Source organism: Nostoc sp. (assembly GCF_036917555.1).
Classification (GTDB): domain Bacteria; phylum Cyanobacteriota; class Cyanobacteriia; order Cyanobacteriales; family Nostocaceae; genus Nostoc.
On record NZ_JBALDD010000038.1, the window covers coordinates 1 to 49,839 of the forward strand.

Annotated in this window: 54 protein-coding genes; 25 read left to right on the forward strand and 29 right to left on the reverse strand. The window is 40.7% G+C overall.

What is annotated here, in order from left to right; genetic code table 11:
* Window positions 1-479 precede the first annotated feature (479 nt).
* Window positions 480-683: a hypothetical protein gene (locus V7K60_RS16175; RefSeq protein ID WP_334926871.1), complete on the forward strand. Its 204-nt coding sequence runs from the start codon at window positions 480-482 to the stop codon at window positions 681-683.
* Window positions 684-983: 300 nt separating this feature from the next.
* Here the strand turns inward: V7K60_RS16175 and V7K60_RS16180 are convergent, their stop codons facing one another.
* The 14 genes from V7K60_RS16180 to V7K60_RS16245 all read right to left on the reverse strand — a co-directional run bounded on the left by V7K60_RS16180 (window position 984) and on the right by V7K60_RS16245 (window position 12,617).
* Window positions 984-2,426 (reverse strand): FAD-dependent oxidoreductase, encoded by a 1,443-nt coding sequence (locus V7K60_RS16180; protein WP_334926872.1) that lies wholly within the window; start codon window positions 2,424-2,426, stop codon window positions 984-986.
* 324 nt (window positions 2,427-2,750) lie between these two features.
* Complete coding sequence (locus tag V7K60_RS16185) at window positions 2,751-2,978, reverse strand: hypothetical protein (RefSeq protein WP_334926873.1); 228 nt, start codon at window positions 2,976-2,978, stop codon at window positions 2,751-2,753.
* 61 nt (window positions 2,979-3,039) lie between these two features.
* Complete coding sequence (locus V7K60_RS16190) at window positions 3,040-4,074, reverse strand: ABC transporter substrate-binding protein (RefSeq protein ID WP_334926874.1); 1,035 nt, start codon at window positions 4,072-4,074, stop codon at window positions 3,040-3,042.
* A 56-nt stretch (window positions 4,075-4,130) separates the two neighbouring features.
* Window positions 4,131-5,204, reverse strand: a complete 1,074-nt coding sequence (locus V7K60_RS16195; protein ID WP_334926875.1) for an aliphatic sulfonate ABC transporter substrate-binding protein — start codon at window positions 5,202-5,204, stop codon at window positions 4,131-4,133.
* 201 nt (window positions 5,205-5,405) lie between these two features.
* The gene (locus V7K60_RS16200; RefSeq protein ID WP_334926876.1) at window positions 5,406-6,596 is read right to left on the reverse strand and encodes an LLM class flavin-dependent oxidoreductase; all 1,191 of its coding nucleotides are present in this window, start codon (window positions 6,594-6,596) and stop codon (window positions 5,406-5,408) included.
* Window positions 6,597-6,682: 86 nt separating this feature from the next.
* Window positions 6,683-7,921, reverse strand: a complete 1,239-nt coding sequence (locus tag V7K60_RS16205; RefSeq protein ID WP_334926877.1) for an acyl-CoA dehydrogenase family protein — start codon at window positions 7,919-7,921, stop codon at window positions 6,683-6,685.
* Window positions 7,922-7,927: 6 nt separating this feature from the next.
* Complete coding sequence (locus V7K60_RS16210; RefSeq protein WP_334926878.1) at window positions 7,928-8,086, reverse strand: hypothetical protein; 159 nt, start codon at window positions 8,084-8,086, stop codon at window positions 7,928-7,930.
* Between the two features lie 353 nt (window positions 8,087-8,439).
* Window positions 8,440-8,709, reverse strand: coding sequence for a hypothetical protein (locus V7K60_RS16215; protein ID WP_334926879.1), 270 nt, complete (start codon window positions 8,707-8,709; stop codon window positions 8,440-8,442).
* 24 nt (window positions 8,710-8,733) lie between these two features.
* Window positions 8,734-9,237, reverse strand: a complete 504-nt coding sequence (locus V7K60_RS16220) for a class I SAM-dependent methyltransferase (protein ID WP_334926880.1) — start codon at window positions 9,235-9,237, stop codon at window positions 8,734-8,736.
* A gap of 259 nt (window positions 9,238-9,496) precedes the next feature.
* Entirely contained in the window at window positions 9,497-10,531 is a 1,035-nt protein-coding gene (locus tag V7K60_RS16225; protein WP_334926881.1) for an aliphatic sulfonate ABC transporter substrate-binding protein, read from the reverse strand.
* 258 nt (window positions 10,532-10,789) lie between these two features.
* On the reverse strand, window positions 10,790-10,975 hold the full coding sequence (locus V7K60_RS16230; RefSeq protein ID WP_334926882.1) for a hypothetical protein: 186 nt from the start codon (window positions 10,973-10,975) through the stop codon (window positions 10,790-10,792).
* Window positions 10,976-11,025: 50 nt separating this feature from the next.
* Window positions 11,026-11,325: a hypothetical protein gene (locus V7K60_RS16235; RefSeq protein ID WP_334926883.1), complete on the reverse strand. Its 300-nt coding sequence runs from the start codon at window positions 11,323-11,325 to the stop codon at window positions 11,026-11,028.
* The gene (locus V7K60_RS16240; protein ID WP_334926884.1) at window positions 11,270-11,461 is read right to left on the reverse strand and encodes a hypothetical protein; all 192 of its coding nucleotides are present in this window, start codon (window positions 11,459-11,461) and stop codon (window positions 11,270-11,272) included. Before V7K60_RS16240 ends, V7K60_RS16235 begins: the two co-directional genes overlap by 56 nt.
* Window positions 11,462-11,597: 136 nt before the next feature.
* Window positions 11,598-12,617, reverse strand: a complete 1,020-nt coding sequence (locus V7K60_RS16245; protein ID WP_334926885.1) for an isopenicillin N synthase family dioxygenase — start codon at window positions 12,615-12,617, stop codon at window positions 11,598-11,600.
* A gap of 17 nt (window positions 12,618-12,634) precedes the next feature.
* On the opposite strand from V7K60_RS16245, the gene V7K60_RS16250 reads away from it, so the two are divergent.
* Window positions 12,635-12,814 (forward strand): type II toxin-antitoxin system RelE/ParE family toxin, encoded by a 180-nt coding sequence (locus tag V7K60_RS16250; RefSeq protein ID WP_334926921.1) that lies wholly within the window; start codon window positions 12,635-12,637, stop codon window positions 12,812-12,814.
* Between the two features lie 17 nt (window positions 12,815-12,831).
* On the opposite strand, the gene V7K60_RS16255 is transcribed toward V7K60_RS16250, so the two are convergent.
* Window positions 12,832-13,047 carry a hypothetical protein gene (locus V7K60_RS16255; protein ID WP_334926886.1) on the reverse strand — a complete coding sequence of 72 codons (216 nt, stop codon included), beginning with the start codon at window positions 13,045-13,047 and terminating at the stop codon, window positions 12,832-12,834.
* 957 nt (window positions 13,048-14,004) lie between these two features.
* Entirely contained in the window at window positions 14,005-16,173 is a 2,169-nt protein-coding gene (locus tag V7K60_RS16260) for a recombinase family protein (protein ID WP_334926887.1), read from the reverse strand.
* 87 nt (window positions 16,174-16,260) lie between these two features.
* Here V7K60_RS16260 and V7K60_RS16265 point away from each other — a divergent pair, with 87 nt between their 5' ends.
* Window positions 16,261-17,604 (forward strand): proton extrusion protein PcxA, encoded by a 1,344-nt coding sequence (locus V7K60_RS16265; protein ID WP_442944410.1) that lies wholly within the window; start codon window positions 16,261-16,263, stop codon window positions 17,602-17,604.
* Window positions 17,605-17,713: 109 nt separating this feature from the next.
* Window positions 17,714-19,006, forward strand: coding sequence for a murein transglycosylase A (mltA, locus tag V7K60_RS16270; RefSeq protein WP_334926889.1), 1,293 nt, complete (start codon window positions 17,714-17,716; stop codon window positions 19,004-19,006).
* Window positions 19,007-19,122: 116 nt separating this feature from the next.
* On the opposite strand, the gene V7K60_RS16275 is transcribed toward mltA, so the two are convergent.
* Window positions 19,123-19,356 carry a DUF3134 domain-containing protein gene (locus V7K60_RS16275; RefSeq protein WP_094350689.1) on the reverse strand — a complete coding sequence of 78 codons (234 nt, stop codon included), beginning with the start codon at window positions 19,354-19,356 and terminating at the stop codon, window positions 19,123-19,125.
* Window positions 19,357-19,560: 204 nt separating this feature from the next.
* A complete protein-coding gene (locus tag V7K60_RS16280) occupies window positions 19,561-19,989 on the reverse strand; it encodes a hypothetical protein (RefSeq protein ID WP_334926890.1) in 429 nt (142 codons plus the stop codon).
* 269 nt (window positions 19,990-20,258) lie between these two features.
* Here V7K60_RS16280 and V7K60_RS16285 point away from each other — a divergent pair, with 269 nt between their 5' ends.
* Window positions 20,259-20,396, forward strand: a complete 138-nt coding sequence (locus V7K60_RS16285; protein WP_334926891.1) for a hypothetical protein — start codon at window positions 20,259-20,261, stop codon at window positions 20,394-20,396.
* 988 nt (window positions 20,397-21,384) lie between these two features.
* On the opposite strand, the gene V7K60_RS16290 is transcribed toward V7K60_RS16285, so the two are convergent.
* Window positions 21,385-21,507 carry a hypothetical protein gene (locus tag V7K60_RS16290; RefSeq protein ID WP_334926892.1) on the reverse strand — a complete coding sequence of 41 codons (123 nt, stop codon included), beginning with the start codon at window positions 21,505-21,507 and terminating at the stop codon, window positions 21,385-21,387.
* A gap of 95 nt (window positions 21,508-21,602) precedes the next feature.
* On the opposite strand from V7K60_RS16290, the gene V7K60_RS16295 reads away from it, so the two are divergent.
* From V7K60_RS16295 to V7K60_RS16350, 12 genes are all read left to right on the forward strand, one after another.
* Window positions 21,603-22,793 carry a choice-of-anchor tandem repeat GloVer-containing protein gene (locus V7K60_RS16295; protein WP_334926893.1) on the forward strand — a complete coding sequence of 397 codons (1,191 nt, stop codon included), beginning with the start codon at window positions 21,603-21,605 and terminating at the stop codon, window positions 22,791-22,793.
* Window positions 22,794-23,355: 562 nt separating this feature from the next.
* Window positions 23,356-23,976 (forward strand): hypothetical protein, encoded by a 621-nt coding sequence (locus V7K60_RS16300; protein WP_334926894.1) that lies wholly within the window; start codon window positions 23,356-23,358, stop codon window positions 23,974-23,976.
* Window positions 23,977-23,990: 14 nt separating this feature from the next.
* On the forward strand, window positions 23,991-24,362 hold the full coding sequence (locus V7K60_RS16305) for a hypothetical protein (RefSeq protein ID WP_334926895.1): 372 nt from the start codon (window positions 23,991-23,993) through the stop codon (window positions 24,360-24,362).
* A complete protein-coding gene (locus V7K60_RS16310) occupies window positions 24,316-27,063 on the forward strand; it encodes a hypothetical protein (RefSeq protein ID WP_334926896.1) in 2,748 nt (915 codons plus the stop codon). The genes V7K60_RS16305 and V7K60_RS16310 overlap by 47 nt, the downstream gene beginning before the upstream one ends.
* A 266-nt stretch (window positions 27,064-27,329) precedes the next feature.
* Window positions 27,330-28,178, forward strand: coding sequence for a hypothetical protein (locus tag V7K60_RS16315; protein ID WP_334926897.1), 849 nt, complete (start codon window positions 27,330-27,332; stop codon window positions 28,176-28,178).
* Between the two features lie 103 nt (window positions 28,179-28,281).
* Entirely contained in the window at window positions 28,282-29,331 is a 1,050-nt protein-coding gene (locus V7K60_RS16320) for a hypothetical protein (RefSeq protein WP_334926898.1), read from the forward strand.
* 96 nt (window positions 29,332-29,427) lie between these two features.
* Window positions 29,428-30,249, forward strand: a complete 822-nt coding sequence (locus V7K60_RS16325; RefSeq protein WP_334926899.1) for a hypothetical protein — start codon at window positions 29,428-29,430, stop codon at window positions 30,247-30,249.
* A gap of 50 nt (window positions 30,250-30,299) precedes the next feature.
* Window positions 30,300-31,004 (forward strand): hypothetical protein, encoded by a 705-nt coding sequence (locus V7K60_RS16330; protein WP_334926900.1) that lies wholly within the window; start codon window positions 30,300-30,302, stop codon window positions 31,002-31,004.
* Complete coding sequence (locus V7K60_RS16335) at window positions 31,001-32,650, forward strand: hypothetical protein (RefSeq protein ID WP_334926901.1); 1,650 nt, start codon at window positions 31,001-31,003, stop codon at window positions 32,648-32,650. The genes V7K60_RS16330 and V7K60_RS16335 overlap by 4 nt, the downstream gene beginning before the upstream one ends.
* Window positions 32,651-32,687: 37 nt before the next feature.
* Entirely contained in the window at window positions 32,688-33,260 is a 573-nt protein-coding gene (locus V7K60_RS16340) for a hypothetical protein (protein ID WP_334926902.1), read from the forward strand.
* A gap of 352 nt (window positions 33,261-33,612) precedes the next feature.
* The gene (locus V7K60_RS16345) at window positions 33,613-33,852 is read left to right on the forward strand and encodes a hypothetical protein (protein WP_334926903.1); all 240 of its coding nucleotides are present in this window, start codon (window positions 33,613-33,615) and stop codon (window positions 33,850-33,852) included.
* 63 nt (window positions 33,853-33,915) lie between these two features.
* Window positions 33,916-34,173, forward strand: coding sequence for a hypothetical protein (locus tag V7K60_RS16350; protein ID WP_334926904.1), 258 nt, complete (start codon window positions 33,916-33,918; stop codon window positions 34,171-34,173).
* Window positions 34,174-34,254: 81 nt separating this feature from the next.
* On the opposite strand, the gene plsY is transcribed toward V7K60_RS16350, so the two are convergent.
* The 4 genes from plsY to V7K60_RS16370 form a co-directional block, all read right to left on the reverse strand.
* Window positions 34,255-34,935 carry a glycerol-3-phosphate 1-O-acyltransferase PlsY gene (plsY, locus tag V7K60_RS16355; protein WP_334926905.1) on the reverse strand — a complete coding sequence of 227 codons (681 nt, stop codon included), beginning with the start codon at window positions 34,933-34,935 and terminating at the stop codon, window positions 34,255-34,257.
* A 101-nt stretch (window positions 34,936-35,036) separates the two neighbouring features.
* Complete coding sequence (locus V7K60_RS16360) at window positions 35,037-36,311, reverse strand: DUF3086 domain-containing protein (RefSeq protein ID WP_334926906.1); 1,275 nt, start codon at window positions 36,309-36,311, stop codon at window positions 35,037-35,039.
* Between the two features lie 136 nt (window positions 36,312-36,447).
* Window positions 36,448-36,834 (reverse strand): DUF3119 family protein, encoded by a 387-nt coding sequence (locus tag V7K60_RS16365; protein WP_334926907.1) that lies wholly within the window; start codon window positions 36,832-36,834, stop codon window positions 36,448-36,450.
* A gap of 134 nt (window positions 36,835-36,968) precedes the next feature.
* Window positions 36,969-37,763, reverse strand: coding sequence for an MlaE family lipid ABC transporter permease subunit (locus V7K60_RS16370; protein ID WP_334926908.1), 795 nt, complete (start codon window positions 37,761-37,763; stop codon window positions 36,969-36,971).
* Between the two features lie 495 nt (window positions 37,764-38,258).
* Here V7K60_RS16370 and V7K60_RS16375 point away from each other — a divergent pair, with 495 nt between their 5' ends.
* From V7K60_RS16375 to aroH, 3 genes are all read left to right on the forward strand, one after another.
* On the forward strand, window positions 38,259-38,555 hold the full coding sequence (locus V7K60_RS16375) for a hypothetical protein (protein ID WP_334815002.1): 297 nt from the start codon (window positions 38,259-38,261) through the stop codon (window positions 38,553-38,555).
* A 542-nt stretch (window positions 38,556-39,097) separates the two neighbouring features.
* Window positions 39,098-39,919: a signal peptide peptidase SppA gene (gene sppA / locus V7K60_RS16380; RefSeq protein ID WP_334926909.1), complete on the forward strand. Its 822-nt coding sequence runs from the start codon at window positions 39,098-39,100 to the stop codon at window positions 39,917-39,919.
* A gap of 127 nt (window positions 39,920-40,046) precedes the next feature.
* The gene (gene aroH, locus V7K60_RS16385) at window positions 40,047-40,460 is read left to right on the forward strand and encodes a chorismate mutase (protein ID WP_334926910.1); all 414 of its coding nucleotides are present in this window, start codon (window positions 40,047-40,049) and stop codon (window positions 40,458-40,460) included.
* A gap of 417 nt (window positions 40,461-40,877) precedes the next feature.
* On the opposite strand, the gene V7K60_RS16390 is transcribed toward aroH, so the two are convergent.
* The 3 genes from V7K60_RS16390 to V7K60_RS16400 all read right to left on the reverse strand — a co-directional run bounded on the left by V7K60_RS16390 (window position 40,878) and on the right by V7K60_RS16400 (window position 41,797).
* Window positions 40,878-41,237: a ribbon-helix-helix protein, CopG family gene (locus V7K60_RS16390; protein ID WP_334926911.1), complete on the reverse strand. Its 360-nt coding sequence runs from the start codon at window positions 41,235-41,237 to the stop codon at window positions 40,878-40,880.
* Between the two features lie 122 nt (window positions 41,238-41,359).
* Window positions 41,360-41,536, reverse strand: coding sequence for a type II toxin-antitoxin system HicA family toxin (locus V7K60_RS16395; RefSeq protein WP_334926922.1), 177 nt, complete (start codon window positions 41,534-41,536; stop codon window positions 41,360-41,362).
* 42 nt (window positions 41,537-41,578) lie between these two features.
* Window positions 41,579-41,797: a type II toxin-antitoxin system HicB family antitoxin gene (locus tag V7K60_RS16400; protein ID WP_334926912.1), complete on the reverse strand. Its 219-nt coding sequence runs from the start codon at window positions 41,795-41,797 to the stop codon at window positions 41,579-41,581.
* Between the two features lie 189 nt (window positions 41,798-41,986).
* On the opposite strand from V7K60_RS16400, the gene V7K60_RS16405 reads away from it, so the two are divergent.
* Window positions 41,987-42,211 (forward strand): DUF4926 domain-containing protein, encoded by a 225-nt coding sequence (locus V7K60_RS16405; protein ID WP_334926913.1) that lies wholly within the window; start codon window positions 41,987-41,989, stop codon window positions 42,209-42,211.
* A 19-nt stretch (window positions 42,212-42,230) separates the two neighbouring features.
* On the opposite strand, the gene V7K60_RS16410 is transcribed toward V7K60_RS16405, so the two are convergent.
* Together V7K60_RS16410 and V7K60_RS16415 are read right to left on the reverse strand one after the other, a co-directional pair.
* Entirely contained in the window at window positions 42,231-42,644 is a 414-nt protein-coding gene (locus V7K60_RS16410; RefSeq protein WP_334926914.1) for a PIN domain-containing protein, read from the reverse strand.
* Window positions 42,634-42,870, reverse strand: a complete 237-nt coding sequence (locus V7K60_RS16415) for a hypothetical protein (RefSeq protein WP_334926915.1) — start codon at window positions 42,868-42,870, stop codon at window positions 42,634-42,636. The genes V7K60_RS16410 and V7K60_RS16415 overlap by 11 nt, the downstream gene beginning before the upstream one ends.
* Before the next feature lie 231 nt (window positions 42,871-43,101).
* Between V7K60_RS16415 and V7K60_RS16420 the strand changes: the two genes are divergently transcribed.
* Together V7K60_RS16420 and V7K60_RS16425 are read left to right on the forward strand one after the other, a co-directional pair.
* Entirely contained in the window at window positions 43,102-43,338 is a 237-nt protein-coding gene (locus tag V7K60_RS16420; protein WP_334926916.1) for a DUF2281 domain-containing protein, read from the forward strand.
* Between the two features lie 494 nt (window positions 43,339-43,832).
* Entirely contained in the window at window positions 43,833-44,534 is a 702-nt protein-coding gene (locus V7K60_RS16425) for an Abi family protein (protein ID WP_334926917.1), read from the forward strand.
* Between the two features lie 694 nt (window positions 44,535-45,228).
* On the opposite strand, the gene V7K60_RS16430 is transcribed toward V7K60_RS16425, so the two are convergent.
* On the reverse strand, window positions 45,229-47,442 hold the full coding sequence (locus V7K60_RS16430) for a phosphoketolase (protein WP_334926918.1): 2,214 nt from the start codon (window positions 47,440-47,442) through the stop codon (window positions 45,229-45,231).
* Window positions 47,443-47,630: 188 nt separating this feature from the next.
* Between V7K60_RS16430 and V7K60_RS16435 the strand changes: the two genes are divergently transcribed.
* Both V7K60_RS16435 and V7K60_RS16440 read left to right on the forward strand, forming a co-directional pair.
* Window positions 47,631-49,013 carry a cytochrome P450 gene (locus tag V7K60_RS16435; protein WP_334926919.1) on the forward strand — a complete coding sequence of 461 codons (1,383 nt, stop codon included), beginning with the start codon at window positions 47,631-47,633 and terminating at the stop codon, window positions 49,011-49,013.
* Between the two features lie 218 nt (window positions 49,014-49,231).
* A complete protein-coding gene (locus V7K60_RS16440) occupies window positions 49,232-49,669 on the forward strand; it encodes a cytochrome P450 (protein WP_334926920.1) in 438 nt (145 codons plus the stop codon).
* The last annotated feature ends 170 nt before the right edge of the window (window positions 49,670-49,839 follow it).

The window sequence follows — 49,839 nt, forward strand, 5'->3', positions numbered from 1 at the left end:
AATAGGCATAACAGATTGTTTAATTTGAGCGATAAAGCTCTGCCAATCTGTTACCTGTAAAGTACTATTGTAGATAAAAGGGAACCATTTTAACTATATACTGAAGATAATAATAAACAGTAATCCTGTAAAAAATGTTGGTAAAGAAAACCCAAAAAAAACTAAAGTAGTCAAAACTGTATTAACAATATAGGACTCCTATTTGATTTTTGAAATACACGTAGGTGTGTGTTAGCTGAAAGTACGACACCTCCCCCAAAGCTTTTGGTACGTTACGGCTTACGCTTAACACAACGCCAGTCCGCTCAAGTCGAGAAACCCGCCCACACGGCTGGCTCCCCTACATATACTTAGATTTTTTCAGGAATCAAATCGGATTCCTATAATTGCTCTGCTATTACTTCATCTTCCACCATTGGCCGTTGCGTTTTTTTTGGCATGATCTCGATTTGTTTTACGACTGCTGCTCATGGTGACAAATGCTTCAATTACTTGCCTTCACTGAGTTTGCCATAATTTTTCACTACACAAATCATCCCGTCCAACTTACTGGTAATGATAATCAAATACTGGGGTCGGGAGGAGGCGAGCGTCGCTCGCCTCCTGCTGCAGACTACGATTATCATTCTTATGCAGATTTTTTTCTACTTAAAGGCGTATTGACAAATTCTACTCATTCTTAACTTGTTCCGAATGATGTCGTAGGCTTATCGCCTCTTCGATTGAAGTTGCTGGAATAGCCATCTCTATTGCTTTGAATATCTCAGTACTTTGTATTTTGGGAGACATTAATGAGAATTCTTTCAGATGCACAGTACTTGATTTCCATTTTTGGAAACAATACCTAATTTACAACTGTTTGAGCCTTAACTGAACCGCATTAGTCTATAATGATTGCATTTACGGACTACAGCCCAGCTATACAAAGGTTTTGATTGTTTTCGGAGATGTCTATTAGGCGTGAATTAAGCTGCTACACAGATTTAGCTGACTGTCACCTTGGCTTGCTGTTTCCATACCGCGTCTGCATACAATGATGTGTCGAAGTCCGGCGAAATGTTGCCGTTAGTGATCCGGGCTTCGTGTAGTGACCAGTCAGCAAAGAACAAGTCATGGCTGATGCGTGCCACTACTGCTGGCACATCGCGTCGGATACTAGGTACATCACCGATTGGCAGACCGAAGCTGATGAAGCCAGCAGGATTGAACACATGGATATCTTTCAGGTAGGGGGCATTGCCAGGTACTTTTTCTTGGTATTCATGGGCGCTGCCAAGGTAAGGGTGGGTGCTGAGTTGATCGTCACGCTGGTCGGCTGGGGCTTCATAGCGATCGCGCCAGAGGGCAATATGATGTGCAAATTCGGCAAGTTCCGGCCGCTTCGTCGGGTCAACAAAGTAGCCAGTACCAGCGATCGCAAAATCGAACTCGAAAACATCATCATTTACCTGAGCGACGATGCGATCGCCCTGGTTGTAAGCAGATTTCCACGGTGCAGATAAGTGCAGGTGGAAGTTAGAGAACGCTATTACCCGCTCGATTGCATCTGGTGGTGGTGTAGAGCCAACCTGATTAAACCGCCAGGCTTGGAACCAGCGAGCTGCATCAGGTAGTTGCGGATAGTTATAGTAAGCGCCAGGATAACCTCGGAGGCGATTTACTGGCAGAGATGCGATCGCTGGCCGTCGTGCGAACAGGTGTACTGCCTTAGCGCCTGATTCCAATGCCACTCCTGCTGCATCAAAAGCTGAGGCCGCAGCACCCAGCACTGCTACTGTTTTGCCACGCAGATTGTTAAAGTCGATTTCATCAGCGGTATGTGCATATAAGGTGCGTGGCAGAGATGCCAATACAGGCGGTATTTTTGGGCCACCAGTGCCAGCTACACCGTTGGCGAAGATAATTTTACGTGTGGTTTCCACCTGCGCGACACCGTTCACTTCTAGATGTAGACGAAAGAAATCTGCGTCCGGCTCAATCCGCACCAACTTCGTCCGATACCGAACTGAAATGCCCAGAAAATGCCGATACCAGCTGAGGTACTCAGCCCAGGCCACTCGTGGAATGCGATCAAGCGTTGCGTATGCTTCAACACCGTGCTGCGTCTCGTACCAAGCTTGAAATGATAGCGCCGGAATGCCCAGTTCTGGCCCTGGCAGGTTTTTCGGTGTGCGTAACTTTTTCATCCGCGCCCGCGTCAGCCACACGCCAGCATGAGCTTCGTCCTCAGCCTCGTCGATGACTGTCACACGGCCAATGCCGGCACGGCCCAGCGCAAATGCAAAGGTGCTGCCACTGCCACTACCACCTACTATCGTCACATTGTGGTCAATGCCTGAGTGATCGCTCACCCAGTTTTCGGGATCGGGGCCGAGTAAGCGCAACGCCTCACGTGCAGCAAAATCGAGGTCAGTCGTTGTTGTCATGTCGGTATTTGAGGATGAAATGAGATTTTATCGAGATTAGTGATACTGAAAAGCATAATATCATGAGTAGCTAATAATTAGTTTATCTAATATTAAGCTTTACAAAATAAGATAATTACTGACTGTTAGCAAAGCGGTGCTGATGTCACCCAAATACTTGAAAGAAGCTACCCCGGTAAAGCTGTACTGCACATTGCAAATTAGTTGAAATTTTCTATTAATTTCAGTAGCTGATAACGCTTATCTTTATTTATTGGCAATGCCTGCGGTGGTCACTGAGCTTTGTCGTTCGCGCAGCGTCTCGTAGAGAAGTGCGGGCTACGCTTACACCTTTAAAGAAAAACTTTTTAGTTTGCTGAAAATCCCAAACCATTTTATCTCCTGCTTAAGAACACGCTCACGATCAGCAGATTCTTGTGGTGGGAATTCCCAAATATCACGGTTCTCATGTTCTTGCTGATCTGTTAATTGGAGATGATGTGGTAATTGTGACTGTTGTCCAAATAACCAAGGTACTCCATTTAATAATTCTTTTTCTATTCCATGAAACATATTTTTACCCCTATTAAAAATAAGGTAATTTTGACATTTAGCTTTTTACTTTTTGCTGCAATTATTGGCATTTGGCGATATCTTCGTTAAAACTGCTGTCCCAAAGTTGTTTCACATCAACTTTTGTGTGAATTACACCCGTTTGAAAAAAGGTATCAGCAACCTTTTGCTGAGAAGCAATAGCTTCGTCAGAAACAGGAAGTAATTCTTGGCGACGCTGTTGTAGTCCTTGCTGGGCATCTTGATAAACGATGCCTTCATCAACATCAATGGTCTTTGCATAATTCTTCGACCACTTCTTAAGATGAGATTCCCGCCAAGTTTGGGATTTTTGCAAACGACATAGAAAATCAGCGATCGCTATTTTCTTTTGGGGATCGGCGATCGCATTGGGTGAAGCAATAATTACGAAGTTACCACTCAAAATATCTTTTGCAGATTCCAGCACCCGCGCCCCTTCTTTTTTGGCTTGGGGGATGGAATAACCGTAGGTAGCCCAAGCATCAAGCTGTCCTTTACGAAAAGCAGCTAGTCCATCGGGTATCGATAAAGGAATTGCATTGATATCCTTCATCGTTAGCCCGACTTTTTCCAACATCTTAATCAGGAAGTAGTGGGCAGTCGTAGCTTTAACATAACCCACATTTTTACCTTTGAGGTCAGCGATCGTTTTGGCAGTCGAGTCCTTGGGTATGAGTACAACTTGACCAATCGTCGGCCCTTTGAGAGTGGCAATAATTTTTACAGATGCTTTGGATTCAATCGCAAAAATCGGCGGAATTTCACTGGCTGAGCCCAGGTCAATCGCACCAGCATTGATTGACTGTACCATCAAATTACCCCCAGTAAACTCAGTAAATTGAGTTTGATAAGGGAAATTATCTAGTTTAGCTAACTTCAAATTTAAGTCCCAGCCACCTTTAGATTTAGCAACATGCAGTTGAGTTGTATTCAATAGTGCGATTTGGGATGAGCTAAGATTAGCAGCGATCGGTGTTGGACTAGTAGACTTCACCTGTGAGCAAGCCGTTGTTGCTAGGGCTAACAAGCAACCCAGAGAGAAGAAAAAATTCTGTTGCAGCCAATTGGTAGACACGTTAATTTTTGGGTAAAAAAACAAGGAAGTAAAATAACCACCAACTACATCGTTTCCTACCTAGCGGCGGTAGTTTCTAACGGACACACTGCTGTAGCAATATCTACTTGTTGTGGAATAATTTTTTGCTTTAGTAACCAGTCAGCTGTTTTCTGAAGCTTGGCTATATCCCCAGTATTAGGAAATATGTAAGACTCTGGTCCTCGATTTTTAGTCACTTGCTTGGCTACCGCATCAGAAAGTTTTAGCTCTTTAACTAGAAAATCTGATGCAGCATTAGTATGTTGATTTAACCATTCACCATCCTCACTCAAAGCAGTGAGAGCAGCTTTCATGGCGACAGGATTTTCTTTAGCTGCATCACCGCGAACAATCATAATGCCGTAGGTAGGCGCAGGGTGTGTAGTGGTAATTCTCCGTGCCTTATGCTCTAATTCTGCAATTGAAATATAAGGTTCCCAAACTGCCCACGCATCAACAGAACCTTGATATAGAGCAGGTGCAGCATCATTCGGTGATAAGTAAACTCGCTGGACTTTATATGAAGGAATATTTTCTTTTTCCAAAACTTTTAATAACAGATATTCGCCTGCACCACCTTGATTAACAGCAACTTTTTTACCTACTAAATCAGTCGGTTTCCGAATGGGAGAATCACCACGAACTAAGATAGCATTACTCAAAGAATCTGGACTAGGACGCTGTACAGAGCCAATACAAAGAGGTTGTCCAGCAGCAATTCCAGAAATTGAAGGAATGTCACCACATCCACCAATATCTGCCCGATTCCCATTGAGAGAACTTAAAAGCGTAGCGCAACGGTCAAATGGCCCACTCCATTCAACTTTAATATTTTGCGTGGCTAACTGACGCTCTAACTCACCTCGCTGACGCGCAATGGGAATAATCCCGCCTTTTTGGTAGCCCAAGCGAATCACATTGTTTTTCTCTGTAATTTTAGTAGTGAGAGTTTTTGAAGAGGAATCTGAGTTAGCTGCGGCATTGATAGCTGTTTGTTGACTGCAACCAGAAGCTATCAAACTAAGAAGAGACGTTGCAACTGCGAAGATTGTACTAGCAGAACATTTTTCTTTGTACTGAAAGCGGTGTTCATTGAAATAATTCCCCACAATGGACTCCTTGATATCAATTTTAGGAGTTTAAGCAGCCATATCTATGATGATAGGGACTAAATTACACTAAATCGACTGATTTACCGTAGTATAAGATATAAGTACCACCTTTTAATGGGCTGTTCAAATCCAATCAATATTTCTTTATCTTTGACTATGAGAATTTAGTGCAGGTTAAATTTCAACCCCCAATTCCCCTTAAAACCTAAGTCCAGCCTGTTTCAATAGTGGTAGAACGCGCTTACCAAATAAATCCAGATCAGGCTCAAAATCATAAAAGGCAAGCTGGAAACCATCGACACCAGCTTTATTTAGTTGCAAAAGTTGTTCGGTGATTTGTTCGGGTGAACCGATTAACTGCACATTACCGCCGATCGCACTACCAACGCCATAATGCAGATTTCCCTTTTGATGCCCCCTCCAGGCGTGTGCATCGCTGCTAACGCCAGAACGTCCAGCGATTGACTGATAATCGGCATGGTCGATAATCGCCTGAGCATATTCTTCCGCTTCTTTTTCAGTTTCACGCACGACAATAAGCGGATTCAGGAGAGTGCGGACAAGTCTACCATTAGCGATCGCTGATTGTTTAACACGAGCTGTATGGGCGGGTAACGACGACAAGGCGCTTTCTATGTCACCGCCAGCCGGACTGGTGATAAATACAATATCAGAATGGCGACCCGCAAACTCGATGCCAGCATCCGAACCGGTGGCGTTAACTAGGATGGGGCGACCATAAAGCGGGCGGGGGCTGATGTAGGCATCCTTAAACTGCCAAGAACTCTGACTTTTATAAGAAAAATTCTCTGTTTCCGACCAGAGTCGTTTGAGAACGGTGACAAATTCATCAGCGAGTTCATAGCGGCGATCGTGTTCGATTTGGCTCCAGCCGAACAGTTCATGCTCATAAGCCCGATGTCCAGTGACAACATTAATTCCCCAGCGACCTTTAGAAATGTGGTCAAGTGTCGCACCAAATTTAGCTAGATGGATGGGATGCCAAGGCCCGTAGAGAACGTGAATTGTTGAGATTAATAGAATGCGTGAGGTAATGGCAGCAAGGGAGGCAGTAGCGATGAAGGCATCTAAACCTGCTTCTGTACGAGTTGGCCCTTGTCCACCCTTCGGCTGCCAGGTAGAATAGCCGAAAACCAGGTCAAAACCTAGCTCTTCAGCTTTTTGGGTCAGTTTGGCATTGTAATCAAACGACCAGTCTGTAGTGCGCAGTAGGGTAGAAGAACTCCAACCACCGTGATGAATCGGTAGGAACAGCCCTAGCAGTACAGGCTGCTGGAGAGCTTGAGATAATGGGCTTTGGGGATAGTCTGTTGGAGAAGCGATCGCCTCTTTACTTGCTCTCAAAAAAGTCGTATCAATTGTACTCATAGTTCCTCTCAACGGTTTCGGTTGGCTGCGAGATCCCCGACTTCTGATAAATTGCTACAAGTTAAAAGTCAGGGATCTGAACAAAATTAGAAGAATCCTCGTTGTGGCAATGGTGTACCGTTGATTTCGTAGTCGCCGATCGCCCGAGCCTTAAAGTGATTTGGGTTGTGTGAGGATAAGGTACGGGCGTTGCGCCAATGACGATCAAAGTTGGAGCTTTTCTTTGTTGTGGAAGCCCCACCAACTTCAAACAATAAGGTAGCTGAACGTAGAGCCAAATCATCAACAATCAATTTGGCTTTGGCTGCACTCAGAGAAGTTGCTAGTGCCGCAGCCGTCTCTGCCTCTTCACCCTGAGCTTGGGCAGCAGGGAGGCGATCAAGACCATCAGCTGCTGCTAAAACGATCGCTTCGGCAGCAAAGGCATTGGCGGCAATCTGCCCGACAGTCTGCTGCAAGATTGGGTCATCTGTTGCTTGCTCGGCTACAGCATGATAGAAAGTCCGGGGTCGGGTACGAACGAGGGTTGTTGCATCGCGTAGAACGCTGCGAATAATACCAGCATTAATTGCTGTTAAAAATAATTGCGGGACGATGTTGTAGGGTAGGTTGTCTTTGTCTGTGTCTGTCTCAAAAATTACTTCGTCTGCCTCTACACGGACATTTTGGAATGTTGTTGTTCCAGTGCCTGTAAGCCTTTGACCAAACCCGTCCCAGTCGTCCACCAGGTCAAGACCCTCGCGGTTGGTGGGAATGAGTATAAACGCTTTAGTGCCATCAGGTACTAGCACACGCACGAAAATCAAGTCTGCATAAAGGCTGCCAGTGCTGTAATACTTTGTCCCATTTAGACGATAGCCATCGCCATCAGGTGTTAATTTTGTATTCACGACTTGGCCGCCACCAGATCGCTTAACTTCCAGTTCGGTTGAAGCAAGTCCAATAATCGCGCCATCGACGACGGCTTTGAGCCAGCGACGATTCCTTTGGGTGCGCTCAGAACGCAAAATTCGCTCTGTTACAGAGAAATGATTCCGCACAATGTGAGCGACATTTGGATCGGCATCCCCCAGCCGAATCACGATCTCGAATAGTTCGCGTGCAGTGCTACCACCACCACCTTCGGCAACGGGGATTCGCAATGCACCCAACCTGGAACGCCGGATCAATTCAACTACATTATAAGGAAGGATGCGATCGCGATCGCGCTCACTTGCTCCCAGAGCAATAAAATCAAAAAGCTGCTGGAGTTCTGGCGAGTTTGCTCTTACAGGAACCGAAAACTGAATTGTCGTATCTGCAAGTTTCTCTGGACTCTTAATCATTAGTTTCTATCTCCGAATATCCTGTGGAAAATCTATGTTGGTGAGTGGTGAGGCAATTGTTATTTCTGGGTGACGCGACTTTAGCACTACAAAGTTGAAGAATGTTTCCAGCCTTGAGGCGATTACATCTGGTAACATATTCAAGCCACCGACTGCACTCGACAAAAACCATTCCTCTGTAAGGGTTTTAGATGTATTTAAGTTTTATAAAGCACTAAAAATCTACCGAATTACCGTAGTTTGATACTCCCAAATTTTCCCCAAGTTGTCAATCTGTTTTAACGTCTTTTTGCAGGAAAGACTCAAAGTTGAAAGCAAAAAAGCATCTACGGAGTAAGTCCAAGGAAAACGCCAGTCGCCTATGCCTGCCTAATTTGTGAACTTCTTCAAGGACAATTTTTATCCTACTCAAAGGCGTTTAATAATCCCATATACAACAGGTGTTTGTGTTGGGGTAACAGTCGTAACAGTCCCCCTTACAAAACGTAACTGTTATCTGCAAAATGATTTAGATAAGATTAGAGTAGGTGGGCTACGTATAAAGTAGTTAAGTAACCTTTAGTAATTTGACCATTGAAGTTGGTATTAATTAATTCAGCGATCGCATGGAAAAAACGCGCTTTTGTAATGCGATCTAAATTTAGATGACCGGAGTAAGTATTCAAGAGGTTGAGATAACTTGCACTATTGTATGTTGCATCCCATCGATAAGAGCGATAGACAAGTTCACCAAACAAACCTGTTTGCTCAATCTCACTTGTTTTATTAGGGACTTTCTGCTCACGCAAAGGAGGCTCATCGTCTTTAACCAGTTAAGGAGCTAAACTTTGATATAGCTCCTGTACTTCTTCAAAGAAGCCATTACTAGCATCACTATATACATGTTCATTCCAAAATAGCGCGATCGCTCCTTTAGATGTGAGGGCTTGAGCCGTTTTTTTGTAAGCAATACTTGGGTCAAGCCAATGGAAAGCAGTCGCCGAAATCACTAAATCAAAAGCATTTTCTTGGGTCATCCAATCCTCAAAAGCGATGTTACGTACTTCTACTTGTGGATAAGCAGCCAGATTTTTTTGAGCAACCGTAGCAAGATTCTCACCCAACTCAATGCAGAGTATACGATAACCCCGGCGGGCAAAGGGCACAGTTGCCTGACCAGTACCACAACCAATCTCTAATATCCTTCCGTCTGAAGTGATTTCTGAGAGAGACACCACATCGTCAAAAAGCGCTTCTGGATATCCTGGTCGAACTTGGTCATACAACAGTGCTACTTGATTAAAAGTGGTTCTTAAATCACTTCTTTCATCTGTCATCGAATTTTAAATTTTGATATTGATTCATAGTTTAGTAGGATGCAATTATATAAATTAGCCCTATGCACCACCAAGATTTGCGGTACATTATGAGAACAGCGATAATACACCCTACGAAACTGTTCCTCGTTCCCTTTTCCTCAATTACAAATTAGGGTAAATACTCCAGCCATCAAGAACATTAAAAAGTTGCGTTTTCTAGATACTGTTAGCATAATGTATTGTCAATTTTTTCAGGCTTAATGTTCACTGCAAATGCTCAGGGCTTGATTTCTGCCGGGAGTATAGCAGCATATTCTTCAGGAGTAAGTGTTACATCCTTGACATTAATCTTTTTAGTGATGAATTTTTGCTTATAGAACAAGTCAGATATTTCTTGCTGTCCTGCTATAACCTTATCAGTAATCGGTCTGATGCCAAAACGCCGACGCTTGACTATTGTTTCTAAGGTTGGTAAATCAAGCTTGGTATCACGCCCGACAATTTCGGCAACTTCTCGCGTATTTGCTTTATACCATTTGCCTAATTTGTGGACTTCTTCAAGGACAATTTTTATTAGCTCAGGGTTCTCTTTCACGAAGCTACGTGCAGCTATCCAATAGCCTCCTTGGCTTGAAAGTCCTTTAGCATTACGAAGAATCTGAACTTTTTCCGTTCTCTGAAATATAGCCAGGTGGGGGTCACCTAGCACAGCTGCATCAATGCTCTTACGCGATAATGCTGCACGAGTTTCTGCTGCTATCAGATTGAGATGTTTGACATCTTTTAGCTCTAGTCCTCCTTCTTGTAAAGCTTTAACCACAAAGTATTGACTAGCAGTAGCTCTTTGAAAGGCAATTCTTTTACCTTTTAAATCAGCTATAGTTTTGATGGGGGAGTCTTCTGGTACTACGATCGCCGAACCTTCACCAGTACCCGGTATAGTATTAACAAGAAGAACAAAGGGAATACCAGTTGCTTGGGCAAATATGGGTGGAGTTTCACCAACAGCACCGACATCCAAACTGCCCACATTTATTGCTTCTAAAAGCTGTGGCCCAGCTGTAAATTGTGCCCACTGCACTTGAATACCCAAGGGATTCAAGCGTTTCTCTAAAACTTGTCTATTTTTGGTGATATCCGCAGCAGTAAAATAGCCAATTATTAACAATTTTGTCTTAATGCCATTAGGAGCTGCAACTGCTGCCTTTTCTCGTGTATCTGGTGCTTTACAACTTACTAAAGTTGTGGTGAGAGTAAATACTCCAGCTACTAATAAAATTAGAAAGTTACGTTTTCTAGATATTGCTACCATGATGTATTACCAATTTTTTAGGGTTTAAAATACAGGCTTTAATTAAAAAACTGATTTCGGAATGATGTAAAAGTTGAAGATGGGAAATTTTTTATTTTGCGGTTAGACTCTGTTTACTAACTCTCTCATTTAAATAATTTACTGTAAGTCGACCGATTTAAAGTAGATTGTGATTGCACGGACTTTACCACAAGCTAATTTAAAAATCAAGCAGTAAGGATGACGGTGCTATTGATGCAAGTGGTAAAAAGAAAGAAACTATAGGTGTGATACTAGCGATCGCAGTTTAGGGACTTGTAAGAAAATAAAATACCAGCTAAACAGAGGCAATAGTAATATCCCATTTGGGTAATGTTTCAGAACGCTGCCATTGGGATTGGTATTGTTCCAACTCTTGTGAGAGAACTTCTCGAAAATGGCATCAGTTTGCAGAATCTTTTTCAAGGGTTTCGTTTTTTGTGTTTTTTTAGGCGATACCCTAAGCGATTGAGAATTTATCCGCAAGTTTGACGAGATGGCAATTCGCTCTCGTTATAGCCATGAACACTCACTAATGCTTCTCGTACTGCTCTAACACTAATGCGGGCATACAGAAAGGTCGATTGAAATTTAGGGTCGGCTTGAGCTTGAGCATCCACCAATGAACGAATATCTGCTTCTAAGTTGGGCAATACCTCAATACTAGGGTGTCGTCCCCTTGCCTGATAATTCTCTACACAGACTATCCCCGTCCGCCTTTCATGCAAGCCGAGTTGCACACTCTGGCGAATTCCATCCCAAAACAGTTTCTGCAATGCGTGCTGAACTATCGAAGTAATCTTCGGTAACTTTTGCCATGAAATCTTGTTTGCGATTGCCAGTCAGTTTCTGTGCTGCATCTTTAAAGGTCGATTTGATGGTGTCGGTGAGCATCAATTGAGGGATTCCCATTCTAGATATTTAAACCAGGCACGGACAGTTCACCACTTCCTCTCTTCTAGGATGGCTGTTATTTTATTTTTCCGCAAATCCCTTAGTAACTTTTACTCAGCATTGGCTCAACGCCGTGCTATCCATGTACAGCACTCTAAAACACTGTTTGGCGCAGTTCTGGAAATACTTTAGAGACTTTATTCAGAAGATAATCGCCATAAGTCCCACGAAATTCGTGGACACTCGCTTTATCCCAGCGATCGCTTTGATCGTCATTCACTACTATGCCGTTGAGTTCAATAGGTTTAACTTCAATGTTGAAATTGGGATCAAAGAAAAATGGAAATGACAAGCGATTATTTGTTGATCGGTTCTGAACGCGGTGGGGTGTTGAGCGATACAGTCCTCGTGTCATACGATCGAGCATATCCCCAATGTTGCATACGAATGAACCAGGAATAAAAGGTGCATCTATCCAACCAGACTTTAATTTGACTTGTAATCCACCGACATTATCTTGTTTTAGTATAGTTAATACTCCATAATCTGTATGTTCGCCAACGCCCCATTTATATTCAGATAATGATGAATTAGGAGGGTAATTGAAAATCCGAAATAATATCAATGGGTTTTTTGTATAACGGTCTGCAAAGTAGGACTTTTCTAACCCCAAACTTAGAGCAATACCAGCCATAAGAGTGTGTCCAAGTCTGGTCATTGAGTCTATGTAATTCAGCACTGTTTCCTGAAACTGGGGAATATTGGATGGAAAAAGATTTCGACCGTGCATTGGTACACCAGTTTTCACAAGTGGGTGGTCTGATTCTAGTTCTGTACCGAAGTAAATACCTTCTTTTAAGTCCGGTCTACCTGATGTCAATTCATTCCCTACAGGGAAATATCCTCGCCATGCTTTACCACCAAGAGCCATACGAATCTTCAGTTTTGTTTCTACATCCTGCGCAAAAAACTGTTGGCTGAGATGTTCTAACTGTTTTTGTAGTTGCTCATCAACTCCATGTCCGACGATATAGAAGAAACCGTAATCTTGGAGAGCTTGTCTAATTTGGTCTGCAATTACATCAGAATAGTTGCTAGTTTGAGAAACCAATGGACTAATATCAATGACGGGAACTTCTGAAAACTCTTTATCCACAACTTGTAAGATTGTCATACTCTGTTTTTTTAGTCGTGTGTAGAATAATAACTAGACTACATAATAAATTATATCGAGTACCTGAGTTTGATGACCTTAATATTCGTCAGATCATTCTTAAACCCTATCGTGTTGTCTACAGAGTTGAAGATGAGAAAAAACTGATCAGTATTGCTAGATTTTGGCATTCGGCACAAGATAATCTTGAGCTTTAGAAACATGCAAGTTCCAGTTAAGCTTCTAGCCATCCTTTAATTGTCTCAGCGGAAATGCTGAATAATGGGTGATTGAAGATTGCTTTCAACGCTTCTACTTTGCCTGCTTTTATGGCAGCTTGCAATCTGGCTTTCAGCGTTGGATTGTGTTTAATTTCTTGCTTAACCCCTTCTGTAAAAGCCTCTGTTTTTGTCAGATTATTTTGAGCTAGCTTATAATGAGCTTCATCCAAATAAAACTGAGAACTTTTACCTATATGGTCAGTTTTATATTTTACAAATAACAGAAGATATTTTATTCAAAAGCGGCGAGTCATTGCCTTATGTTGATTACCCTAAACTAATTAGACTTTATATAAGCATAAGCTATGAAGATACATTTGGAAACGATCCGCAATACCATCTGGGTACGTCAATTCTATATAGTACTTAAGTACTATATAATAGTGATCGCTCTGTGCCAGTTGCGTAAGTCCTGATTATGATGACTAACTATAACAATTAAAATCTCTCTCCATTTCCAAAATTCTTCAAAAGAGAATCTACTTATTATCCCTATATACATCCGAAGATACTTAATGCAATATTACTGTTTTAGAGAGAATTGTTCCAAATATTTATCATTGCGAATACGCTTAATATTAGTCTCACAAATGCCAGCAGCAAATTCTAGAAAAGATGTTTGTGCATTAGATGTACAAACAAGCTTCAAGAGTAATTTATTCCCCAAACAGTGAGCAAAGTGGAAATTTTCTAGAATTGATAAATCATAAGCCGGATTGCTAAAGAACTCTTCAGGAAACATGCTAGTCCGATTAACGATTGTGTTGGCGTATTGGGATTGCTTGCGATCGCTCTTTGCATTTCCACCTCTTTCTTAGTTCTGGCTTGTATCGCAAGTTCTCCTAATAAACTACTATCGGTGCGAGGATTCGCAGCAACTAATCTCGTTAGTTCATCATTAATTGCAGCTAGCTCTCATAATCTTTGTGGTGAAGTGTTATGATTTTTTGCTTCTTGCTTAAGCGAATCGAGTGACATTAACTTAACAACCTTCTTTTACTATTTCAGCAATATCATTTTTAATTTACTCGGATATTTCAGTAAGTGCTAAGTTGATTTAGTAAAAGATTCAAAGCCTCGCTCCTAAAAGGAGCGAGGTCAAAGTTATTGCATCCAAACAAAAACCGCTATATAACGGAATGCGTTACACAGGCATTCACTAAGGGTAAAAGCGGCCCTAATTGCTCTTGTCCATTCACTGCTAAATCGCTGTGACACAAATAAACTCTCTCAGATACACGAGAGAGTAAATCTGTCAAAATCCTTTGCAGTCTTTGTTGTTCTGCCAATTTCTCATCTTCTGCTGTCCAAGGTTCGCCTAATCTATCTCGCAGAAAAAATGGCGCACCGAACAAAGTTGCTGCACCACCTTTCGCCCACAGGGGTGAACCAGCATCTAGCCAAAAATGCCACTGGTGCGATCGCCTACTAGATCGATATTGAAATATAGTTGCTAGTGTGACGGCCTTTCTCGCTCCACCAATGGGGCGTACAGGGTAAGGGTTGGCGGTAATCGTACCACGTCGCAGTAATTGAATGAATTCAATAATAGTTGTGTGAGGCGTTGTCTCAACTGGGGCAACTTGTCGTAACCTAGTGTCAATTTCCCAGTAGTGTTGGGCAGTTTCTAATAATTCCCGCAATGCTGCTAATTGTTCGTAGGGGAGATTACTACCATTCCACAAAAAACGCTGAATTGCTCTGTCTAAGAGAGAAATGGGACTGGGAATTAACCGCAGTTCTTGTTGCGATCGCTGCTGTTCTAACCACTGTAATATTTCACTATATGCTGTAGTAGCTGCATAGCCAATTCGATCCCAACGCTCGAAGGCTGACACTGGTAGCAAATTGGGGCGGTCGGGATGGGGTACAAAGCAGTAATCTGCAATCAAACCAGCACGTACTGGATCAATATCGGTAGAGACGCGATTCATCGCGTCTGTAAAGTTTTCTGTTGGTTGTTGTTTCCTACTCAAGACAACCAGCATTTCTGCCACAGCATCCCGATCTACGAGGCGTCCCAAGCCGGGATAAACTAGTGCCAGCATGGTGAGTAAGGCGCGAATGATCGGTGAACTAATTAAGGGACGTTGGTCATTCAGCGATTCTACTGGAATGTTTTGTTTAACGAGGATTTCTACTAGAGTATAACGAGCGATCGCATCTAAACCTGGTGCAATAATCACCACTTCTTCTGGTTGCACTTGCTGTAATTGGATGGCATTAGCAATTACCTCTGCTGTTTGCCGCAATAATTGGGCACGGGAAGTGGTTTGAATTGAATGCACTGTTTTTGGTAAACTCAACAGTACCATCGGTTCTGTGATTAATTCCACCATCTGTTTAGTGAGTTGCTCGCTCAGAGACTCTGGAGGCGGCTCATTCAAAATTTCTACCCGACAACGCTCTGCTAACCCTTCTAGGTAGTTGGGATCTGCCCCCAATCCCAATCGTACCGCACCGTCAGGATTGTAACTAAATGCACCAACTGCACCTCGATCTAATAGCAACTCAAACAAAAGACGCGCTACGCTAGGATAGTCATCGACATCATCCGCCAGTACCGCCTGATAGCGTTTAGTTAGGTGCTGCTGGTAATTGCGATCGCTTAATAAGTGCTGACTATAAAGTTCAGTAATAATCCCATAAGTCAGTAACCCCCTCTCTAAACACCAATTACGCCAATCTAGCAGCAAAGATGCCAAAAATTCCGGCTCTAAAGTTGTGGTATTTTCCCCCATACCCTTGGCCAAAATCTGAGCAATATCTTCGCAAGGTACACCGCTGTAAGCTGCTAATTGTAATAAGTCCAAGATGCGACGCACTAAGCGAGATTCATTCACTCCCGCAATACGTAAAATTTCTTCGTCTAATCGAGGACGCCAAAGTTTGGTTGCTAACTCCTGCTCTGTTTCTGGTCGCAATCTTACTGGAAACTGTGCCTTCAGCTTCAACGAGTTAATTAGCAACGGCCAAAATAAAATAATTTCATCTTGAAAAAAACCTAGTGGCGTCTTGGCACGAACCGGATATTTACCTAACGTAGAGGTAACAATTATATCTCCTAACTCTCGACGATTATCATCATTGGCAGCTAAGACTAAAACTCCCGGCCCTGTTTGTTTAAGATATAAAAATTCGGGTAGATGACCAGTTTTTTTACGTCCTGTTTTTTTCGTATAAAATGATTCAGTATATTGTTTTTCTGATATTACCCAATTACCAAATTGCTCTACCAAGCGAGCCGTCTTACCACTGCGGCTAGTGCCAACAATCCAAACCGAATGAGAAACCACAAACTTTCTCCTTGTAGATTTGTTAGTATACCTCGTGCGTTAACTTAAGGTTAATAGTCACCAAATAATGCTGAATGATTGTCCGCAATGAAAAACTCTGTTTTTAGTCAAAAAATCTATTCTTTCTTACTTGCTGCTTATCGATGGTACTTACAGACTCCTGAACGTTCTTTACATGAAGCTTACGATGCAGCATTAAAAATTCAGGCAATAGAAGATAAGCATTTCAATGGTAATAAAATAGACATTGACTCGGCCATGTATAGTAACAGTGTGATGGATTATTTTGAGTCAGACCTCAACAAGCTATTAAAAATTGCCAGGATGCGGTTGACGGAGTTTAGAGGAAGCCGTTGGTTTCTAAATGAAGAGAATCAAAAAGCTGCCCAAAAAGCAGGTATAGAGTATCTAAGTCCTTCTTTAGTTTTGGAAAAGCTAAATTATATCGACCAAGTTATATCTAAATACACAACAAGTTCCGATCAAACAACTTCCAAAGCTTTAGTAGTAAAACCTCCAATACCAGTTAACTCTGTGATATCTGACGACAAATCGCTGCTCGTCAAAACTCCAACATTACCACCCAAAATACCAAATCAAGACTTAAATAATAAACCAAGAGCCAAGAGTAAAACCGATACAACGGGTGTTTTACCTCGCTCTATTTTAAGTACTATCAGTCGTCTGCAAGTTGAATTAGACCCTAATTCGGAACAAGAAGTAATTCAGAGTTTTCGTCAAACTCAAAAAAGAACAATAATATCTCTCAGGTTTATTTTACTATTAATTATTGTACCACTTTTAACGCATCAGATAGCAAAAGCTTTCGTAGTCGGTCCAATTATTGAGCGGTTTAGAAGCACCCAGGAAATGCAGATATTTCTCAATTCCGAAATGGAAGAGGAAGCTCTTGTAGAATTACAAAGATTTGAAGAAAAGCTCAAGTTTGAAAATCTCATTGTCAAAGCCCCTCCATTGTTACCTGAGCAGATGGAGACTGAAATGAAAAATAAGGCGAAAGAGCTTGCTGAAGAATTTCGTCATGAAAGCTCTGGCGCTATAAAAAATGTTTTTGCAGATATGTTTTCGGTGGTTGCTTTTATCTGGCTTTTGCTAGTCAGTAAGTCTTCTATTGCTGTTCTCAAAGATTTCTTTGATAATATTGTCTATGGACTTAGCGATAGTGCCAAGGCATTTATCATTATTTTGTTTACTGATATCTTTGTAGGATTCCACTCCCCTCATGGCTGGGAAGTACTCCTAGAAGGAGTATCACGCCATTGGGGATTACCGGCAAACAGAGATTTTATCTTCTTATTTATTGCTACATTTCCGGTGATTTTAGATACTATCTTTAAGTATTGGATCTTCCGATATTTGAACCGGATATCACCTTCTGCTGTTGCGACTTACCGTAATATGAATGAATAAAGAATAGGCGATTGGAAAAATTTTTGGTGTGATTAAACAATTAAATCATTTTTGGTTTTTGATTTTGGAATTTGAATGAGGTGGAAAATATTAAAAATTTTGAATTTTAATGAAAAAGAGATTTGCTGGGTTAAAAAAGTTTAACAAAATTATCGCCATCAGCCTACCTGTAGTTTTGCTGATTTTACTGGTGCGGATGCAATCTTTCACGCATCAAGAACTCATTTCGCCAGAATGTCAGGTGAAAAAGTGGGATATCCCAGTGTCTTTGACTGCTGAAAATCAAGATGCATTTCTGCAAAAGCAAAAATTACCATTAATCCCAAGACTACCAATTACTTGTTGTCAAAGTGATCCTTCTTGTTTGGATGAAGTAATTTATGGAAAAATACCAGAGAAAAAGGCATTGATAAGTGCGATCGCTCGCAGTCTCCAATATCTGCAAACAGCTAATGCTGCAACTGCTTATCAAAACTATCCGGTGGCTGGGATTACGCGCGATCGCGTTTTCAAAAGCTTGAAAAGATTCCGGGAACTCCTCTTAAAAACTAATTCTGCAACAGAATTACATCAAGCCATTGAGCGGGAATTTGTTCTTTACCAGTCAGTGGGTAAAGATAACAAAGGTTCCGTTTTATTCACCGCCTATTATGAGCCACTTTACGCAGCCAGTCGCGTCCCCACAACAGAATACCGCTATCCTGTTTATCGCTTACCTCCTGATTTCAACTCCTGGAGTAAGCCTCATCCGACACGCGAGGAATTGGAAGGAGTAGATGGTTTGCAAAGTGCAAAAGGGAAATTGCGAGGATTAGAGTTGTTTTGGTTTCGCCTTCGCCTCGAACCATATCTAGCTCAAATTGAAGGTTCGGCGAAACTTCAGCTTACCGATGGTACTCAAACAACAATCGGCTATGGGGGTAATACCGCTTATAACTACAAAAGTATTGGGCGAGAATTAGTGAATGATGGCAAATTACCGCTACAAGGTATAACTATGCCAATTATTCTTGACTACTTCCAAAAGCATCCCCAAGAATTAAATATTTATATTCCGCACGATCGCAGCTTTGTTTTTTTTCAAGAAAATCACGGTGAACCAGCCCAAGGTTCTATCAATGTACCACTAACAGCAGAGCGTTCTATTGCTACAGATAAATCTCTCATGCCTCCTGGTGCTTTAGCGTTGATTCGTGCTTCTATTCCCTTCGTTAATCCTACCGGAAAAATGCAAGAGCGCATTATTAGCCGCTATGTTCTTGACCAAGATACCGGAGGTGCAATTAAAGGTGCAGGTAGAGTGGATTATTTTTTAGGTACTGGGAAAATCGCAGGCGATCGCGCTGGTGTTACAGTCAGCAATGGACAATTATTTTATCTCTTACTCAAGTCCAAGAATTAAACACACTCGCATTTTAATACTAAAATTCCCGACTTTTTAGATAAGTCAGGAATTTTAGCCTTTCGGCGTAAATGGAACGCTTGCGATATAGTAATTACGAATTACGAATTACCCTACTAGGCTTCCAAATCCATCTCAGCATCATCATCGTCATGATCGTAAGGGATATCGTCAAGGTCTATCATTTCAGAAATTTCTTCTACTTCAGTTAGATACTCAGATTCTTGATGTTCACGTTCGATTAGACGACCAGTTGATTTCAGCCATTCCAAGAGAATAAATTCATTACTTGTACGAATTACAGGCGCTCGCTGGTTACGAGGTTCTTCGCGCAAAGGACTTATAGGCATAAAAAAAACTCACTTTAAACTACAGGTTAGCGTATAAAAACGTCAAAATTGTACATTAAGGTTAAAAGTCTTGTATGACAAGTCTTTTCTCAACAGACAAAATATGACCCATTGAAGTTTTGTCTCAAGTCCATTTAGCTACTTACCATTAAAATGTCCTGATGTCAGTTTTAATAATAAATATTTCAGCAGATGCAATATATATTACAAAGCATTTGGTAGCTTGACGATAGTTTCATACATATCAGAGGGTAATGCAGACAGTCTATTTGCTACAGCGACTGCATCAGCTAAGTTACTAAATTGACACCGGACTATTTCTTGTCCATTTCCTGAAGGGAATCGTTTCCGAGCTTTATTAGATACAGCACAAATAATCGCTAAAGCTTTGGCGAACCCGTCTTTGGTCAATATTCTTTCTTGAGCGAACCCTTCAACAGGGATAAGACAAACCTCAAACCGATACCCAGGTCTGGGAGAAACAGCTAAGTCGATATATGGTTTATCTTCTTTTCTGATTCGGCGTAAATATTTGGCTGTTGAATTAGGATCATGCAAATCAGTCCCAAGGGCGTAAGTAAAAAAGCAATCTTCTGTGAGGGACTCAGGACGAGTAATTATATCAGTGGGCATAAGTTCCAGTAGTATCCGTATGTTGTCTGCGTGTGTGACACACTAAACTTGTCCGTTCTTCTTGGCACATTTTCTTTGACAGTTAGGTGTATCAGTGTCAGGCGAGGTATTACAATACATTTCGGCTAACTAAAATTTCAATTTTTGGAATACTTATGACATCAAACACCTTCAGAATCAAAGGGTGTAGAGATTTAGATTCGGAGAGGGGTCTATATAGTCAGTCACATGACCGAAAATATTTCTCAACAAATAACATCATAACATAGTTGACGCTAAAGCCTGCGATCGCTTCACCTGACAGCATCAGTGAATGCCTAAAAGCGATCGCAGTCACAAACTATCTGAATATTTCTTTATACTCATCTACTTATAAACTTCAATGCTACTCAATTTACTATCTCTAGTTGAATTAGATCAACTGCTAAAACACTTAGCTATGTACTGTTGCAAATGCCCTATATTTCCTCATTCTTAAGAGTATATTCATGAGTTATTAACATAAATTATCGCCTAATAAAACTCCAGGATTATATTTATAATCTTGGGGCATAATTTTCATATTCATACCAAGATATTTACAGGATTTTGCAACTACATAAGTTACATCCCTTCCCAATCCTCACACCACTTGCTTTCATAGCAGGAACGCTAAAAGCGAACAAGTGAGCAAAGATCGAGTTTGGGGAGGGTGGCGAATTTCTGTACCTTACGTTGACGTAGCCTCTGTCTTCGACACGCTGTTCGCGTTCGTAGAGAAGTTGAAATCTGCTTTATAAATCTCAAAGAGGCAAGGGTGGTTAAGACCAAAAACGATATTAACGTAATTATGGTAAGCTTAAATATATTTTGGGAATTTAGAGGTGTTTGAAGAATCGTTTTTATGGCATTTTTATTCATTTATTCAGAGAAAAATCTGAAATTTTCACTGAATATGTAGTTTTTTTTATTAAGATTTTTTAGAGATTTTAATCTGTATTTAATAGACCTTACTAATTACTTGACAAACTGCACACTATTAATACCTATTTTGAATCTAGAGTTAGTGACTATTTATGTCAAAATTGTGGATTTTTTACCGTTTTTTGTGTTTTTCACGACATCAAAATAAATAAATAGTGGTTTATGCTACCTAACGAAATCATTAATTGTGCCATTCACGTTATTGACTCACTGCTAGTACGGTTTTTGTGATGTAGGTAAAAAGAGGCTGTCTGAGTCCTTTTCAAATAGGGCTATACCAACCAGGCATTTTTGTACTAGTGTTTAAGCTAACAAATTATACCAGTCCTAGATAAAAATGCGCTCAACATATTAGGTTAATGCGTAGCAATATCTTGTAGGTAAAGAGTAAAACCAACACGTACAAGATGTTGGGATCTTGGATTTCGTCCTTCAAACGCCACTGGCTTCTCCCTTTGAGTCAAAGGAGACGTTGGGCGTAGCTTGCTTAAACACAGAAAAGCCGAAAAACCCTTCTACATCCGTGGTTTTCAAGCCTACATGTGTAGGAATCATTTTTCAAATTGGTATTAGTCATGAGTAGCAGCCATCACAAAATCCGTTATAACTAGCTACGATTCCGTCTCCATTAAACTTTTTTGAGGTATTCAATGAACAAGATTAATCTGTACAAACAACACCAGACCAAAAACAAGGTATTGATTTTTACTTCTTTGACTGTTTTGGCTTCTTCATTAGTACTACCTTTCCAACAAGCCTTTGCTGCAACATTGACTACTGTTGTAAATTTCAACGGCACCAACGGAGCTACACCAAGAGCTGGTGTACTTAAAGGTAACGGTACTGACAACAATCTTTATGGAACTACTTCTGCTGGTGGCACTTCTGGCAAAGGAACTGCATTCAAGTTAACTCCTACTGCTTTCACTACTCTGACCACATTGATAAACTTCACCGGAACCTCTGGAATCAACAAAGGGACTAATCCAGTCGCTAGGTTATTCCAAGCAGCCGATGGCAATTTATATGGGGCAACCTTTACAGGTGGTACAAGTAACCTCGGCAGTGTGTTTAAGTTGGCAAAAACAGCTTTTACAAACCTGACTACTCTTGCAAATTTCACAGGCACTAATGGGGCTAACCCAGCAGGCCGACTGATTACAGGTACTGATGGCAATTTGTGGGGGACAAGCTCTACAGGTGGGGTCAATAATAAAGGAACTATATTCAAGGTTTCGCCCACTACCGGGGGACTCACCACTATCAGAAGCTTCAGCGGTACAGATGGAGCAACTCCATTAGCAAGATTGCAACTGGCTACCGATGGAAATTACTACGGCAGTACTTCTGTCGGTGGAGCAAGTGCTAAAGGAGTTGTGTTCAAGTTAACTCCCGCAGGAATACTGACTTCATATAGCTTTAATGGCGCCAATGGCGCAAATCCACAGTCTGGATTAATTGAATCTAGCGGATTCCTCTATGGCACTTCTAAACTGGGTGGAGCCAACAATAAAGGAGCTGTATTCAAGGTTCCGGTCGGTGGCGGTACACCCGTTTTAGTTGCCAGTTTTAATGGCACTAATGGGGCCAACCCAACAGCTGCACTCATCAAAGCAAGCAATGGTAACTTCTATGGCACAGCTTCTGCTGGTGGGGCAAATAACAAAGGAGTCATCTATCAGCTGACTGGAGCAACCATCACCGGCTTAATTAGTTTTAATGGTACTAATGGGGCAACGCCAGAGTCCACGCTGATTCAGCTCTCGAATGGTGCAATTTATGGTACTGCCTCTTTTGGCGGTAGTTCTAATCTAGGAACTGTGTTTAAGTTTGTAATCTAGTTCCAAATCTAATCGGCGTGTAGAAAATGGTAAAACGTACATTTGAACGTTTACCATTTTTCTACAATCTATCTAAACTTTTCAAGACAGGTATTTGAATTTCGGTGACTCAATACTGTTTCATATCATGTTCGCTCTGAAGAACCCTAAAGAGCCAAAACGACCCTTGGTCTGCCCTAAGAGCAAGCCTACGGTGTACATACAAGTCTGAAATGTTTATAGCAGTTCGCTCAGATACCTGTGAGGTAGAGAAAGTCAAGGTTTTGAAGTTGGTTTACCCTGGCTATCTGTATGAGAAGATTGAGAAAATTCTCAAACTCGAGAGGACTCTACCAGTTCAATCTCGATATTTGCAATCCAGCTTTTCAAATCAGAGAAATTTAGTTTTAAATAAATCTTAATATCATGTTAACTTAACTTTAGAATACTAATGTAGAATATAAAACTTTACTACAGGTTTATAATTTGATTAATAATCAATGATGTTAAAATATGTTGAATTGTAGCAGTTGTAAAATTCGATACAAGGATTAATTATAATACACCATAGGAAAATTAGCAAATGTTTAGACAAAGTTCTCACGAGAGAAACTTTTTCAAAGCTTTAACTGTTAGTGCGGCGAAAGAATCTCACAAGTTAAGACGGGCATTTAAATCCTGTCTGACTATTCTGCTTGAATCTGTACCTTTTTTGATTGCTTGTGCTGTATTGGTTAGCGTTATCAGCCTCAAAAGTCCTATCTTGCTCTTTTGTTTACTTGTTGGTAGTTTAATTGCAGTCATCATCCAGCAAATTGGTCAGCAAGTGAATTTACCAAGGCGATCGCTAATATTATTACAAATTTTAGCAGCAGCGATCGTTCTGAGTTTATATTGGTTAGACTGGTTTGCAGCCCCTGCACAAGCTCAATTTTTTGGGAAAGCTGAAGACTTTTTCAAAAACAGCTTCCGTGGTTCAGCAACCAATGGTGGTGATAGCAACACAGCAATAAGTTTGATATTTAATGTGTTGCGGGCAATTTACTTACTCTATATTGCAATTTCCTTAGTTGGTGTGATTAACGCAGTGCGTAAAGATGAAGATTGGCAAAGCATCGCCAGAACTCCCCTATTAGTGGTTGTTGCTGTTACCGTTGCTGATGTACTTACAGGCTTTGTAATTGGCGCTAGCCCTAATAAATAATTCAGATATTTCAAATGTCTCAAGAGCGGGAACAAGAATTTCGTCCAGTCAATCAAGTTCTGGGAAGCCAACCTTCGTTAGGGCCAATTCCTGCCGATCAAATTCTTCCTTGGACAGGAATTGCCTTAGCCTCCTACTTTATTATCAATGGAATTTTTGGTGGGATTTTCCAAGAAGAGTTTCAAAAGTGGTTGTGGACAATACTAATGACTGGTTGGGGAATAGGGACTTGGTGGATTTTAACTGGTGGTAGGAGTTGGAGTTTTTTAAGTAAATTTATTGGCGTTCCCGCTTGGACAAGAGGCTTTGCTCGTTATCAAAGCTTACTGGAAGTTAACAATGAAGCAAAAAATCGGAAAACAAAGCGTCGGCATCGCCGGAAATGAAAGTAGATTAACACCATTTGAAGATGCCTTGCACTTGGCGACAATGCTGCGTGTTGCAATGAATGGACGTGATATTGGCGCTTACCTGTTGACAAAAGGTACTCAAAAAGATCGGTTCTGCTTTGTTTTTGGTTTTGATTGTAAGGGAATTCATACTACCTTAAGACCGGAACAAATTGATACACTTTTTAATAACATTGAAGCTGGATTAAAAGACATTCCTAGTGGTGAAAGGATGACGCTACACTTGGGTTCTTTTAGTTCAGACAAAGAGCGCCAAAAAGAGTTAGCAACATTAATCAGAAATGCATCATCGCGAGACATAAAATATTTGTTGATGGCGGAGAGAGCCAGAATTAAAGAACTGACTATTTCTGGGATTCGTAAACCTAAATTTTTGCGGATTTATGTAACTTACACCATTGAATCTAACTCGCAACACGCAGATGATTGGATAGAAAAGCTTTTAGTCAAAGCAGAATCCTGGTGGTTGAAATTTAAAGGCGATCTTTTAGAAGTAGAAAATCAACGTATCGAAACCCTGATTACAAATGCTTACAACCAGGGTTTTCTCCGTTGGGAACAAATCTTATCTAACAAAATGGGATTGGATGTCAAACCTTTAAGTGCTGATGAACTATGGGGAGAAATCTGGAAAAGGTTTAATGATACGCAGCCAATAGATATTCCCCAGTTAATGACTTTAGATGAAGAAGGATTACACGAACAAGTTAATTCCGATTTAGCTAGTACTAAATTACTGCTAGACAATATCCACGGCACAACTTTGCTGATGGAATCTAGTGTACCTTGTGCCGATCGTCGCTGGGTTAATGTTAATAATCGTTATATTGGCACACTGTCATTTTTGGAAAAACCCGGTGGTTGGACTAGTAAATCGGCTCAACTGCGCTATTTATGGGAACTGTTGGCCAGAGAAACAGTAGTAGATACAGAAATTTTTTGTGAGTTGACTGCTGCAAATCCAGCAGTGGTAAAAACTACTTTGCAACGAGTGCTGAAGCAGTCAAACATGACGACAATCATGGCTCAAGAAAAAAGTAAAACTATTGATGTCAACGCTCAATTAAAGTTGAAGAAGTCGGTAGCAGCACAAGAACAGTTATTTGAAGGTGCAGTCCCGATTTATACGAGTGTCGCTATTTTAGTACATCGTCCAACTGTAGAAAAATTAGATGAGGCGACAAGATATATTGAAAATTGTTTTCAACGCCCAGCCAAGGTAATTAGGGAAACTGAATATGCTTGGAAAATTTGGCTGCAAACTCTACCGATAGTTTGGGAGGGTTTATTAGCAACACCCTTCAATCGGCGCCAGCTATATTTAACAAGTGAAGTTCCGGGATTAATGCCGCTAGTTTTAAGTAAAAAAGGTGACAAACAAGGCTTTGAGTTGATTGCTGAAGAAGGCGGAACACCCATACATTTGGATTTATTTAATCAACACAAAAATTTAGCTTTGTTTGCGACAACTCGTGCTGGTAAATCGGTGTTGGTATCAGGGATTTTAACTCAGGCTTTAGCGCATGGAATTCCGGTTGTGGCGTTAGATTTCCCCAAACCTGATGGGACATCTACTTTCACTGACTACACAGAGTTTATGGAGGGGAATGGAGCTTATTTTGATATTTCCAAACAATCGAATAACTTATTTGAACAGCCAGACTTACGATCGCTAGAAGCAGAACAACAGCGCGATCGCTTTAACGATTATACCGCCTTCCTCGAATCAGCGTTAATGACAATGGTTTTAGGATCGTCCACTGAAAGTCAAATTTTATCGCAAACCGTGCGATCGCTGCTCAACTTAGCCTTAGAAGCCTTCTTTAGAGATGAAGGGATCAAAGAGCGATATCGACAGGCGATGGAAGGAGGATTTGGCACTCTTGCTTGGCAGAAAACCCCCACTTTAAAAGATTTTCTGTTTTTCTGCTCACCAGAACACTTGCAGCTAAGTTCTTTAACTGGCAGAGTCGAAGACGCTCTCAGTCAAATTCAGTTGCGCTTACGCTTTTGGCTTTCTAGCCGCGTCGGACAAGCCATTTCTGCACCATCCAGCTTTCCTACCGATGCACAACTTTTAGTTTTTGCTCTCAGAAACCTATCAGATAGTGAAGATGCTGCCGTACTATCCTTGAGTGCTTATTCAGCCGCACTCCGACGCGCATTAAGTAGTCCAGCTTCCATATTCTTTATCGACGAAGCACCAATTTTATTTGAGTTTGAGCAAATTTCTGACTTAGTTGGTAGAATTTGTGCTAACGGCGCTAAAGCCGGTATCAGAGTTATCTTATCAGGACAAGATCCTGACACCATTGCCAAATCCAAAGCTGCATCGAAAATATTGCAAAACCTGACAACACGATTGATTGGACGCATTCAGCCAGTTGCAGTAGATAGTTTTGCAGACATCTTGAAATATCCCCGCCAAGTTATTTCTCGTAATGCCTCAGAAAGCTTTTTTCCCCGCAAAGAAGGTGTTTATAGCCAATGGTTATTAGATGATAACGGTATTTATACATTCTGTCGTTACTATCCAGGTTACGAACAATTGGCAGCAGTTGCTAATAACCCTTATGAACAAACTGCACGTAGCCAAATGATGCAACTTCATAGTGATAAATATGAAGCAATTTCTGCGTTTGCACGTCAATTAGTGGCGACTCTGCGTAGTAGTTAATCGAGTTCTTTAGGCAGTTAACAGTGAGTCAAACCATTTTGGATTTTAGATTTCCGATAGCGTAGCATTAGCGAGTTACAAGCGTCTTTTAGATTTACTGCACCCACTCTTGGTTTGCAGCTTAGGGATTTTAGATTTACAGTTCATTGCAACGGGAGTTGAACCGAAAACTAATTCTATTATTCAAAATCTAAAATTAGCACGGTTTAAAAGCTAAATTTTTACCTTACTATATAATGTAGTTTATCTTTCTCAGGCACAGATGTATGCGAAAAACTACCATTTTCACTTTTACCTTGCTATCATCCCTAGCAATATTACCAGCAGTAGCACAAGTTCAGACGGGCGGATTAGGTCAGGTTTGGACTGATTTTCAATCATATTCCAAAGATATGCAAGATTACTTTCAACATAATAATGTGAAGGATACCTTAAACCCTTTAGAAGAAGGTCAGAGTCGAATTGCTATTGAGAATGCCAAGGGAGATTTGAAGATACCTAACCCCGTCACTGCGGGACAAAAAATTCGTGATGATGTAATTAACTACTCTTATAATTCAGATGCGAAATCAAGTCGTTTTGAGAATAATTCAGTAGTGCGCGGAAATTTAGCTAGCAGCGAACTTAATCGTATCATTACCCGTGGAGTAGCGGTAGGTGTTCTTGGTAAAAATGGACAAATTAGGACAAAAACGAAGTTAGAAAATACTGAGAAAAGTCTGGAAGATATTGAGGGATTTGCCCAGGAACTAGATACTAACAATAATACATTCCTCGAAAAAATTAGGTCCGGTATTACTAATGCAACTAAAGATGCAGCTAAAACCGCTGAACCAACAGTAAATGCTATTTCTGGATTGGCAGAATTGCTAGGTGTTAGTCAAGTGCAAATAATGAAAATTCAACAGGAACAAATAAAAATTGTAGCTGAAACATTTGGTCAGACATTACAAACAAATCAGGCTTTGCAATATACCAACTTAAATTTAGCAAACATTTCTCAGCAGGCAGAAGAAACAAATCGTGCTCGAAGAGTAGAAACATCCACAGAAGCAGCGCGACTTTTACGAGCGACTTCTCAACTAGATTTGTTTGGTAGAAAAGTTAATAAGTAGGATTTTAAGAAAATAACTCTCAATTTTTAGACAACTTTTAAAATCCTTAACTTCTGATAAACCAACCAACAGGAAATCTAAAAAAACAGCCCATAAACTCAAAATGCAACTTGCTATTAAACTAGTTTTTGCCCAAGTAGGCATCGATCAGATTCTCGACAATGGTGCTGCAACTTCCCAAAGCATTGCCGAAGGTTGGGACAAACAATGGCTGGATTTATTACAAAATAACACCAGTAATAACTTGTATGGAGCGCTGACAAATCTGGGTATTTTTTTTGCTGTAGGAACCCTGTTATTTTTTATGATACAATTCCTCAAAGACTTAATATCCTATGAATACACCCGTCCTATATCAGCTTTAATTTGGCCTTTTATTGTAGTAGTACTCTTAAGTAATTCAGGCAATGGAAGTATACTATCTAATCTGACGTTGGGAGTGCGAAATTTTTTAAACACTGTAAATCAGCAAGTAGTGGTTTCAGCAGATGCAGATAAAATATACCAGCAAGCACTGAATATGAGTGTTGCTGAAGAAGTAGCTGGTTCTTTACTACGTCCTTGTCAATCTCTTACTGGCGGACAACAAAGTCAATGTTTTGTGAAAGCTGCTGAGAAAGTTAACGTTCTTTGGCAGAAATATAGAGAGATTTATGGAAATAAAAGCTGGATAAATAGACTACAAACAAAGGTAGATAATATCAGATATGGGACTGGCATTGTATCAGAAACTTCTTTTAATTCTCTGTTAGGTTCTACAGTCCAAACAAGTATCAAAAACTTTTTAGTTTCCTTACAATATGCATTTCAGAATTTGATAGAAGCTACTATGTTGTTAATAGCAGTTTTAGGACCAATTGCTGTAGGTGGATCTTTACTACCTGTAGCTGGTAAACCAATTTTTGCATGGTTGACTGGATTTCTATCTATTGGAATCGCCAAAATTTCATTCAATATTATTGCTGTGCTGACTGCCGCAGTGATTGTCAATGGCCCAGGTCAAAATGCTAATGTTGATCCAGATTTAATGTGGTTCATAATTTTTCTGGGAATTTTAGCACCAATTTTATCTTTACTTGTGGCCGCTGCTGGCGGTTTTGCGGTCTTCAGTGCTATCAGCAGTACGGCTTCTTTAGTAAAGGAGAGGATATAGAAAATTAAAAATGAATAAATGTAAGTGTTGTAACTAGTAAGTATATGCAAAACATCATATATAATAGCTGAAGTTTTTGCAAAAGGAGGTGAGGAAATGGTGCGTTTACTAGAAAAAAGACAAAGTACGGGAAGTGTTTTGACATTTTTTGCGATCGCAACCTTTAGTTTACATATATTAGTTTTATTTTTATTCTTATTACAAGGGCTAAATATTCGCCAACTCAGTCTGAGAAAACCTCCCAACTTTGTGCAATTAATCGACGGTAAACCAGTAAATAATATTGATGATTTAGCAAGAGAACCAGAAGCAATTCGCCAATTCATCAGCAAAACGATGATATCAATGTTTAGTTGGTCTGGAACCTTACCACCACAAACTATTGAAGAAGTCGCAAACCCCAAATCCGATTTAGGAATACTGATTAACACACCTCAAGGTGGTAGCCAAAAAATTACTACCGGCACTTGGGTAGCTAGTTTTGCCTTATCAGAAGACTTTCGCAAAGGTTTTTTAAGCACAGTTGCAGAAATGACACCACCAGAAGTTTTTTCGGAAAATCCCAACCAAATGATGACATCACAACTAGTAATTAAGAGAGTTTATCCGCCAAAACAAATTGCACCAGGGAAGTGGCAAGTGGGTATGGTAGCTGACTTAGTTCAAAAAAATCGAGTTGGTGGTGCAAAACTTATAACTCCTTTTAATAAAGATTTCCTTGTACGTGCAGCAGATTATTTCGCTAATCCCCAAGCTGGCAATAGTACCGACTTGCAAAAAGCAGTTTATAGTGTCCGCGCTGATAGACTAGAAATTTATGAAATTCGTAACTTATGTTTGCTAGATGACTACAACCCGAACAAAAATCAATTAAAACAATGCGGAACTGGACAAACATCTGATAGTTTTATCAGATAATCAATTTTTTACATGAAGATAGTTCAATTTTTTTATACGATCGATTATTAATGCAATTACTCAAACCAGAAAATAAGAAAAATAGTCCCTTACCGTTGTTGGCAGTAGGAACGTTTGGTTTACATCTATTTACCTTGCTGTTACTAATATTTCACTGGTCTATGTTACAACAGTTAGGCCGACAACTCACACCTCAAAGTTTAGTGCAACTTGTTGATGGTCATGCTATAACGGTAGACCCCCAACCCAATTTAGAGCGACAACCAGAGGCTATTCGGCGCTTTGTGGGTGAAACTATAAGTTTAATGCTTACCTGGTCACAACAACAGCCACCAACACAAGTGTGGGAAATTACCTCCCAACTGGTAGCTGATGATTTTAAAGAAAAACTTAAGTCAGAAATTACTAATTTAAATCCAGATAGCCAATTTGAAAATGTTAATAGAGGAGCGGAGAATGTCTTAGTAATTCAAAAAGTTTCTCAACCGAAAGAAATAAGTAATGGAAGGTGGAAAGTAGAAATACTTGCCAATCAATTAATTTTTAACAGTTATGATAAATTAGGGAAATCAGTTTCTTTTAATAAACAAATTTTAGTTAGAGCAATAGATGAACCTGCAACTTCACTACCAAATGCAGCACTACCGTCGCAGTTTGCAGCTTACCGCCTTGGAGAAGCCAGATTAGAAATTTATAATATATGTGAAATTAAAGATAATAATTGTTCTGGAAATCCAAACAAGGCTCTACCATGACCCGATACTCAATTCCTGCCCAAACGCCTCCCCAAAATGGATTTACTCTAACTACCGATGATCGCCAACCAGAAGTAGAATCTGTAGATTGGGAATCGCGGATGTCAAGGTTGGTCGGCTTTGAAGAAGAATCTTCTTCTAGTGATACTCAAGGATCGGAAGACTCTGCAACGCCGCCAGAGTCGCTATCTCTTCCACAAGAAGTTCAGACTAAGCAAGCACTCTCATCTAATCCCTTTGCCAAGTTGGGCTTGGTAGGGGCTGCTACCTTAGCGATCGTTTTGGTGGGTGGTGTGTTTTTGTCTCAGTTGATGAGTGGCAGCAATCAAAAGCCAAAAACTATTGTTTCTCCACCAGTACAAGAGCAGCCCACTGATGAATCCATATCTCAACAGATGGAAGGCCAAATAGATACTCTCAAAACGAAATTAGCTCTGACAGAACAAGCACAGATGGTGAAAGCTGCCCAACAACAGCTGAGAATTGCCAAATCAACGCCGACAGTAGCCTTACAACAACCGTCAGTTAGACAGAAAGTGATCCCAACACCCCCACCAACAGCTTACGTACCTCGGACAGTGACAGTTGAGCGCATCATTAGAGTACCTGCTTCTCAACCTTCGCTATCACCCCAGCCACCAGTTGTGAACCCCACTCAACCGGTCGTTAATGTAACTCCACCACCTCCACCAAGCCCATTTGAAGAGTGGGCAAGGTTAGCAAAGTTAGGTAGTTATGGTCAAGTCAATCCTAGCAATCAACCTACTAGTAATATAGCTACTTTGGAACCTGCAAAGACTACACAGCCGCAGCAGCAAGAGACACCAAACCCCGATCCTGAGCAAACCTCACAAACCCCACAACCGGAAAATTCTGCGGTCAGTCAAGCCCAACCGCAGGGACAGAAATCTGTAGCAGTTGGGAGTAGTGCTAAAGCTGTGTTGGCGACACCAATATCTGGAGAAACTAGTAATAAGTCAGGTGGTGGTGATACAGATGAAGCGAAAACCGTATTTGTGATCCGATTGAAAGAAGCACTAAAAGCTACCGATGGTACGGTCGCTCTACCTGCAAACACCGAATTCCAAGCTGAAATTGGTTCGCTTTCTGAACAAGGTCTTTTGCAGATGAACGTAGTCAAAGTTATCTCGCAAAATAATGGCAATCGTACAGAACGAAGCTTACCCAACAATGCAATTATTCTTCGCGGTACTCAAGGTAAACCTTTAATCGCAAATAAATATCCCGGTCAAAGTTCATCTATAGCATCAATGGATGTAGGGTCATTCGTTTTGGGAGGTATTAGTAAAGCGGCAGAGTTAGTAAATCGCCCTGATACCAAAGTTGTGCCTTTATATGGCGGTACCAGCAACCTCGACCCTAGCGGCAATCCTATCGAGACCGACCCCAGCGAGACCAGCGGCACCAGCGGTACCACCAAATACCCCATTGGTTATACTACTATCACTGAGAACAGACGGAACCTTTTAGCTGGGGTTGCAGAAGGTGGTGTCAACTCTCTAGCACCCCAAATTGCTACTCGTAATCAACAGGCGATCGCCCAAATGTCTCAACAAGGTGGTGTTTGGTTTTTACCAGCAGGCACAAATATTGAAATATATGTGAATCAACCAACTCAGTTTTAAGGGGTAAGATTTATACCAATTTTAGATATTTGCAACCATGAAAAAGAATATTAATTTGTCAGGAAATACTCCAAAACGTTCTTATTTCCTACCTATAGCTTCCTTAATTTTCTCGGTTGCTATGTTCTTGTTAGTAGGTCGCGCTGTCGCTAATAACGCCGTTCTGCGTTCCATCTTTTCCTGCCAAGCACAAGGTTTAGGGGGAGTAGTACCTACAGTCGATGTTTGGTATCAACAAGGAACAAACTTAAGTTTTATTCCGGCTGGAGAAATAATTAAAAAAGTTTGGTTAAATGACCCATCACAGGTTAGTATGGATTTTGATGGACCAGTATGTATGCAGTTTGGTCAAGAAGCTAATAGTAGTTCAGGAGATTGTAAAAACTCCGCAGCAAATGTAATTCAACTCAGACGAATTCAAAAACTGGACATTCCTGGACTTCCTCCCACTAGCAATACACTTTTAACAGTTGTTACCGAAGCGCAAGGTAAAAACAAGTTATATACTTTTCGAGTTATATATAAAACAGATAACCCTGAATATCACACCTTAGCAATTTTTCCCGATCCTTCTGGTCAGGAAGGAGCTTGTGCAAGAGTTTTACAATAAAGTTCTAACAAAATTACCCGATAGCCACAGAAGTTTCCCCTTGACAAAAAGCTTTGATGCCTATGTATATCTGCATTGTGGTCGATCAAAAGCTTTGCTATAATTCCCTGCTTATAAAAAACGGTTAGGAAGAATTTAAGTCTTTAGGCAGTTTTATTTCTTTACATAGCACCGTTAAGATAACGTGTGGGCAGTTGTGTAGTAGTTCAATCAATTGAAAAACGCTATAACTTAACTGATTTAACTGACTCAGGCATTTTTAGCCTACATCTTTATAAATCTTCAGATAAAAACTAACCACAATTTCCAAATTCGTGTAAATATAAAGAAAAGCTTAAGAGGTTACAGACTCATGGTAACAGCAAAAATGATGCAACAGCTTTGGGCTGTAATCGAGTCTACTCAGGTCAATACCCTGCTCCAGTTTGACGATGCTGCTTTAGTACAATTGCTTCTCCAGCAGTTAAAAGCAAAGCAAGGGCTTGATTCCCAGGCAGATAGCACTCTCAATACTTATATAAAATCTAAACTGCCCCTAATTCGTGATACGGCTGAAGGTCGATTATTTTTAGGGCAAGGCGGCAATCATTAGTCCGAAAAATCAAATTATTGCTCGCTGCCAAGCATACGCTTAGAGTTGAAACAGTGGAATATTATGAATAACTGGCTAGTAATTGCCCTAGTAGCTTATCTAATTGGAGCAGCGATTGAAGGGGTGAGTACAGCCAGTCAGCTATCTCATTCAATGCCAGAATTAGCTAAAAACACACAAGTTGATCCTTCAGAGTCTGACACTGGGCCCAGTTCAAGTTGGAGAGTTATGGCCGCCATCGCCTCAGTCACTATTTGTGGAGCTTTTTTGTGGCCTTGCCGCCTTTTCCACCGTTTAATTAAAGGCAACGTCCGTTCGTAAGCCTAAAACTCCAATACAGTAATTCTGGAAGAAGCTCTCCCCTTCGAGAGAAGAGTATTGAGTTTGACTCTCGCTAACCGATCATGCAGTTTGTTCGGGTTCTGTCGCTACAGGTTGCCCAATTTTTGGCTCCGTTCCCGCAAACAGTCGTTCAATATTAGCGCGATGGCACAAAATCACATACAACCCACCAGCAATCCCAAACAGAATATAGGGTAAAGGTTGATGTAAAAATACCATGAAAATGGAAACTGCGATCGCACCTGCAATTGAACTTAAAGAGACAATCCGCGATATCGCCACAAGGACGGCAAACACACCCGCTGTTGCTAAACCTACCTGCCAACTCATTGCCAACAAAATCCCCAAGCTGATAGCAACAGATTTACCACCAGTAAAGCCCAAAAAAATTGATTTACTATGTCCCAGGATGGCAGCTAACCCAGATATTGTTACTAGCCACGGTTGCCACAGTTGTGCATCTACTGTTGGAGGGATATAATTTTGAATTGGGTTAAAATTGAACAACCAATAAACTAGAGCGATCGCTAATACTCCCTTTAAAGAATCAAGTACTAAAACTAATGCTCCTGGCCCTTTGCCCAAGGTTCTTAGTACATTAGTTGCGCCAGTAGAACCTGAACCAACTGCCCGAATATCAATACCTTTTAACTGCTTCACAGCAATGTAGCCAGTGGGAAAAGAACCCAGCAGGTAAGCTATAACTACAATTGCCCCGCACAGAGTTAACCAAATAGCCATAATACAATTCAAAACTTGTACTGAGCGTAGCCGAAGTATTCAAAGTTTAAAAAAGTCAAGAGTAATACCTCTTGACCACTGACCAATGACCAATGACTCATTTAAAAGTCATCATCATAGTTTCTCACTATTTTGGGGTCAGGAGCAAAGGCTAACCACAGGGGAAATTGCAGCAGTGACAAACTGATTTGTTCTTCTGAATCGTCAATAATAATTAAAGGCAGTTGATTGGCTTTCGTCAATCGGTCTGCTTTTTGAGCCAGAGCGTCAGATGCCTCAAATAATACCACACCCCGGTCTGGTCCGAAATCTGGGCGACCGATTCCTAGACAATCTTGCAAGCCGCGCCGCCATTCACCTAATCGCTCCGGCGTATTAGCTAAGACTAAAGTACGGACGCGATCGCCATAGAGTTTGTGTAATATCGAAATTGCAGCTGAGGCAATCAGAATATTCTGTAAGCGGCTACCCATTGTCCGCAAACCACCTCTTCCTCCTTGGGTAAAAAACCAGTTGGAGATTCGTTCAGCATGGATTGGTTCAAAGGTACGGCGTAGTTGCCACGGTGGGCCATAGTAATCTGGTTTATTGCGGTATTGGTCAATTAGGCGGCGAATTTGCTTTGTAGTATCTTGAAACTGCTGTTGGGCAAATTGGGGAATTCCAGGTTGGGGTTCAGCTGGTTTAGCCTCTTTTACAGATGGTTTTTCTCGTTCTACTACACTTGGCGTTAGTTGCAACTGTTCAGCGGCAGAGGCCAAATCCTGTAAGCTACCCGTGAGATAGTCTTTAAAACCCTGCACCCGAATTGCCAAGTCTTGGGATGCACCAGCAAAAGTGGTTCGCATCTCGTTGCGGATACGTTCTTGACGGCGTTCTAGTTGTTCTACAGAAATTTGCAGAGTTTGTTTGCGTTGTTCTAACTGCACTAGCGACTCCTGCACGAGTCGCCCCAGTGAGGTTTGAGTTTCACTCACCTGTGCCTGAAGCTTTTCGTAAGAAACTTGCAGCTTGGCTATTTCTGACTTGAGAGCTACTTCAGCACTCTGCAACTCTGCTATCCGCTGCTCTGCTTCTACATATAATGAATGATTTCCCGATCCTATTTCAGACCCCAGAGCGACATTTTCTGCTTCTAACTGCGCTACAAACTCGCCATTTGAATTTTCTGTTAGCTCTACTGTAGAATCTACCACTTCTGCATTAGAAATGAGTGGCTCAAAATTTGTGTAGTCCTCTGATGAGCTAATGGCTTTTGTGTCTACCACTGACTCAACTGATGGATTTACTGGATATTCAACTGCATTGTTCTCTTCTGGTTTTTCTGTCAACCGCTCATCAATTGGTTCTGGGGTTTGAGATGCCTCTGGGTTCATAAACAATAGTGTAATTCCTATGACGCGAATAAATAGCTTTCAGAAATATTACAATTGACCTGCCATAAAAGTCCTGAGCATGAGTGCTGAGTTCTGAGTCTATATCAAAATGACTCAGCACAGATGGTACTCAGCACTAAATACGCGGACAACGTTGTTCTAAGCAAGTTTTCAAGGTGTTGGGGTCAAATAAAATCGGCAAAAAGTGAATACTTTTAATTTCTTTAAAGTAAAACAAAATGGGGACTCTATTCCAAAATATCCGCCAGTTTTGCCATTCTTGGTAGGGAAAGCGTCGAATCAATTTTTCGCCTCTGTAAATATCTAAGTCGGTAGCGGTAAATTGCAAACGCAGCGTTAACGCCTGAAACATGAGAAACAAACCAAACAGCGTGAAAACTGAGCCTACCCACGGCTGTACCAACAGTATTGGAATCGCGGCAATCACCAACACTATGGGTATATTGTAACTAGGCTTGAGTTCCACAGTTGATGTGGAGTTAGAAACAAATGAACTGGTCACAGTCTTAAATCCTGCTTTATTTAGTAGGCATCTCTCCTATTTTAGGAGTCAGGAGTCAGGAGTTAGAAGTTAAGAGTTAAGAGCGAGGAGTTTTAACTCATAACTCATAACTCATAACTCATAACTCCTCACTTCTATGGACTTATGAATGCACTGCCAGTCCCCTGAAACATTAACCAAGAAAGAAAGAAGTTGCTAACAAATATAATCAGCAAGGCAGTCACAACAGCAGTTGTAGTTGACTGTCCTACACCTTTAGCACCTCCTGTTGTCGTCAACCCCCAACTGCAACCAATTACAGCGATTAAAATGCCAAAACAACAGGCTTTAATCATGGCGCTAAAAATATCCCAGAGACCAAGAAAGTTACGAGCTGAGTCTAGAAATACCGTATCAGACAGGTTGTAGATATTTGTCGCAATGATGAATCCTCCGAACATCCCTGTCACCAAAGAAAGAAGGGTTAAAATTGGTAGCATTAAACAGCAAGCAAGGACGCGGGGGATAACCAGGTAATCGATTGGATCGGTTCTCAACATCAACATGGCATCGATTTGTTCTGAGACTCGCATGGTACCGATTTCTGCTGCAAAGGCAGAACCGACTCGTCCGGCCAAAATCACTGCTGTCAACACAGGAGTGAGTTCTCGTGTCAACGCTACAGAAAGGACTCCGCCGATAATGTTTCCGGCGCCAAAGTTGATAAATTCTCGCGCCACCTGAATGGTAAACACTGCGCCAACGAAAATAGCCGTCAATAGGGCAATAAATAAGGAATCTGGCCCAACTGCTGCCATTTGTTCTAAGGTGTTGCGCCGATGGATTTTGCCTCTCAATAGGTGAACTAGTACTTGCCCACCCAGAAAAATCGCTGCCAGCAGCCGCTGACTCCATTCCCCTAAACTGGATTTGGATGTAGTCTGGTTCAATGTTCTGTAGCTAACTCGGTAACTGCCTTAAGAATAGCGGAAGTCATGGGAATGGGGAATGGGGCATTGGGCATTGGGAAAGAGGAGGCGGGAGGCAGGAGGCAGAAGTTCTTTAATTTTGAATTTTGAATACTTCGACGCCGCTCAGTACAAGTTTTGAATTTTGAATTGATTTCTCCCTCATCTCCCCACTCCCCCAAGAAGACTGAATATTAACTTAGATTAAAGATGTTCTCAGAAAATGAAGCTGTTATTAAACGTGCTGCAAAGCAATAAATAAAAAGTACCCTTAGCTATAACCTCTATTCTACAGGGTTTTTGTAGATTTAAGTCGCTTTTTATATCCCCAGCATGGGCTGTAACTGCTAGCCGTTTATTTTAATGAAAACTTAAGATTTTTGACAGATTGGCTGCTCTGGAGCGATCGCTCGTATTGTAGAAAATGACAAACCGCTACTCAGCTTTTGTCATCTCTACTCACGGAGTTTGTCTTAAATGACTATTTTTACTAACTTTCTCCGCTCCCTAGTACTCACAATCATTTTTAGTTTTATCGTTCCCATCTTTTTCGTTGGCGGCGGATTCCTCTTTCTATCCCTCATTGGTCACTTCCCTGGCTTACAAGAGTTAACTGAGGCGATCGCAACTCAGATTATGCATTTTCTCGCCACCTTCGGCAGTGGAACTCCCCTACGCGGATTATTTGTAATTAGCTTGACCTGTAGTTTCGTTGGGGCACTGTTTGATATGTATGTTTATTATCGGTATCAAATTTTACGAATAGATTCTTAAATAGTGAAAATAGCTTCGTCAGGCGATTATGGGCTGTAGAAGACAGGAAAAAGTAATATTTCCAAGAGTGAAAGTACTACTGGTCTTAACTTAAATAGAGATTAGTGTTGCTGAATGGATTTTTATTAATTAAATTAAGTGTCGAAGTGATTGATTAAATATTTATATATTGATTAGTTATTAGTTATTAATTACTGACAACTAGTAAACGTCTGCGACCATAGTAAACCAGTCGTCAAACATTCAAAAAGCCAGAATAACAAGGCATTAAGAATTTTGAATTTAGCAAAATAGCTAAAATAGCCTTTCTAAATCATCACGTTAACGCTAAACTAGAGTTTGGCATTTTGTGTTATCTGCGATCTTTGAGGATTTGATTAGCATTAATTGAGAATATCAAATAAAACTCACTGAAAAATATAAAAATTTCCTTAAAATTCTGACGAACACAATGCCTACTCATGTTTCTTAACAGAGGAAAACAGGTCGTCTGACCGTTGGGGATCTTATATTGAATTTATTACGAGGTATGTTGACAGCTCATGGTTTGGCCGTTTAAGCCCAAGTTTAGAAAACAAATTGCGCGGATTGAAATTACTGGTGCGATCGCCGGTGCTACTCGCAAACGCGTCCTAGAAGCCCTGAAAACTGTAGAAGAGAAAAAGTTTCCGGCATTATTGCTACGTATCGATAGCCCTGGCGGTACAGTCGGAGATTCTCAAGAAATATACAGTGCCCTGAAGCGTTTGCGCGAGAAAATCAAAATCGTCGCTAGCTTTGGCAATATTTCGGCTTCTGGAGGAGTCTACATCGGCGTGGGAGCCGAACACATCGTTGCCAACCCAGGTACGATTACAGGTAGTATTGGTGTGATTCTACGTGGGAATAACTTGGAACGCTTGCTAGAAAAAATCGGTGTTTCCTTCCAAGTAATTAAGTCTGGCCCTTACAAAGACATTTTGGCTTTTGATCGGCAACTGACCGAACCGGAAGAACACATACTGCAAGAGTTGATTGACACAAGTTATCAGCAGTTTGTCCAAACGGTAGCTGATGGACGTTCTTTAACGGTAGAAGCTGTAAAAAGTTTCGCCGATGGTCGGATTTTTACTGGACAGCAAGCCTTAGCTTTAGGTGTTGTAGACCGCCTGGGCACAGAAGAAGATGCCCGTCGCTGGACAGCAGAACTGGTTGGTCTCGATCCAGAAAAAACTCTCTGCTATACCCTAGAAGAACGTAAACCCTTATTGAGTCGCTTTATACCAGGGAGTCGTCAGTTTTCATCAGGAATTGGAGCTGGTATTGATTGGCTCGAATTTGAAATGTCTACTAGTGGTTTACCTCTGTGGTTATATCGACCCTAATATGAGTTAGGAGCGGAGCCGGAGACGCTCCGCCTTTGGTTATGAGTGAGGAGTTCTGAATTAAAAATCTAAACTTCTCATTCTTAACTCCTAACTCCTTACTTTTGTGTTTTAAGGAGGATTTGGCGTGGACTGGCAAATGCGGGCTATTCGCGGAGCAACAACCGCTTCAGAAAATACTGTTGAGACAATCCGAGAAGTGGTTACAGAACTACTTGATGAACTAGAAAACCGGAATCAATTCCAGCTAAGGGACATCATTAGTGTGACTTTCTCAGTGACACGCGATTTGGATGCAGTTTTTCCAGCTGCGATCGCAAGAGCGCGTCCTGGTTGGGATAATGTGGCTATGTTGGATGTGCAGCAAATGCACGTCGAAGGCAGCTTACAGCGCTGCATTCGCTTCTTAATCCACACCTATCTGCCAGCCTCCGCCTCAATTCATCATATTTATTTACGCAACGCCGCTAGCTTGCGTCCCGACTGGAGTTTGCCTCAGACTTTACAAGCATCACAGCAAGCAGTTAAGTCAAAAGTGTAAGAATACTTAATATTTTTAAGGTGAAATCCAGTTTTTCAACTGCAAATTAGAAATGCGGCTGTAGTGACGAGTATTGTTTGTTACTAAAGTATAATTTTCTGCCACTGCAACACTAGCAATTAGTAAATCAAATTCAGCAATAGTTTATCCTATTCTACGGAGTTCTGCCTTTAATTCACCATACTTTCTCAGAGCAGGATCGGTTAAAGGTAAAACGGGTAAGTTTTGAATAAAGTCTTCTGCATTACCTAAGTTTTCTGAAACTCGATTAGAATTGTATGCACCATAATACAATTCAGCAGCAGTGATGACACAAATGCATACTTCATCCCATCCATCCGGCTGCTAATAATTTATCTCTGACTGACTGGCGACCATTAAGCCAATAAATACACGTATCAGTGTCGAGTAAATAGTTCACAAGCTATAATTGCGATCGCTTACAGTACGACTTGAATATATTTCGTCAACAATTTCTTCTGCGGTGCGTGTGTCTTCCCAGGTTCCAAAGGTTTCTAAAAAAGCTTGTGGTGGATGCGGTTTTGGCTGCTGCTCAGATGAGAAAATGATTTCATTCGCTATCAATTGATTTGCTTCTGGAACTCCTAACTTTTTAGTTTCTTCTTTAGCTATAACCATAATTTGCATCAACGTTATAGCCTGACGCAGAACATCACTTTTACTTGTGCCTATTTTCTCTGCTAGTTCGTCCAATATCTGATTAAGTTCAGGTGACAAATCTAAATTTAAGTGAACCATCTTTTGAGTGTTAGTCATGGTTCCATCCTTGTGTAAAATCTTAAGTATATTATAGTTGATTGAGGCTGTAAGATTGACAGCGATAATTCAATAACTTCATAGGGTTATTCTGAATAATCTAATAATGTTTGTATCTTAGTTCATTTGTTTTCAAGGAATTCATCAACTGTAATTCCTGCCTGTCGAATCAAACTTCTAAGTAACCCAGGTGCTAATTCTCGATAATTGGGAATTGATAAAGTTGGTTTTGATTCACACCAAAGTATCATGTGGCTTCCGGTTTGGTGATCTAATACATAACCAAAATTTTCAAAAATCTTGACAGCTTACTTCCCGGAGATATTTGATAAACGTCCCATTTATACTACAACTTCCCCGATAAAAACTTGCAATTCTTTAGCAATATAAGGTTTGCCATGTTTAGCTTGGACGTGGAGATATCCTATAATGGCATCTTTAATATTCTCAATTGCCTCATCTAGTGTTTTGCCTTGACTCACACAGCCTGGAAGTTCAGGAACCTCAGCAACATAGCCATCATATTCTGAATCAAAGGTAAAAATTACTTGAAATTTCATAATAAATTAATCTTGTATATAGCGCCTAGAATAAATACAGCAGATTGCAACTTGGTGAGGTACAGATAATCGTAGGGGCACAACATGTTGTGCCCCTACCCGTGTACTTCATTCACCCGAAATACGCTGTATAACGTTCAAAAAGGCGGTAAATTAAGTTACTTCATACCCACTGAAACGGAGAGAAGAATGATTCAAGAACTTGATAGGGTTATTCTGACTAGTGATATCCCAGAATATAGTTTAGAAGAGGGTGAGATAGGTACAGTTGTTTTAGTACATCAGGGTGGCAAAAGATATGAGGTTGAATTTGTCACGTTGGATGGCGAGACTGTGGCAATTGCTTCACTCAACAGCGTACAAGTACATCACATCGCTAGAAGAGAGATTGCGCGATCGCGCGTGATAAATTAATGTGAGCAGTGCTGTGGATTCAAACAAATGGATTGAGGATTCTTACTTTGTTATCTATTAACTGATTGTGTTGCATATCTTCTGAGTAAATTATAGAACATTTACCTAGTAAAGCTGTAGCTATAATTAGACTGTCCCAATAAGAGTAGTTATATTGTGCATTAATTTGCAATGCTTGTATAACTTGTGTTGTACTAATAGCTTGAACAGGAAACGTGTTGACGATATCTGATATAATTGCGACCACCTCTATTTTTGATGTAAAATTTTTTCTAGTTAAAACATGAAATAATTCACCCAAAACTTGAGTGCTAATTAAAAGCAATGATGAATTACTTTTAATAATTTCTGCAACTTGCTGGTATTTTTCAGGTGGGTTTTTGGCGTAGAGATAAATCCAGAGATTGGTATCGAGAAAAATATTATTGCTCATATATTTCTTCTCGATTAAATTTATAATCTGAAGGAAGTAGGAAAGAGTAGTTATTGACTTGGGCTAAAAAATGCTCAATCTTTAGAGTTTTTTCTTGACTATGATTTTCTGATTCTGCTTGAGGATAACGCTTTTTGAGTAACTGAATAAAATCAAGTAGTAAGATTTGAGCTTCTTCTGGTAAAGTATCAATATCTCTATATACTTCTTCAAATTTTATCAGCATAATTAACTTCTAAATTGAGAAAAATTTTCGGTATGACCCTATTATAAACTACTTTTAAACCTGAGTGAGGTGACGCGATCGCACCTGATAAATTAATGTAAACACTGCGATGTATGCTTCCTAAATTTATCCTCTTGAGTGCCTAACGATTGAAGTTGCGGCGAAAGGCATACAGCCAAAGAATACTTTAAAGTTTAAAATATATTTAGTTTATGCGAGACGCTAGAGAAAATGAGCATTGAAGAAATTATTATAGACAAGGTAAGAATATTACCTCCTGATAAGCAAGAACAAGTGCTAGATTTTGTAGAATTTTTACTTGCGAAAATACAAAACCAAGAGTTATCTTCTCAAGATAAAAATTCAGGGGTTTCAGCTTTGACTCTGGCTCAAGAATACATTGGTTGTGTGGAAGCAGCAAGTGACTTATCAACTAATAAAGATTATATGGATGGTCACGGTTCTTGATGAAGCGATATACATTGCTAGATATAGAACCATTGGTTCCAATAATTAATCGCCGTGACTAGTTTTCCCGTTAGATAACAGCACAGTGAGCTAATAGCAGCCTTTATTAACTTGTAAAGTCGTTATTCTGCTTTAACAAATAGTTACCTTGGGGTCGGGAACTCTAAGCCTGCATCTTTTCCTTTAAATCCGCCCTAAACTCTGCATGGGAAGGAGTAGATTCGGTAATCTTAAATTTCCTTTGGTTAGACAATTAAGATTATGGCCAGCAGTAGCGCGGTATTAGTGTTTGCACACCATTGGATGTGCTTGGCTTTATGCTCCAAGGAGTTTCCCAAGGCTTATGTGATATATCTTAGCAACTATCAGCAAAATTTTCAAGATCAATAAAATAATAGGCTAAGGAACGTGGATGTAAGTATCTTGAATCTCTCATTAATCAGAGTTATGACATAACTATCACATTTTTATGTAAGGAAAATATAAATATTACTGTGTATAAGGACATCTGTACTATTTTTTCTGAGCCACGTCTAGCAACCTACCTCAAAGCTGCAAATCATGATGAGCAACAGGCTTTAGAACTATATAAACTAAATCTGAGGCTATCAGAATCAATTTACCCAACACTTTGCATACTTGAAATAACTTTAAGGAATCGAATTAGTGGTGTACTTGTCAAGCACTATGGAGATACTTGGTTCGATGGGTATAAAGGAGAGTGGTTTGATGGACAATTTCTACCTTTGACGTCAGGAAAAAAGAACTATGAGTGGGACGAAATACAAAAAACAAAATATAAGCTTTTAAAGACTCAAAGGCTAATCACAAAAGATACATTAACCGCCAATCTAACTTTTGGTTTTTGGACAGGAATGATAAATCGCTCTTATGAAAGAAGAATTTGGCAAAATTATATTAGTCAAATTTTCGCAGACGCTCCTAAAAAGTATAATCTTATACGTAATATTTCCTCAATTAGAAAGGATTTGCATGGAATACGCGAGCTACGTAACCGTGTTTTTCATCATGAACCCATTTTTTGTACTAAAAAAATGTCTTTTGATGATCTGGTTGTAAATTATGATCATGCTAAAAAGTTAACAGGTTGGCTAAGTCAGGATGCCTTAATTTTTCTTAAGAAACATGATAAATTGAGTAGCTTATTATTGTCCATACCACCTAGTATGAAATAATTTTTTTAACAACTCCCACCTAAGATAAACTCAGGCAGGAGTGGTACATTTAGCCTTAATGCACTAATGCCAATCGCACTTTTCGTCAAGCCTCCACAGTGAATCCATTAAACGCCATGTTTTCCATAAAAATATCGCGTTTCATCCTGGCTTGTGAATCAAGTTTTGAACTCGTAAACTAGCCTTTGCGACTTGAAAAGCAACTTTTGCGACTTGAAAAGCAGCTTTTGTGACTTGAAAAGCAGCTTTTGCGACTTAAAAACTAGCTTTTGTGACTTGAAAAGTAGCTTTTGCAACTTGAAAAGCAGCTTTTGCGACTTGAAAAGCAGCTTTTGTGACTTGAAAAGCAGCTTTTGCGACTTGAAAACCTGTTAATGTTAAAAAATTTCGGCAAATATAACCATATTTATTTTATAAACTAACGCGGTGTGCAACTTTATCTCAAACCTAACCCCCAGCCCCTTCCCTACGTTCGCGCAGCGTCTCGAAGAGAGGGAAGGGGAGTAAGATTCAAAGCCTCTCTCCGCTTCGGGGAGAGGTTTGGAGAGGGGTTTTAAAAATAAGTCGCACATCGCGTTAAACTAATCTCAATGCCTTAGAAGTTGTCATAAAAAAACGCAAATATACGCATTAAACGCAATTTTTCAGCATTCCCATACGTATATTTGCGATAAAATAAAAGACGATCGCAGCTTTAATGCACTAACGCGATCGCACGTTTCGTCAACGCTTCAGCAGTCAATCCATTAAACGCCATCAACTCGCCAGCACTAGCTGTAGTCTCCCCACGCTTCCAAGCGAAGGTGTCGCGCTTGGCTGTACTCCGCAACAGAATTGGTTCTAGCATTCCCGCAGCACCACCTGTCACAGCAATTAGCGCATCGCCATCAAATAATTCGGCAAATTTCGCATCATCTAAGAAATCGCTATAGGGTTCTGAACAGGTATCCCATGCAGTATCATGAGGACGATACAATTGCCGAGGATTGATGATAGAAACTATCTTGGCACCAATACCTTCAGTTTCCAAAAAAGCAGCCGCTTCAAATACTGGCATTAATGTCATATCGCCAATTACGGCAAATACAACTTGTTTATCACCAGCAATTTCATGTAATAGCACTGCACCATCGCGCAACCCTTGACGAGTTTGTTCTAAAGTGGTGCGAATTGGTAACGGTGTTTTACTTGCAGTAATTACAATTCCCTTATTCTTAGTTTTCAGTCCCCAGTCATAACAAGCTTGGATACTATTAGCATCAGGGGGAAATAATGGGAAAACATTTCCATTTCGCATCAGCGAAGCAAAGTAAGCTTCAATTTCTGGACGTTGGTGAGTCCAACCGTTGCGCCCTTGCTCTAATGCGCCAGCTGTGAATAAAGTAATAGTCGAGGGAGTTTGACGGCGCAATTCTGCCATTGATTGGGTTACAGTTTGCCAAATTGGTAATCCATTGATGGCAAAAGATTCGTAAGAACACCACAAAGTTCTCGCACCCATTAATGCCAAACCCGCAGCTAAACCGGCACAAGCATCTTCACTCAATGGTTCATAAACTTGTCCATTTGGCGCTTGGTTATATAAGTCGTCGGTTGTGGGATGGATAATCTTTAATGCTTGGTTGATGTTGGCAATTCCTGATGCTTCATTACCATCAGCGTTGGTGACAAGAAAATTTCGATCTTTATTTCCAACTATTCCTACCAATCGTCCCATCGCGGTTGTGGAAACTTTTGCTTCACCTCCAACTGCATATTCTTCTAAAGGTAATTCGCCTAATTCTGGTAATGGGAATTCAAATTCTGTCACCACAGTTTTTGCTGCTGGGCCACCACCGGCGCGTTCTGCATTTGTTCTGACTAATTGCCAAGCTTGGGCAGACAAAGCACGGGTTTGCAATGCACTAATAATATGCGGCGCATCCAGCGTATCTTTAGGATAGAGGTTGTGAGATTTTGCCCCCCGCGCGTGGACTCCTGCACCTTTGAGTTGTTTAATAATGAAGACGGTAAGTTTACCACCCAATGCCGATCGCGCGGCTTTATCTACACCCGAAAGTACTGCTTGAGTAAATTCTAGGCGCTTCTCAAAGGAAAAAGCAGTACTATCAACGTAATCCCCCGGCTGATTTTGATCGTCGAAATCCTTGGCATCCACTAACACAACTTCATCAAAACCGTTACCTTGCCAATATGCTTGCATCTCTGGGTTAGTTTTTAAGGAAACCATGCTGTGATGTTCTTGGCTGTAACCGTTCCACACCAATATCGGTAAAAAGTTGGTGACAGCAGGATAAGCAGTATGGAAGTGGGCGATCGCACTTACAATATAAGGCTCACCCAATCCACCATCCCCAACTGTAAAGGGGAATAACTTATCTTTGTGTAACAGTGCAGCCGCCATTGCAAAGTGTTGCCCTTGTCCCAAAGGCCCCGCAGGTGCAAGAATACCGGGAATGAAACCAGAAAGGTGTCCTAAAAGTCCGTGTTTTTCTCGGAAGCGATCGCGCAATTGTTGGACTGTAAAAATTCCCATATCCTCTAGGGAACGATCCAAGAACATGGCACAATAAAATCCAGGGGCGTGGTGTCCGACTTCAGTGAGAATGTTTTTGTATCCCAGCATGACAAGAGATGCGTAAGCTTCTGCTTGGCTGGCGAATCCGCCAGGATGCCCAGAAGCCTTACTAGCGGTAACTTGCAAAGTCAGGTAGCGCAGGGAATCGGCAGCCAGTAAAGTTTGATAAACAGCTGCTTTGTCTGTAGAAGATGCGATCGCTATTTTGCCCGACTCAATAGCAGGTGTTGCACCATAAGTTTCAAAATCTGGTAAGGCTTCACCAAAATATTGAATTCCTTCAGAAAAACTGGGAAGTGCTGAAGATGCCTTTGGGGAGATTGCAGTCATGCTGAGTACCTTTTGACGATGAGGTGAAACTGTAGATGCTCGTTGAATTTAACCAAAATTTTACATCTTCGAGGTTGTAACAGTTTATTGCTTTTTTGCAACGTTAGAATAAGTACTTTAAATGGTCACTCAACCAAAATTTCAGTTAGTTGAAGTAGCAAAAAAATATTAAGTAGGAAAAAAAATTTATGAAATTCCCAAATGGGCCGCAAACTCCAGCAGTTGTACAGATGCTGCGCTGGATTGTTAATCCCATGTCATTTATGGAGGCTTGTGCCAAAAGCTATGGCGAGATTTTTACTCTCAGATTAGACAAAAATCTTCCTCCTTTGGTAATTGTCAGCAATCCCCTAGCACAACAGCAAATTTTGACAACTGATACCAAGGAATTGGAAGCGGCTGGCGATCTGAATCAAGTATTTGAACCTTTGCTGGGAAAGCATTCTGTGATTAGCATTAGCGGCGCAGAACACCAGCGTCACCGCCAGTTGTTAATGCCTCCCTTTCACGGCGAAAGAATGCGGAACTATAGCCAGGTGATTACCGATGTCACCAAGCAAGTTATCAGCCAATACCAGATAGGCAAACCCTTTAATATTCGGTCTGCTGCTCAAGCTATTACCCTGCGGGTGATTATGCAAGCTGTATTTGGTCTACATGAAGGGCCTCGCGCCGAAAAACTACAGAATTTTTTGAGCGATCTTTTAGAAAAGGCCAGTTCTCGGTTAAGTGTGGCTTTGCTTTATTTTCCAGCTTTGCAAAGAGATTTTGGCCCGATTAACTTCTGGGGAAACCAGATGCGCCTTCAGCAAGAAGCTGACCAACTCATCTATGAGGAAATTCGGGAACGTCGAGAACAACCAGATTCATCACGCACGGATATTCTTAGCTTACTCATGGCTGCTAGAGATGAAGCAGGTCAACCTATGACTGATGAAGAGTTGCGCGATGAATTGATGACTCTGTTAGTCGCTGGTCACGAAACTACAGCGACAGCCTTAGCATGGGCATTCTACTGGATTCACAAAATACCATCAGTGCGGCAAAAGCTACTGCAAGAATTAAATAGCTTGGGCGATAATCCAGACCCCAGCACTGTTTTTAAATTACCTTATCTCAACGCTGTTTGTTCCGAGACATTGCGGATTTACCCAGTAGGTATGCTAACTTTTCCCAGAAGAGTAAGAACACCGATATCGCTGGGCGGTTATGAACTAGAACCCGGTACAGTCCTACTTGGTTCTATTTATCTGACCCATCAACGGGAAGATATTTATCCAGAACCTAAGCAGTTTAAGCCAGAACGCTTTTTAGAACGGCAATTTTCTGCCTATGAATATTTGCCCTTTGGCGGTGGTGCAAGACGTTGTATTGGTCTAGCTTTTGCCCAGTTGGAAATGAAACTAGCACTTGCTCAAATTCTTTCTAGTAAGGAATTAGAACTAGTTAATAAAGGTGAAGTGCTACCCAAGCGCCGTGGTTTGGTGACAGGCCCAGATCGTCCCATTGAGATGGTTGTTACGAGTCAACGTCAGGTGAAGTCTTCCATTCTACAGACAACCACTGTTTGATACTGGGCGGTTTGATGGTTGCGTTCAGCAAACTTACAACATTCATCTATATATTTAGATAGATTTTCGATGCTTCTAAAAAATCCCCCATAGTCCTATTTTAAGGAGGTTTATGGGGGATTTTAATATACTACAAGTGTGAAAAAATGGATTTCAAGGCCGATTACATACATCAATACAATAAATTTTAATATCACCAAAAGACGTAATTTAAGTAGGTGTATTCCAATATACTTAGCACACCAGCGTTGCTGCAAACTCTGCAATTAATTGCTAAACCCACAAAAACTCTAGAAAATTATGCTGCCAAGTATGGTGAAATTTTCACAGTGCAGGTAATGGGTTTAAAATCGCCACCAATAGTATTTTTTAGCCATCCCCAAGCAATTAGCGATTGTTTTGTCATCCCTGCACAAAAGTTAAATTTTAAAAAAGCAACCCATGTATTTAAACCTTTGTTTGGAGAGAATTCTATTGTATTTCAAGAAGCGCGATCGCACCAACAACAACGGCAGCTATTACTCCCAATATTTCATGGCGATAATTTAAAGTCTTATGGACAAACAATTTGCCAAATTACTGAAGATCTTACACAAACTTGGACATCAGCTACAGATATTTATATACACAAATCAATGTCAAATATCACTTTATAAATTATCTTACAAGTGGTATTTGGGATTACTCATGGTGTGCGTTACCAACAATTAAAAGAACAATTGAGTTCTTTATTACTGGAGTTTAGACTAAGCAGCAAGAAATGGCTCAGCAGTGCTGAGTTTAGAAAAGACAAACTTCAAATGATGAAAATATTTGAGATTAAGCA

Coding starts and splice junctions, on each gene's coding strand:
- V7K60_RS16175 (WP_334926871.1), top strand. CDS start 480: ATGCTTCAATTACTTGCCTTCACTGAGTTTGCCATAATTTTTCACTAC.
- V7K60_RS16180 (WP_334926872.1), bottom strand. CDS start 2,426: ATGACAACAACGACTGACCTCGATTTTGCTGCACGTGAGGCGTTGCGC.
- V7K60_RS16185 (WP_334926873.1), bottom strand. CDS start 2,978: ATGTTTCATGGAATAGAAAAAGAATTATTAAATGGAGTACCTTGGTTA.
- V7K60_RS16200 (WP_334926876.1), bottom strand. CDS start 6,596: ATGAGTACAATTGATACGACTTTTTTGAGAGCAAGTAAAGAGGCGATC.
- V7K60_RS16205 (WP_334926877.1), bottom strand. CDS start 7,921: ATGATTAAGAGTCCAGAGAAACTTGCAGATACGACAATTCAGTTTTCG.
- V7K60_RS16220 (WP_334926880.1), bottom strand. CDS start 9,237: ATGACAGATGAAAGAAGTGATTTAAGAACCACTTTTAATCAAGTAGCA.
- V7K60_RS16225 (WP_334926881.1), bottom strand. CDS start 10,531: ATGGTAGCAATATCTAGAAAACGTAACTTTCTAATTTTATTAGTAGCT.
- V7K60_RS16240 (WP_334926884.1), bottom strand. CDS start 11,461: ATGGGAATCCCTCAATTGATGCTCACCGACACCATCAAATCGACCTTT.
- V7K60_RS16245 (WP_334926885.1), bottom strand. CDS start 12,617: ATGACAATCTTACAAGTTGTGGATAAAGAGTTTTCAGAAGTTCCCGTC.
- V7K60_RS16265 (WP_442944410.1), top strand. CDS start 16,261: ATGAAAAACTCTGTTTTTAGTCAAAAAATCTATTCTTTCTTACTTGCT.
- mltA (WP_334926889.1), top strand. CDS start 17,714: ATGAAAAAGAGATTTGCTGGGTTAAAAAAGTTTAACAAAATTATCGCC.
- V7K60_RS16275 (WP_094350689.1), bottom strand. CDS start 19,356: ATGCCTATAAGTCCTTTGCGCGAAGAACCTCGTAACCAGCGAGCGCCT.
- V7K60_RS16280 (WP_334926890.1), bottom strand. CDS start 19,989: ATGCCCACTGATATAATTACTCGTCCTGAGTCCCTCACAGAAGATTGC.
- V7K60_RS16290 (WP_334926892.1), bottom strand. CDS start 21,507: ATGATTCCTACACATGTAGGCTTGAAAACCACGGATGTAGAAGGGTTT.
- V7K60_RS16295 (WP_334926893.1), top strand. CDS start 21,603: ATGAACAAGATTAATCTGTACAAACAACACCAGACCAAAAACAAGGTA.
- V7K60_RS16300 (WP_334926894.1), top strand. CDS start 23,356: ATGTTTAGACAAAGTTCTCACGAGAGAAACTTTTTCAAAGCTTTAACT.
- V7K60_RS16305 (WP_334926895.1), top strand. CDS start 23,991: ATGTCTCAAGAGCGGGAACAAGAATTTCGTCCAGTCAATCAAGTTCTG.
- V7K60_RS16310 (WP_334926896.1), top strand. CDS start 24,316: ATGAAGCAAAAAATCGGAAAACAAAGCGTCGGCATCGCCGGAAATGAA.
- V7K60_RS16315 (WP_334926897.1), top strand. CDS start 27,330: ATGCGAAAAACTACCATTTTCACTTTTACCTTGCTATCATCCCTAGCA.
- V7K60_RS16320 (WP_334926898.1), top strand. CDS start 28,282: ATGCAACTTGCTATTAAACTAGTTTTTGCCCAAGTAGGCATCGATCAG.
- V7K60_RS16325 (WP_334926899.1), top strand. CDS start 29,428: ATGGTGCGTTTACTAGAAAAAAGACAAAGTACGGGAAGTGTTTTGACA.
- V7K60_RS16330 (WP_334926900.1), top strand. CDS start 30,300: ATGCAATTACTCAAACCAGAAAATAAGAAAAATAGTCCCTTACCGTTG.
- V7K60_RS16335 (WP_334926901.1), top strand. CDS start 31,001: ATGACCCGATACTCAATTCCTGCCCAAACGCCTCCCCAAAATGGATTT.
- V7K60_RS16340 (WP_334926902.1), top strand. CDS start 32,688: ATGAAAAAGAATATTAATTTGTCAGGAAATACTCCAAAACGTTCTTAT.
- V7K60_RS16345 (WP_334926903.1), top strand. CDS start 33,613: ATGGTAACAGCAAAAATGATGCAACAGCTTTGGGCTGTAATCGAGTCT.
- V7K60_RS16350 (WP_334926904.1), top strand. CDS start 33,916: ATGAATAACTGGCTAGTAATTGCCCTAGTAGCTTATCTAATTGGAGCA.
- plsY (WP_334926905.1), bottom strand. CDS start 34,935: ATGGCTATTTGGTTAACTCTGTGCGGGGCAATTGTAGTTATAGCTTAC.
- V7K60_RS16360 (WP_334926906.1), bottom strand. CDS start 36,311: ATGAACCCAGAGGCATCTCAAACCCCAGAACCAATTGATGAGCGGTTG.
- V7K60_RS16375 (WP_334815002.1), top strand. CDS start 38,259: ATGACTATTTTTACTAACTTTCTCCGCTCCCTAGTACTCACAATCATT.
- sppA (WP_334926909.1), top strand. CDS start 39,098: ATGGTTTGGCCGTTTAAGCCCAAGTTTAGAAAACAAATTGCGCGGATT.
- V7K60_RS16390 (WP_334926911.1), bottom strand. CDS start 41,237: ATGACTAACACTCAAAAGATGGTTCACTTAAATTTAGATTTGTCACCT.
- V7K60_RS16400 (WP_334926912.1), bottom strand. CDS start 41,797: ATGAAATTTCAAGTAATTTTTACCTTTGATTCAGAATATGATGGCTAT.
- V7K60_RS16405 (WP_334926913.1), top strand. CDS start 41,987: ATGATTCAAGAACTTGATAGGGTTATTCTGACTAGTGATATCCCAGAA.
- V7K60_RS16410 (WP_334926914.1), bottom strand. CDS start 42,644: ATGAGCAATAATATTTTTCTCGATACCAATCTCTGGATTTATCTCTAC.
- V7K60_RS16415 (WP_334926915.1), bottom strand. CDS start 42,870: ATGCTGATAAAATTTGAAGAAGTATATAGAGATATTGATACTTTACCA.
- V7K60_RS16420 (WP_334926916.1), top strand. CDS start 43,102: ATGAGCATTGAAGAAATTATTATAGACAAGGTAAGAATATTACCTCCT.
- V7K60_RS16430 (WP_334926918.1), bottom strand. CDS start 47,442: ATGACTGCAATCTCCCCAAAGGCATCTTCAGCACTTCCCAGTTTTTCT.
- V7K60_RS16435 (WP_334926919.1), top strand. CDS start 47,631: ATGAAATTCCCAAATGGGCCGCAAACTCCAGCAGTTGTACAGATGCTG.